This window comes from [Clostridium] citroniae WAL-17108, assembly GCF_000233455.1.
GTDB lineage: Bacteria > Bacillota > Clostridia > Lachnospirales > Lachnospiraceae > Enterocloster > Enterocloster citroniae.
Genome location: NZ_JH376424.1, coordinates 47007 through 104677, shown reverse-complemented (window position 1 = coordinate 104677; position 57671 = coordinate 47007). Strand labels below are relative to the sequence as shown.

Annotated in this window: 60 protein-coding genes (1 of these 60 only partly in view); 6 read left to right on the top strand and 54 right to left on the bottom strand. The window is 50.2% G+C overall.

Annotated features, from left to right (window positions below):
• Both hisZ and HMPREF9469_RS17670 read right to left on the bottom strand, forming a co-directional pair.
• Positions 1-212 carry the 5' portion of an ATP phosphoribosyltransferase regulatory subunit gene (gene hisZ, locus HMPREF9469_RS17675; protein WP_007864403.1) on the bottom strand. Its footprint begins 1054 nt before the window's first position, so 212 of the gene's 1266 nt are visible here — the first part of the coding sequence; it begins with the start codon at positions 210-212; its stop codon lies beyond the left edge, outside the window.
• Positions 213-323: 111 nt separating this feature from the next.
• The gene (locus HMPREF9469_RS17670; protein ID WP_007864400.1) at positions 324-887 is read right to left on the bottom strand and encodes a helix-turn-helix domain-containing protein; all 564 of its coding nucleotides are present in this window, start codon (positions 885-887) and stop codon (positions 324-326) included.
• Positions 888-1135: 248 nt separating this feature from the next.
• On the opposite strand from HMPREF9469_RS17670, the gene HMPREF9469_RS17665 reads away from it, so the two are divergent.
• Complete coding sequence (locus HMPREF9469_RS17665; RefSeq protein ID WP_007864397.1) at positions 1136-1633, top strand: GNAT family N-acetyltransferase; 498 nt, start codon at positions 1136-1138, stop codon at positions 1631-1633.
• A gap of 35 nt (positions 1634-1668) precedes the next feature.
• On the opposite strand, the gene HMPREF9469_RS17660 is transcribed toward HMPREF9469_RS17665, so the two are convergent.
• The 11 genes from HMPREF9469_RS17660 to HMPREF9469_RS17610 form a co-directional block, all read right to left on the bottom strand.
• Positions 1669-2202 carry a Holliday junction resolvase RecU gene (locus HMPREF9469_RS17660; RefSeq protein ID WP_007864394.1) on the bottom strand — a complete coding sequence of 178 codons (534 nt, stop codon included), beginning with the start codon at positions 2200-2202 and terminating at the stop codon, positions 1669-1671.
• A 90-nt stretch (positions 2203-2292) separates the two neighbouring features.
• A complete protein-coding gene (locus HMPREF9469_RS17655) occupies positions 2293-3096 on the bottom strand; it encodes a glycoside hydrolase family 25 protein (protein WP_048930547.1) in 804 nt (267 codons plus the stop codon).
• A gap of 138 nt (positions 3097-3234) precedes the next feature.
• A complete protein-coding gene (locus tag HMPREF9469_RS17650; protein WP_007864388.1) occupies positions 3235-4569 on the bottom strand; it encodes a DUF6688 domain-containing protein in 1335 nt (444 codons plus the stop codon).
• 174 nt (positions 4570-4743) lie between these two features.
• Positions 4744-5544 carry a MerR family transcriptional regulator gene (locus tag HMPREF9469_RS17645; protein WP_007864385.1) on the bottom strand — a complete coding sequence of 267 codons (801 nt, stop codon included), beginning with the start codon at positions 5542-5544 and terminating at the stop codon, positions 4744-4746.
• A 216-nt stretch (positions 5545-5760) separates the two neighbouring features.
• Positions 5761-6852 carry a tryptophan--tRNA ligase gene (gene trpS / locus HMPREF9469_RS17640; protein ID WP_007864377.1) on the bottom strand — a complete coding sequence of 364 codons (1092 nt, stop codon included), beginning with the start codon at positions 6850-6852 and terminating at the stop codon, positions 5761-5763.
• Positions 6853-6968: 116 nt separating this feature from the next.
• The gene (locus HMPREF9469_RS17635) at positions 6969-8006 is read right to left on the bottom strand and encodes an RluA family pseudouridine synthase (RefSeq protein ID WP_007864375.1); all 1038 of its coding nucleotides are present in this window, start codon (positions 8004-8006) and stop codon (positions 6969-6971) included.
• A gap of 14 nt (positions 8007-8020) precedes the next feature.
• Complete coding sequence (locus tag HMPREF9469_RS17630) at positions 8021-8806, bottom strand: SDR family NAD(P)-dependent oxidoreductase (RefSeq protein ID WP_007864372.1); 786 nt, start codon at positions 8804-8806, stop codon at positions 8021-8023.
• 4 nt (positions 8807-8810) lie between these two features.
• Positions 8811-10730 carry a YgiQ family radical SAM protein gene (locus HMPREF9469_RS17625; protein ID WP_007864369.1) on the bottom strand — a complete coding sequence of 640 codons (1920 nt, stop codon included), beginning with the start codon at positions 10728-10730 and terminating at the stop codon, positions 8811-8813.
• Entirely contained in the window at positions 10727-11389 is a 663-nt protein-coding gene (locus tag HMPREF9469_RS17620; protein WP_007864365.1) for an HAD family hydrolase, read from the bottom strand. Before HMPREF9469_RS17620 ends, HMPREF9469_RS17625 begins: the two co-directional genes overlap by 4 nt.
• Positions 11390-11409: 20 nt before the next feature.
• Positions 11410-12171 carry a pseudouridine synthase gene (locus tag HMPREF9469_RS17615; RefSeq protein ID WP_007864358.1) on the bottom strand — a complete coding sequence of 254 codons (762 nt, stop codon included), beginning with the start codon at positions 12169-12171 and terminating at the stop codon, positions 11410-11412.
• 47 nt (positions 12172-12218) lie between these two features.
• Positions 12219-13604, bottom strand: coding sequence for an RsmF rRNA methyltransferase first C-terminal domain-containing protein (locus HMPREF9469_RS17610; RefSeq protein WP_007864356.1), 1386 nt, complete (start codon positions 13602-13604; stop codon positions 12219-12221).
• A gap of 132 nt (positions 13605-13736) precedes the next feature.
• On the opposite strand from HMPREF9469_RS17610, the gene HMPREF9469_RS34185 reads away from it, so the two are divergent.
• The gene (locus HMPREF9469_RS34185; RefSeq protein ID WP_465244950.1) at positions 13737-13802 is read left to right on the top strand and encodes a DUF6783 domain-containing protein; all 66 of its coding nucleotides are present in this window, start codon (positions 13737-13739) and stop codon (positions 13800-13802) included.
• Between the two features lie 110 nt (positions 13803-13912).
• Here the strand turns inward: HMPREF9469_RS34185 and HMPREF9469_RS17605 are convergent, their stop codons facing one another.
• A complete protein-coding gene (locus HMPREF9469_RS17605; RefSeq protein WP_007864352.1) occupies positions 13913-14734 on the bottom strand; it encodes a M23 family metallopeptidase in 822 nt (273 codons plus the stop codon).
• Positions 14735-14785: 51 nt separating this feature from the next.
• On the opposite strand from HMPREF9469_RS17605, the gene HMPREF9469_RS17600 reads away from it, so the two are divergent.
• Complete coding sequence (locus HMPREF9469_RS17600) at positions 14786-15721, top strand: nucleoside recognition protein (protein WP_007864350.1); 936 nt, start codon at positions 14786-14788, stop codon at positions 15719-15721.
• 5 nt (positions 15722-15726) lie between these two features.
• Here the strand turns inward: HMPREF9469_RS17600 and HMPREF9469_RS17595 are convergent, their stop codons facing one another.
• From HMPREF9469_RS17595 to HMPREF9469_RS17565, 7 genes are all read right to left on the bottom strand, one after another.
• Entirely contained in the window at positions 15727-16356 is a 630-nt protein-coding gene (locus HMPREF9469_RS17595; protein ID WP_007864348.1) for a hypothetical protein, read from the bottom strand.
• Positions 16357-16398: 42 nt separating this feature from the next.
• Entirely contained in the window at positions 16399-16890 is a 492-nt protein-coding gene (gene coaD, locus HMPREF9469_RS17590) for a pantetheine-phosphate adenylyltransferase (protein WP_007864346.1), read from the bottom strand.
• On the bottom strand, positions 16891-17448 hold the full coding sequence (rsmD, locus tag HMPREF9469_RS17585; RefSeq protein WP_007864344.1) for a 16S rRNA (guanine(966)-N(2))-methyltransferase RsmD: 558 nt from the start codon (positions 17446-17448) through the stop codon (positions 16891-16893).
• Positions 17449-17562: 114 nt separating this feature from the next.
• Positions 17563-18240, bottom strand: coding sequence for a TIGR00266 family protein (locus HMPREF9469_RS17580; protein ID WP_007864342.1), 678 nt, complete (start codon positions 18238-18240; stop codon positions 17563-17565).
• 56 nt (positions 18241-18296) lie between these two features.
• Positions 18297-19292 carry a reverse transcriptase family protein gene (locus HMPREF9469_RS17575; protein ID WP_007864340.1) on the bottom strand — a complete coding sequence of 332 codons (996 nt, stop codon included), beginning with the start codon at positions 19290-19292 and terminating at the stop codon, positions 18297-18299.
• Positions 19293-19658: 366 nt separating this feature from the next.
• A complete protein-coding gene (locus HMPREF9469_RS17570; RefSeq protein WP_007864337.1) occupies positions 19659-20462 on the bottom strand; it encodes an SDR family NAD(P)-dependent oxidoreductase in 804 nt (267 codons plus the stop codon).
• 118 nt (positions 20463-20580) lie between these two features.
• Complete coding sequence (locus HMPREF9469_RS17565; RefSeq protein ID WP_007864334.1) at positions 20581-21174, bottom strand: TetR/AcrR family transcriptional regulator; 594 nt, start codon at positions 21172-21174, stop codon at positions 20581-20583.
• 360 nt (positions 21175-21534) lie between these two features.
• Between HMPREF9469_RS17565 and HMPREF9469_RS17560 the strand changes: the two genes are divergently transcribed.
• Positions 21535-21738, top strand: coding sequence for an alpha/beta-type small acid-soluble spore protein (locus HMPREF9469_RS17560; protein ID WP_007864332.1), 204 nt, complete (start codon positions 21535-21537; stop codon positions 21736-21738).
• 204 nt (positions 21739-21942) lie between these two features.
• Here HMPREF9469_RS17560 and HMPREF9469_RS17555 read toward each other — a convergent pair whose 3' ends face one another.
• From HMPREF9469_RS17555 to HMPREF9469_RS17520, 8 genes are all read right to left on the bottom strand, one after another.
• Positions 21943-22458 carry a nitroreductase family protein gene (locus tag HMPREF9469_RS17555; protein WP_007864330.1) on the bottom strand — a complete coding sequence of 172 codons (516 nt, stop codon included), beginning with the start codon at positions 22456-22458 and terminating at the stop codon, positions 21943-21945.
• A 35-nt stretch (positions 22459-22493) separates the two neighbouring features.
• The gene (gene recG, locus HMPREF9469_RS17550) at positions 22494-24551 is read right to left on the bottom strand and encodes an ATP-dependent DNA helicase RecG (protein ID WP_007864329.1); all 2058 of its coding nucleotides are present in this window, start codon (positions 24549-24551) and stop codon (positions 22494-22496) included.
• Between the two features lie 27 nt (positions 24552-24578).
• Entirely contained in the window at positions 24579-25457 is an 879-nt protein-coding gene (locus tag HMPREF9469_RS17545; RefSeq protein WP_007864328.1) for an ROK family protein, read from the bottom strand.
• A gap of 121 nt (positions 25458-25578) precedes the next feature.
• Positions 25579-26568 (bottom strand): ROK family protein, encoded by a 990-nt coding sequence (locus HMPREF9469_RS17540; RefSeq protein ID WP_007864327.1) that lies wholly within the window; start codon positions 26566-26568, stop codon positions 25579-25581.
• A gap of 180 nt (positions 26569-26748) precedes the next feature.
• Positions 26749-27456 carry a Bax inhibitor-1/YccA family protein gene (locus tag HMPREF9469_RS17535; RefSeq protein WP_007864326.1) on the bottom strand — a complete coding sequence of 236 codons (708 nt, stop codon included), beginning with the start codon at positions 27454-27456 and terminating at the stop codon, positions 26749-26751.
• Between the two features lie 20 nt (positions 27457-27476).
• Positions 27477-28085, bottom strand: a complete 609-nt coding sequence (locus tag HMPREF9469_RS17530; protein WP_007864325.1) for a DUF4190 domain-containing protein — start codon at positions 28083-28085, stop codon at positions 27477-27479.
• 43 nt (positions 28086-28128) lie between these two features.
• Complete coding sequence (locus tag HMPREF9469_RS17525; RefSeq protein ID WP_007864324.1) at positions 28129-29823, bottom strand: DAK2 domain-containing protein; 1695 nt, start codon at positions 29821-29823, stop codon at positions 28129-28131.
• A gap of 13 nt (positions 29824-29836) precedes the next feature.
• Positions 29837-30193 (bottom strand): Asp23/Gls24 family envelope stress response protein, encoded by a 357-nt coding sequence (locus HMPREF9469_RS17520; protein ID WP_007864323.1) that lies wholly within the window; start codon positions 30191-30193, stop codon positions 29837-29839.
• Positions 30194-30463: 270 nt separating this feature from the next.
• Between HMPREF9469_RS17520 and rpmB the strand changes: the two genes are divergently transcribed.
• Complete coding sequence (gene rpmB, locus HMPREF9469_RS33830; RefSeq protein ID WP_007864321.1) at positions 30464-30649, top strand: 50S ribosomal protein L28; 186 nt, start codon at positions 30464-30466, stop codon at positions 30647-30649.
• A 178-nt stretch (positions 30650-30827) separates the two neighbouring features.
• On the opposite strand, the gene HMPREF9469_RS32495 is transcribed toward rpmB, so the two are convergent.
• The 18 genes from HMPREF9469_RS32495 to HMPREF9469_RS17430 all read right to left on the bottom strand — a co-directional run bounded on the left by HMPREF9469_RS32495 (position 30828) and on the right by HMPREF9469_RS17430 (position 46816).
• Positions 30828-30965 carry a hypothetical protein gene (locus tag HMPREF9469_RS32495; RefSeq protein ID WP_166436606.1) on the bottom strand — a complete coding sequence of 46 codons (138 nt, stop codon included), beginning with the start codon at positions 30963-30965 and terminating at the stop codon, positions 30828-30830.
• A 70-nt stretch (positions 30966-31035) separates the two neighbouring features.
• Positions 31036-32082, bottom strand: coding sequence for an NAD/NADP octopine/nopaline dehydrogenase family protein (locus tag HMPREF9469_RS30720; RefSeq protein ID WP_007864318.1), 1047 nt, complete (start codon positions 32080-32082; stop codon positions 31036-31038).
• 35 nt (positions 32083-32117) lie between these two features.
• On the bottom strand, positions 32118-33104 hold the full coding sequence (locus HMPREF9469_RS17505) for a uroporphyrinogen decarboxylase family protein (protein WP_007864315.1): 987 nt from the start codon (positions 33102-33104) through the stop codon (positions 32118-32120).
• A 21-nt stretch (positions 33105-33125) separates the two neighbouring features.
• Entirely contained in the window at positions 33126-34634 is a 1509-nt protein-coding gene (locus HMPREF9469_RS17500) for a tripartite tricarboxylate transporter permease (RefSeq protein WP_007864313.1), read from the bottom strand.
• Between the two features lie 15 nt (positions 34635-34649).
• Positions 34650-35102: a tripartite tricarboxylate transporter TctB family protein gene (locus HMPREF9469_RS30715; RefSeq protein ID WP_007864311.1), complete on the bottom strand. Its 453-nt coding sequence runs from the start codon at positions 35100-35102 to the stop codon at positions 34650-34652.
• Between the two features lie 66 nt (positions 35103-35168).
• A complete protein-coding gene (locus HMPREF9469_RS17490) occupies positions 35169-36200 on the bottom strand; it encodes a tripartite tricarboxylate transporter substrate binding protein (RefSeq protein WP_007864305.1) in 1032 nt (343 codons plus the stop codon).
• A gap of 38 nt (positions 36201-36238) precedes the next feature.
• Positions 36239-37204, bottom strand: a complete 966-nt coding sequence (locus tag HMPREF9469_RS17485; RefSeq protein WP_007864304.1) for an aldo/keto reductase — start codon at positions 37202-37204, stop codon at positions 36239-36241.
• A 221-nt stretch (positions 37205-37425) separates the two neighbouring features.
• Positions 37426-38199 (bottom strand): IclR family transcriptional regulator, encoded by a 774-nt coding sequence (locus HMPREF9469_RS17480; RefSeq protein WP_007864300.1) that lies wholly within the window; start codon positions 38197-38199, stop codon positions 37426-37428.
• Between the two features lie 202 nt (positions 38200-38401).
• Positions 38402-38827, bottom strand: coding sequence for a GerW family sporulation protein (locus HMPREF9469_RS17475; RefSeq protein ID WP_007864297.1), 426 nt, complete (start codon positions 38825-38827; stop codon positions 38402-38404).
• An 18-nt stretch (positions 38828-38845) separates the two neighbouring features.
• A complete protein-coding gene (locus tag HMPREF9469_RS17470) occupies positions 38846-39862 on the bottom strand; it encodes a DUF2953 domain-containing protein (RefSeq protein WP_007864295.1) in 1017 nt (338 codons plus the stop codon).
• Positions 39859-40203 carry a hypothetical protein gene (locus tag HMPREF9469_RS17465; RefSeq protein WP_045091330.1) on the bottom strand — a complete coding sequence of 115 codons (345 nt, stop codon included), beginning with the start codon at positions 40201-40203 and terminating at the stop codon, positions 39859-39861. The genes HMPREF9469_RS17470 and HMPREF9469_RS17465 overlap by 4 nt, the downstream gene beginning before the upstream one ends.
• A 72-nt stretch (positions 40204-40275) precedes the next feature.
• Entirely contained in the window at positions 40276-41598 is a 1323-nt protein-coding gene (locus HMPREF9469_RS17460; RefSeq protein WP_007864290.1) for a hypothetical protein, read from the bottom strand.
• A gap of 25 nt (positions 41599-41623) precedes the next feature.
• The gene (locus HMPREF9469_RS17455) at positions 41624-42877 is read right to left on the bottom strand and encodes a competence/damage-inducible protein A (protein ID WP_007864287.1); all 1254 of its coding nucleotides are present in this window, start codon (positions 42875-42877) and stop codon (positions 41624-41626) included.
• A 1-nt stretch (position 42878) separates the two neighbouring features.
• Entirely contained in the window at positions 42879-43421 is a 543-nt protein-coding gene (pgsA, locus tag HMPREF9469_RS17450; protein ID WP_040416745.1) for a CDP-diacylglycerol--glycerol-3-phosphate 3-phosphatidyltransferase, read from the bottom strand.
• Positions 43405-44793, bottom strand: coding sequence for a 30S ribosomal protein S12 methylthiotransferase RimO (gene rimO, locus HMPREF9469_RS17445; protein ID WP_007864281.1), 1389 nt, complete (start codon positions 44791-44793; stop codon positions 43405-43407). Before rimO ends, pgsA begins: the two co-directional genes overlap by 17 nt.
• Positions 44794-44965: 172 nt before the next feature.
• Entirely contained in the window at positions 44966-45235 is a 270-nt protein-coding gene (rpoZ, locus tag HMPREF9469_RS17440) for a DNA-directed RNA polymerase subunit omega (protein ID WP_007864279.1), read from the bottom strand.
• 31 nt (positions 45236-45266) lie between these two features.
• Positions 45267-45896 carry a guanylate kinase gene (gene gmk / locus HMPREF9469_RS17435; protein ID WP_007864277.1) on the bottom strand — a complete coding sequence of 210 codons (630 nt, stop codon included), beginning with the start codon at positions 45894-45896 and terminating at the stop codon, positions 45267-45269.
• A 41-nt stretch (positions 45897-45937) separates the two neighbouring features.
• Complete coding sequence (locus HMPREF9469_RS17430) at positions 45938-46816, bottom strand: YicC/YloC family endoribonuclease (RefSeq protein ID WP_007864275.1); 879 nt, start codon at positions 46814-46816, stop codon at positions 45938-45940.
• A 210-nt stretch (positions 46817-47026) separates the two neighbouring features.
• On the opposite strand from HMPREF9469_RS17430, the gene HMPREF9469_RS17425 reads away from it, so the two are divergent.
• Positions 47027-48775, top strand: coding sequence for an Rqc2 family fibronectin-binding protein (locus HMPREF9469_RS17425; protein WP_007864273.1), 1749 nt, complete (start codon positions 47027-47029; stop codon positions 48773-48775).
• A gap of 139 nt (positions 48776-48914) precedes the next feature.
• Here the strand turns inward: HMPREF9469_RS17425 and rpsU are convergent, their stop codons facing one another.
• The 7 genes from rpsU to HMPREF9469_RS17390 all read right to left on the bottom strand — a co-directional run bounded on the left by rpsU (position 48915) and on the right by HMPREF9469_RS17390 (position 57347).
• Positions 48915-49091 carry a 30S ribosomal protein S21 gene (gene rpsU / locus HMPREF9469_RS17420; RefSeq protein ID WP_003504099.1) on the bottom strand — a complete coding sequence of 59 codons (177 nt, stop codon included), beginning with the start codon at positions 49089-49091 and terminating at the stop codon, positions 48915-48917.
• Between the two features lie 154 nt (positions 49092-49245).
• A complete protein-coding gene (alaS, locus tag HMPREF9469_RS17415) occupies positions 49246-51894 on the bottom strand; it encodes an alanine--tRNA ligase (RefSeq protein ID WP_007864270.1) in 2649 nt (882 codons plus the stop codon).
• Positions 51895-52068: 174 nt separating this feature from the next.
• Entirely contained in the window at positions 52069-52974 is a 906-nt protein-coding gene (locus tag HMPREF9469_RS17410; protein WP_007864268.1) for a lysozyme inhibitor LprI family protein, read from the bottom strand.
• Positions 52975-53162: 188 nt separating this feature from the next.
• Positions 53163-53645, bottom strand: a complete 483-nt coding sequence (gene rnhA / locus HMPREF9469_RS17405) for a ribonuclease HI (RefSeq protein ID WP_007864266.1) — start codon at positions 53643-53645, stop codon at positions 53163-53165.
• Positions 53646-53673: 28 nt separating this feature from the next.
• A complete protein-coding gene (locus tag HMPREF9469_RS17400; protein WP_007864264.1) occupies positions 53674-55281 on the bottom strand; it encodes an MBL fold metallo-hydrolase RNA specificity domain-containing protein in 1608 nt (535 codons plus the stop codon).
• Positions 55282-55441: 160 nt separating this feature from the next.
• Complete coding sequence (gene spoIVA, locus HMPREF9469_RS17395) at positions 55442-56917, bottom strand: stage IV sporulation protein A (protein ID WP_007864249.1); 1476 nt, start codon at positions 56915-56917, stop codon at positions 55442-55444.
• Between the two features lie 208 nt (positions 56918-57125).
• A complete protein-coding gene (locus HMPREF9469_RS17390; protein WP_007864247.1) occupies positions 57126-57347 on the bottom strand; it encodes a hypothetical protein in 222 nt (73 codons plus the stop codon).
• Between the last annotated feature and the right edge of the window lie 324 nt (positions 57348-57671).

Sequence of the window (57671 nt, the reverse complement as noted above, 5' to 3'; positions counted from 1 at the left end):
AAAAACTTAAACATCTCACGGTCGGAAACACTTCCCCTGTCCTTGCTGAATATGTCAAAATATTCAAAACTCGGGGTCTGGATATGCTCATATCCATAGAGATAAAATGTATTCAATATCTTATCCTGTACTGCCAGCTTCTTTCTGCATTCCGCATTGTAGCTGTCCCTCACACCCTCCGGTGTGTGGATCAAACGGTTATTTCCTGCCATAATGATTCATCCTTTTTTATTGATATTGTGTTTTTACTTCTATGTGGTAAAGTGCTAATTCGGTAACGTGATTGTTCCATTATAGGGGATAATGGAGTGATTGTCAATATTTCATTTTTGTCTTCCGTAAAATATGATCATGCTCAGCTGTGCCTGGGAATCTCCCATGTTCCAGTAGCCATGGGGCACATCCGCCTTAAACCGTATGGAATCCCCCTCAGACAGCTCCCAGCGCCGACCATTGGCCTCAATCCCCACATTTCCCCGGAACACTGTGATAAATTCTTCCGTTCCCGCCAGATGGGGCTGGGCACAGAGCTTCCCCTCCGGCTCTATGACGATCCTGTACGTCTCAAACATTTTCCTGTCATCAAAGGGGAATATGGGATAATTCACATACCCTCCCCCGTCTTCCCGGATGGGGAGGATGTCCTGTTCCCGCACCACGGTCATCTCCTCCATACTGGTTTCAATGAGGGAGGAAAATGAAACCTTATAGCCATTGGCAATTTTCCAAAGCACGGAAATGGTAGGATTTACATCCCCCTTCTCAATTTGGGCCAGCATGCTTCTGGACACTCCGGTAACCCCGGCAGCCCCGTCCAGGGTCAGCTTTTTCTCCTCCCTCAGGCGCTTGATGTTCCGGCCTACTTCCAGATTAATATTAATATCCATAAACTCCTCCAAACAGTCTTTTTGCTTGACATTATGTTGGACTAATAGTACAATATAGTAGATTCCAATATATTGGACGGTATGTCTTATTATAGTATACTTTTATTTCCAATTCAGGTCAATCATTATGTAAAATGTATGTTCAAAATCTCCTGGTACTCAGATTTGCGAGATGATTTTCTGTCAGCCGCAGAGATGGGTGCAGGTGAGACTCCAAGCGTACACCAAATGGACAGGAGGAAAAACAGATGGAATTCAGATGTTCCCAAAGTACGGAGATCGATAGGTGCTGGGAGATCATACAGGAAGCGCGTCAATACCTGAAGGATCAGGGGATCGACCAGTGGCAGAACGAATATCCCGACAGGAATTCGGTGGCCGGGGATGTGATGAAAGGAAACGGATATGTCATAACGGAGAACGGCCGTATCATAGGTTACGCATGTATTTCCTTTGACAAGGAAGAATGTTATGAGACCCTGAGAGGAACCTGGAAAAGCATTCAGCCCTACGGTGTCATCCACAGGCTGGCCATTGGCAATTCACACAAGGGAAAGGGCCTGGGATCCCTTATGCTGCACCGGGCGGAAGAGCTGTGCAGGTCCAGGGGAATCCACAGCATCAAGATCGACACGGACCAGGACAATGGCGCCATGAGACATCTGCTGGAAAAGAACGGATATGAATACTGCGGCGTGGTCACCTTTGACAACAGTGATAAGATCGCCTTTGAAAAGCTGATCTGATCCATTAAACATGGCAAAGACCCGGTCCGGGAACATCAGTTTCTCCGGTCCAGGTCTTTTTGGATCTCCTCCAAATAGTGCACCAGCATATCCCTGTAGGTACGTATCCGCCACTGTTTGTCCACTTCATCATATGTAAAGCTTTTTCGCCCTCCCGCCTCCATCCGTTCCCAGAAAGCAAGCACCTGGTCAAAGGGAAGATAATACATCTCATTCATTCCCGTGTAGTACAGGATGATGAAGGAAATCCCTCCCTGTTCCTCAAACTCCTTCATGAACTGGATCTGGTGGGGGTGTATGTTCTGAAGGGGAAATGTCTTTGCCGCGCATTCCTTGGCGTCAAAACACACCGGGATCCCCTGCACGGTGCCGATATAGTCCACCGTACTCTTTTGGTCAAAGTACGCCAGGGTAATGTGCCTGCTCGCCTTGTCTATCTCAATGGGGGTAATGGGAGTGGGTATCTTCTGGATCAGCGCCAGATGCTTTTCCCTGTAGCTGTCATTGGTATGATTGATCAGATCCTCCAGGGTAGACCCCCTCAATCCCCTTGTATTCCATGTTCCCATGCTGCATGTTCCTTTCCGTCTGTTTCTGGAACAAGTATATCAGAACATCTGTTTTTTCACAAGTCCGGCACCATATAGTTTTCTTTCACCTTAACTCCCAGCCTTTGTTACAGGCTTACCCGTCTGCACAAACTGTTCCCACTGCTCTTTACTTCCCGCAAACACGTTCAGATCAATAAATTTCTCCTGACCGGAATATCCCTTAAGCCTTCCCCTATTTGCGTACTGCCAGAACGTCCACTCTCTGTCGGTCTTAGGTCTGCGGACCACATTGCGGATCCAGAGGGGATACGCTTCAAATCCGCCTTCCAGGTACATTTCATAGGTTTCCTCCGTAGCGTAGATGACCGGAGTCACTCCATAATGCTCCCCCAACATCTCCAGCATGAGTTCCAACTGTTCTGCCGCCTGGCTGACAGGGGGAGGATTGGATCTCTTATCCCCGTAAAACTCAAAATCCACCACAGGCGGAAGCATTCCTTCCCGCTTTCCCACGGTCTGGATAAAATTCTGTGCCTGACTCTCTGCCGGGCTGTCAAAACTGAAAAAATGGTAAGCGCCTGTATACAGACCTGTCCCGGCCGACTCCTCCCAGTTTTCCTCAAAGCGCGGATCCCTATGGCGGCTCCCCTCCGTGGCCTTTATATACGCAAAGGAAATGTCCTGGGCGCTGAGCACGGACCAGTCAATATCCCCCTGGTAGTGGGACACATCAACTCCGCGTACCGAATAAGTTCCGGCCCCGGGGCGGTTGAGGAGAAACCATCCGTTCATCACCCCATAATAAAAAATACCGCCGCACACCGACAGGACCACTGCCACGCAGAGAATAGACCGCAGGTATCCGGCCCCTTTCCCTGCCCATGTGCTATGGCTGCCATTCTTTTGTTCCATCCTGTCTCTCCCCATACGATCTCTCCCCCTACTGCCCTTTTACATCCACGATCCTTACATACCGTCTTAATGGGTATTCTCCGTCATGGGCCTCTTCCATTGACACAGCCGACACACTGCCTGCCCCTGTAATACGAGTCACCCCGCATCCGGCCAATCCTGCCCAATAGGAGTGATATACTGCATGGCGATCCTGTTTTCCGGATGGACGTCACACAAATAGATGACGGCCAGGAACAGCCACTCCAGCGGCTTCATAAGTATATAAACACAGTCAGCTCCAAAGGATGTCCTGATATGGCGGGCCAGGGGAAATCCGTATCTGTCATAGACATGCCGGACCGCGCCGTGGAACCCGGGCGCACGTTCCATTATGATCTGCTCAAAGGCATTTGCAATACAGAGCTGTCTGTTGACAATAACACGATGGCCATGACGGACGCCCATGCGGACGGGATGGACCACCTTTGGATGGCCTCCTGCCGCCACCGTGCACAGATAGTGTTCGTCATACATCACATTGGGAGGGGAGACCTTCTGGGACAGATTCCACTGGCTGGTCTGTGTCCACGCCTGAATGACGCTGTCCGGCTTTTGTCCGAATAAAGTGAGGAGCATGATCAGGATCCCCAGCAGGGGCAGCATAAAAAGCAGGGCCAGCCATGGCCAGTTTCCGGAATTCTGCAGCACGGCCTCAAAGCGTCCCGCGACTTCCGGACTTCCTGCCGTTCCATTATTCGGCTTTCCTGCCATCTCTTCCCCTTTTCCCTTCTCTCCTTTCCCCTCCGTACGGCCCGGATTCAGTTCCTGCCACTGCAGCAGCAAACGCCGGATCACTTTTACGGCAATGAGGACACAGTTTACAGGAAACAGGTACAGGTAGATCCCTCCCCTGCCCGCCACGCAGGTCTGTATGGTCCACATCACACACATCAGGCATCCGATGTACATGGCTGACATGGAAAGTACGGTCACAAGGGGAGGCAGTTCCTTTAACGGGATCATGCGAAGGATCATATATCCAAGGATCCCCACTCCGGACAGCACTGCTATGGTTGGAAATGTCCAGGTGGCAATGGGTGTATGGAACTGGCCATTGTACAGCACCTCAGGCCAGTCCGCAAATACGATCTCCGTAACTTCCGAGATATACAGCCAGCTTAGCAGAAAACCGGCCAATATGGTGGCAATTTCCGTCAATGCACTGATGGACCGCTGAAAGGGACTCAGAGTCTTTTTGACCATAAAATATAGATTGCACACGGTTAACAGCAGGGGATAGACTAAGGAAACCAGCAGGATCAGAACCATAAACAACGCCATATATCCTTCCGTCAGCCGGTTGGGCCCAAACGGCCCTCTTATAAACAGTAATGGGCATCCCAGTACCATCATGATGAGAAGCACCACCACAGGAGCCAGGACAATGCTTAACAGGGTATGCATTTTCACAAAAACCAATAAACGTTTCATACCAAAATCCTCCTCATATGGCTTCAGTATATTGTGACCCAGGTTTCAAGTCAATGGAAGATCTGGCAAATTAAGGATATATTCAGAAAATTGAAAATATTGCACACAAACGATCTGCTATAAACCAGGAGCCGGCTTCCGTTTGGAAGCCGGCTCCTCTGGATATACTTATGATCACTTCTTAACAGGAAAGAATATCTCCGTCTCCCACTCCTCAGGCGGCAGGTTATGGAAATGATTTTTGACATAGATCTCGTAGGGCATTCCATCCGGCCGGTATCCGTTGGCGTTGATCCATGATACAATGGCGCCGTAAGCATCGGGAAGCCCTGAATATGCTCCTTTGTGAACGGTGGCGGCACAGAAACGCTTTGGCATGATGCAGTCCGCCTTATCCCTTTCCGTGATACCCACGGCAAGCTCTATATCGCTGTAGGCCGGATCAAACTCCTGGTCATGGTAGATTGCCATTGTTATGCCGTTGGCGGTGAGATGTTCCCTGGCGATCTTTTCATACAGTTTCCCGTAATAGTTTCCGAATTCCTCCACCGACATCTTCTGCCTGCTGGTTACCAGCACCTGTTCCTCTGTTTCTTTGACCTGGATTTCATAGTTATTCTGATAGCTCATAATGTCACCTGTCCTTTCAAACTCTTCCAGATGGATTCCCATTTCCCTGACCGTAACGGAAAGATAGTTCATCTGCTGCTCCAGCCGGAATTTCTGTTTCCTCAGCTGCCCCAAAAGACTCCCGGCATCCTTTGTGTCCAGCAAGCCCTGAATGTCGGTAAGGGAAAATCCGTACCGCTTCAGCCGTCCGATCAAAAGCATGGTACTGATCTGACTGTCCTCATAATACCGGTATCCATTGGCCTCATCTGTTTTCCTTGGCCTTAAAAGACCGATCTTTTCATAATGGCGCAGCGTTTTTACACTTACCCCGCATATCTTTGACATCTGTCCTATGGTCAGCATTTCCCTGTTCCTCCATCTGTTTTTATTCATCTGATCCGGATCTGAACCAAGTATAATCCCATCCCTAAGGGCAGGGTCAAGAGGTTTTTTTAATCCATAAACGTCAGCTTCAGAATGCACCCTTGTCAAAGCAGAACACCGCAATATTATACCACATAACAGAAAAAGGACTTCCGCTTTCCGCGAAAATCCTAATGATTTCTGTTGTTTTTACGCTTATTCCTCGGACTGGAATCTGAGAGCCTGCTCTGCGATCAGGTCCTTATCCTCAAAATAGTTGATCTTCATGGCCCTCTTCATCTCCGCCAGTGTCCCGGCTGCCTTTGCCTGGGCTTTCCTGCTCCCCTCTTCCAGGATACGGTATACGGCAGGAATATCCTTTGCAAACTCCTTACGGCGTTCACGGATGGGGCGCAGCTCGTCCTGAAGCACGTTGTTTAAAAACTTCTTGACCTTTACATCCCCAAGACCGCCTCTCATATAATGGGCCTTCAGCTCATCCAGGTTCTTGTAATCCGGAAGATACTCTGCGAAATGCTCATCGCGGCAGAACGCATCCAGGTAAACAAACACAGGATTTCCTTCCACCTGGCCCGAATCCTCCACGCGCAGATGGTTGGGGTCGGTGAACATGGACATGATCTTCTTCTTCACATCCGCCTCGGAATCAGCCAGGTAAATGCAGTTGCCCAGGGATTTGCTCATCTTGGCCTTGCCGTCAGTGCCCGGAAGGCGCAGACATGCCTTGTTGTCAGGAAGCAGGATATCCGGCTCCACCAGATTACCTCCGTAAACAGTATTAAACTTGTGCACGATCTCCCTGGTCTGCTCAATCATTGGAGCCTGGTCCTCGCCCACCGGAACCGTAGTTGCCTTGAAGGCAGTGATGTCGGCTGCCTGGCTGATGGGATAGGTGAAAAATCCCACCGGGATGCTGGCCTCAAAATTACGCATCTGGATCTCAGACTTAACCGTGGGATTGCGCTGAAGGCGGGATACGGTCACCAGATCCATGTAATAGAAGGTCATCTCACACAATTCCGGTATCTGGGACTGGATAAACAGCACGGACTTGGACGGGTCCAGCCCGCATGCCAGATAATCCAGGGCCACTTCTATGATGTTCTGACGCACCTTTTCAGGGTTGTCCGCATTATCTGTCAAAGCCTGCGCATCGGCTATCATAATATAAATCTCATCAAACTCTCCCGAGTTCTGAAGCTCCACCCTGCGCTTCAGTGAACCCACATAATGTCCTACGTGAAGCCGTCCTGTGGGGCGGTCGCCTGTAAGTATAATTTTTCCCATTCCAAAAATCCTCTCATTCCATTCTTTTTGGTACGCACACATTTTGTCGCTTGTATTATCATAACCCGAACAGGAGCTCCTGTCAAGAATCACCAAATGATCCTTTTTCTGCCTTTTTAAAGCTTCCCTGTTGGTGTGACGGCAATCCCTTCCCCCTTTAAAACCCTGGCAAACTGACCGGGAAGAGGTGCGATGAATTCCCTTCCCCCAAGATAGTCAAGTGGCGCCGGAAGTTCCTTTGGAAGTTCCAGCCTCCAGGAGTGAAGCAGCTGGGACCGGACTTTGTATTTCTTTTTCATGTCATCATTTACCTGTCTGCTTCCATACTTGTAGTCACCTGCAATAGGATGTCCCATTGATGACAGATGGGCGCGTATCTGATGGCTGCGCCCGGTGATCAATGTCACCCTCAACAGGGTAAACCTGTCGTTTCCGGCCAGGGGAAGATACTCCGTCATGATCGGCACACTGTCCTCCACCTCCAGAGGGTAGATGGATACGGTATTGGTCTCCTCATTCTTTTTCAGGAACCCGGCGATCAGCTGCTTGCCCTCCACCTTTCCGGACACAAGGCACTGGTAATATTTGTGTATGCTCCTGTCCTTAAACACCTCATTCATGATCTGAAGCCCTGCCAGGGATTTTCCCGCCACCACCAGGCCGCTGGTATTGCGGTCCAGGCGGTTGCAGATGGAAGGCTTAAAGGTCCGCAGCTGGCTTATGGGCAGACCCCCTGAATCGATCAGGTAATTCAGGATATATTCATTCAGGGACATATCCCCTTCCTTTGCCTTTTGGGAAAGCATACCCGAAGGCTTGTTCACCACCAGGATATGGCTGTCTTCATAGACAATATCCAGGTTCCCGGAACTGTTTTTTTTAGTATCCGGTAAGGCTCGGCCCGGGGTTCCAAACAAAGGACCGGACAGGGCCGAGCCCTGAAACTTGCTTATGGTCTCATCCGAGAGGAACAGCTGTATCTCATCCCCCTCTGCCAGATGTTCGGAGCCGTCACATTTCTTTCCGTTTAAAGTAATGTTCTTTTTGCGCATCATTTTATAGAGAAAACCTTTTCCGGCCTGATCCAGGTATTTAGCAAGAAGCTTATCCATGCGCTGTCCGGCTTCATTGGGTGTCACTGTCAGTGTCTGCATATGTGATGTCTCCTTTATCTTTTGCAGTCCTTTACTTTGGAATTGATCACATCCATCAGCATCAGGATAAACCGGTGGGGAAAGACCTTGCAAAGCAGATCAAATGCCTTCATGGTCAATCCATATACGGAAATGTCCCTCCCCGCCACGCTGTCCCGGATCGCCTTGGCCACCACCCGTCTGGGATTAGCCATGACCAGGCGCTTGTACAGAGGTATCTCGCCTGTCGTCTCAGCGATATCAAAGAATTCGGTCTTTACCGGGCCGGGGCATACTGCCGTCACATAGATATTCCTGGATTTCAGTTCCTGGTGCAGGGCCCTGCTGTAGCTGAGCACAAAGGATTTGGTCGCCGCATAAATGGCAAAACCGGGCTGTGGAAGAAAAGCTGCCGAGGACGCAAACTGGATGATCCTGCTGTTGCAGGTCATATAGGGCAGGACCATCCGCGTCACCGCGCACAGGGCCTCACAATTCAGGCGCACCATATCACGTTCGTCTGTGAGGCTCAATTCATCCACCGCGCCGATCTTTCCAAACCCGGCGGCATTTACCAGGAATTTCACCTGGGGCATTTTCTCCTCAAGGGTGCGTTCCAGTATGCCCAGGTCCCTATCCTTTGTAAGGTCCAGGGCAAATTTGCGCAAAGGCGCTCCCACCTGACGGTCCAATTCCTCCAGGCGCTCCATTCTCCTGGCAATGATCCAGATCTCATCAAACCCGTTGAAATGCTCCCATAGCTGAATAATCATTTCCCTGCCCATTCCGGAGGATGCTCCGGTTATTACAGCAATTTTCATTTTATCAGGATCCTTTCTTTTTATGAACGTTACGAATGGCTTTCTTTGGCCGTTTCACGCCCTGACGGCTCCCCTGACCGGCAGAGGCTTTAACAGGTTGTCCGTTTCTGTCCCTTAGGGGCTGTGCGTTCCTTGGCCTTATTAGGCATTTTTTGTCAAACCCGATCAGGTCTGTCCTTCCCGCGCTGCGCAGTGCTTCCGCCACCAGGTCGTAATTCTTGGGATTGCGGTACTGGATCAGTGCGCGCTGCATGGCCTTTTCATGGGGATTCACCGGCACATATACCGGCTCCATGGTCCTGCAGTCGTAGCCCGTATAATACATGCAGGTGGAAATGGTGGAGGGCGTGGGATAAAAATCCTGCACCTGTTCCGGCATGTAACCCAAATCCCTGAGATACTCTGCCAGCTGCACCGCCTCCTTCATGGAAGAACCGGGATGGGATGACATGAGATAGGGAACCAGGTACTGCTCCTTGCCCAGCCTTCCGTTCATCTCCTTGTATTCCCGTGCAAACTGCCGGTACACATCATTCTTTGGCTTTCCCATCATCTTAAGCACCCTGTCTGCCACATGTTCAGGCGCCACTTTTAACTGGCCGCTGACATGGAACTCACAGAGTTCCCGGAGGAACTTCCTGCTGGGATCAGCCAGCACATAGTCAAACCGGATGCCGGAGCGGATAAACACCTTTTTCACCTTTGGCAGGGCCCGCAGCTTCCTGAGAAGGGAAATATAATCCGTGTGGTCCGCTTTCAGGTTTTTACAGGGCTCCGGGAACAGGCACTGCCGGTTGGGGCATGCGCCTGCCGTCATCTGCTTGTCACAGGCCGGAAAACGGAAATCCGCAGTGGGGCCGCCCACATCATGGATATACCCTTTAAAATCAGGCTCCTCTATGAGAAGCTTTGCCTCATCCAGAAGGGATTCATGGCTTCTGGCCTGGATGATCCTTCCCTGGTGAAAGGTCAGGGCGCAGAAGCTGCAGGCGCCAAAGCAGCCCCTGTTGCTGATCAGGCTGAATTTGATCTCCCGTATAGCGGGCACGCCTCCCAGCTCCTCATAGGATGGATGATAATTCCTCATATAGGGAAGATTGTAGACATCATCCATCTCTTCCCGGCTCAATGGCTTGGCCGGCGGATTCTGGACCACATACACCTTTCCCTCATATGGTTCCACCAGACGTTTTCCGGAAAATGGGTCCGTATTGCTGTACTGCACATAAAAGCTTTTGGCATATTCCTTTTTATCCAATAACAGCTGGGTGTAATCCGGCAGCAGTTTATAGTCGTACACTGACTCCAGGCTCTTTGTCTTATAGACCGTGCCGTCAATAAAGGTGATATCTTTTACATCGATCCCGCTGTCCAGGGCATCTGCGATCTCCACAATGGAGCGCTCCCCCATTCCGTAGGAAATGATGTCCGCCTGGGAATCCAGAAGCACGGAGCGTTTCAGTTTGCCCGACCAGTAATCATAATGGGCCAGGCGGCGCAGGCTGGCTTCAATCCCTCCAATGATGATCGGCGCATCCTTGTACACGGACCGGATCAGGTTACAGTAAACCACCACCGCATAGTCCGGCCTCTTTCCCATAATGCCGCCCGGGGTATAGGAATCCTCTTTCCTGCGCTTCTTGGACACGGAATAATGGTTCACCATGGAATCCATGTTCCCTGCCGATACCAGGAATCCCAGTCTGGGACGTCCCAGTATCTCAATGCTCTTTTTATCCTTCCAGTCCGGCTGGGCAATGATCCCCACCTTATATCCATGGGCTTCCAGCATCCTGGATATGATAGCTGTGCCAAAGGACGGGTGATCCACGTAGGCGTCACCTGATACATACACAAAATCACATTGCTTCCATCCCCGGATGCTCATGTCATGCCGGTTCATAGGTAAATAATCATTTTTCATCCTGCCGCTCCATCCAATAATTCGTAATAATCCTTAATATAGTAATCCGCCAGCTGCCGTTTTTCTTCCCTCATATCCTGGGAAAATGCATCTTCCACTGCAAACACGGTCATTCCCGCGTTCTTGCCCGCCTGGATTCCCGCAGGCACATCCTCAAATACCACACAGTCTGAGGGCTTCACATGGAGCCGGTCCGCCACACTCAGATAGATATCCGGGGCCGGTTTGCCTGCCGCCACCTCGCAGGCCGTGGTCACCACCTTAAAATACCTGCGTATATCCAATGAATCCAAGACCGCGTCCACCATGGCCCTGCCATTGCTGGTGGCAATGCCGGCCACGATCCCATTCATGCTTATATAATCTAAGAATGCCCTTGCCCCCGGTTTTAAAGGCACCTCATTCTTGTATTTTTCAATGGACATCTGTACCCACGCTTCCTTGATCTGTTCCAGGGAGTCCTCCAGACTGAAGCGCTTTTTAAAATAAGCCGCTGTCTCGGAAAAGCTCATGCCCTCAATCTCCTTCTGCAGATCCTCCGGGCACTCCAGATCGAATCTTGCAAGATACTCCACATCAATGGCTTTCCACATCCACATGGAATCCACCAGTGTGCCGTCCAGATCAAATATCACTGCTTTTTTCTGGTTTAACTTCATTTTTTCCATTTCCTCTTTAACTAATCAGACTTTTTCTGGTTCCTGCAATCCTTAAGGCTCCGTATCTCTTCCTCGCTCAGCGGCCGGTACTCCCCCGGCTCCAGATCCGGATCCAGGCTCAAGGGCCCCATGGATAGGCGTTTCAAATAAACCACCTGACATCCCAGAGCTTCAAACATCCGCTTTACCTGATGGAATTTTCCCTCCCGGATTGTGAGAAGGACCTCCTGGCCCTTGTCTTCCCCCGCGTATTCAAACTTCGCGGGCAAGGTCCTGGTCCCATCTTCCAACAAAATCCCCTCCTCCAGGCGTTTAGCCGCGTCCTTTGGAAGGGTTCCCGATAAGCGGGCCATATAGACCTTGTCCACATGCTTTTTGGGGGAGAGCAGATTATGGGCCATCTCTCCGTCATTGGTGATCAGGAGAAGCCCCTCCGTATCCACATCCAATCGTCCCACTGGAAAAAGATCCTGCCTCAAAGCATCCCCGATCAGCCCAACCACTGTCTCGTAATGGTTGTCCGTCCTGGCGGACACCACCCCCTGGGGTTTATTTAACATATAATATTCCATTTTTGCATATCCCACCAATGCTCCGTCCACTGTCACCTGATCCGCGTCCGGGCATATCTTTAAGTCCGTGGCCTTTGCCACCTGTCCGTTTACCTGGATACGCCCCCTTTTTGCCATGTCCTTGATCTGGCTGCGGGTACCATGGCCCATCTCTCCCAGAAACTTGTCCAGGCGCATCACACCGGATTTCTGTCTGTTTTTATCTGCCATCTATTTCACCATTCCTCCTGCTTCCGCCTTGCAGCGCTCCAAAATCCTTACTGCCAGCGCCAGCCGGGATAATATTTATTCTTCAGGCTCATACCCGTGCCTTTGGCCCAGCCCATGGGATGATCCCCCATGGAGACAAGGCACCATCCCTTTAGCGGCCCTTCCTCCCGGGTCAGGGTAAGGGTCTCCCCTTTCAGATAGCGCAGTACCCTGTCATCTTCCGGTTCCAGGCGGATTGTGGTTTTAAACTGGCCCGCCCTGAGAGCCATGGCCAGGGCCTGTGAAGGCTCAAATCTCCCTTTTTTCACTTCCCCCAGCAGCAGGCCGGTGCGCAAAAACCTAAGAGGCAGGTTCCACTCCAGCCCTTTGGGAAGGTAGTAAACACTGTCCTGATGTATCCTGATCCGGCTGTGGTCAAAGGTTACGGAAATGGATTCCAGAAAATCCATCAGTTCCTCCTGATGCTTTAACATGCCGGGGATTTCCCTTGTCCGGCGGGGTGAAGCCGTTTCCCCGTCCTTCTTTCGCAGCAATGCCAGAAAATGTCCCTCTCCCTTTACGCGGTGGGGAAACAGCCTCATACACCCATCCAGCCCTATTCCATTGACAGCTCCCGGAACCCGGGACAGATCCAGGGCGCACAGTTCCATCTGCGGATATTGGTCCAGGATATACTCAATGTTCTCCTCATCCTCGGTTCTGGAAAAAGTGCAGGTGGAGTAGAGAAGCATTCCTCCAGGCTTTAACATATCCACCGCCTGACAGGCGATCTGACGCTGCAGCGGTGCATAGTAGGATGGGCCATGGACGGTCCAGTCCTTTACCATGTCTTCCTCCCTGCGGAACATTCCCTCCCCGGAGCAGGGGGCATCCACCAGAATCTTATCAAAAAATCCCCTCCATACCAGGGCCAGTTTTTCCGGGCTCTCGCTGGTCACACAAATATTAGGGATTCCGGCCAGTTCCAGGTTCTTAAGAAGGGCCCTGGCCCTGGAATAACTGATATCATTGGACACCAGAAGTCCCTGGCCCATAAGCCTGGCCCCCAGCTCCGTGCTTTTACCGCCCGGCGCCGCACACAGATCCAGCACCCTGTCTCCCGGCTCCACAGGAAGCATGGCTGCCGGGGTCATGGCACTTGGCTCCTGGAGATAATAAAGCCCGCAGTAATAGGCCGGATGCTTGGAAGGCCTGACGCTTTCCTTTGTCTCATCCTCCTGGCCATAGTAAAACCCTTTGCCTGTCCAGGGCACGGGTTCCATTGGCCAGGGCACCATGGCCTTCAGTTCCTCCGGGCTGATCTTCAGGGTATTGGCCCTAAGTCCGGGTTTCCAGTTCTCCTCAAAGCTTTTCACGTAATCATTGTATTCATCTCCCAAGAGTTCCTTCATTTCTGCCAGGAACCTCTCCGGGAGCTTGCTTATATCTGTCATCTTCCCTTCCTCATCCATTGCTTCTTCCGTCTTTGTGTGACATTGTACCACAGTTCCCCTGTTTGCGCCACCGTATCCCTGCGGAACCTGCCCAATGAGCCTAGAGTGTGTTTGAAAATTGCTTTCTGACATCTGCGCGTCACAGTTTGTGGGGGATTCGGGCCAAATGAAGGCGGCGTAGTGGGCTACGCTAACTGAATTTGGCCCAAATAACCCGCGAAATGGGGCGTGCTTTGTCCTAAGGGGTACCGGGCAGAGCCTGGGGGATTCCTTAGGGCAGATGGCGGGAATGAATTTTCAAACACGCTCTAGTATGTAAAAATCAGTCTGCGCTTTTCCAGGTATTTTAAGATCCAAAATGGATTCACACTCATTTCTTCATTGTGGTCCGTCTTTATATAGATCCCCAGATGCAGATGGACGTCAAAATTCCCGGTGGTCCCTTCCGTCTTTCCGTATCCCGTGTCTCCCATATAACCTAACAGTTCACCTGCTTTGACCTGGTCCCCCTCCTGAAAATCCCTTGCGTAATCATAGAGATGGGCGTAGTACAGATACGCCCCTCCCGGACATCTTATTCCAATGCGCCATCCGCCCATTTCCAGCCATCCGATCCGCTCCACCACCCCATCGCTCATACTCACCACCGGATAATATCCTCTTGGCATCTTGGAACCCATGATATCACAACCCTCGTGATGTCTCTGGTTCCGGCTCTCCCCATCTGTCCCGTAGCTGCGCCCCTGCATCCAGCCATCCTCAAAAACCACGTCCGGCGTCTGTTTATTTAAAGCTTTGGGAATCGGAAAATACTTCAGATCTCCCAATACGGTTTCATATGCATGTTTCATTTTCCTGTAATCCGCTGGCCTTGCGGCCAGAAGGAGACGGTTACTGCAGGATGTGTCCTCCACCCTGGTCAGGTCATAGTCGTGTTCGATCATGAGCGTGGTAAGGGTATCGTAATCAATGGTTTTCTGACCAGCCATTACATTTCCCAGCTTCATGGACCTGAAATCATCGCTTTCCCAGGTATAGGGCCCCAACTGGTAGTAATCCGGATTCATAATCAGATAATTGGTAATGGAACACTGGAACACGGCCAGGATCAAAATAAGAATCAAAGGCATAGCCCGCCACCCTTTACAATATATTGTATAAATCATTGTATTCAGGTGCTTATGAAAAAATCCATAAAGGGCATACTGTCCGTTCTGTGCCTGCTCATGCTGCTGTTTAATCCCGGACTTGCACTGGAAGGTGCCAGGCAGGGTATCATGCTTTGGGGAAACGTGATCCTTCCCACTCTGCTTCCTTTTATGATATGCTCCGGCGTCATTGTTGCCATGGATGCCATCCATATACTGACAGGCCCGTTCAGGCCCATCCTGTCCGGCATACTGAAGCTGTCCGGGCAGGGGAGCTATGTGCTCATGAGCGGCCTCTTATGCGGCTATCCCATGGGGGCCAAGACCACCAGCGACTTCCTGGACAGCGGCCGTATCACACCGGAGGAAGGAAAATATCTTCTGGCGATCAGCAATCATCCCAGCCCCATGTTTGTGCTGGGATATGTGATCGCACAGATCCGGGTGATTCCGGGTATCTCTCAGGGCTGTCCCCTTTGGGCAGTGGCAGCGGCCCTGTATCTGCCGGTCATCCCCATATCCATATTAGCCAGAAACTGCTATCATTACAAGAGGAAAGATTACCCTGTATCGGATAAGAAGGATTCCGGGGAGTATCCCTTTTCCTTTGACGAACACATGATGGGCTGCTTTGAGACCATGACAAAGATAGGCGGTTATATCATGCTTTTCTCCATCCTTGCCCTTTACCTGACCGTATTTCCCTTTCAGACACCGCCGCTGGTCCGGCCCGCCCTTTTGGGAGCCGTGGAGATCACCACCGGCATACAGGCCATTGCCCAGTCCGTCCCCGGCATGACCGGCGCTCTGCTCATCATCGGCTCCGCCGCCTTTGGAGGCTGCTCCGGTATTTTCCAGACAAAGAGCGTATTAAAAAATGCCGGACTTTCCATCCGGCACTATATGCTGTGGAAACTGATGCACAGCGGATTATCCTGTATTCTGTTCTATGTACTGGTCATGCGCTGATCCGGCTACATCTGGTTCTGTTCCTGCTCCGGCTGCTGGATCTCCTGTTCTTCCTGACGGACGATCCCGCCTGAAAGTTCATTGCGGTTGGAGGATACGATATCATAACTGGACTGCATGGACGCCATGAACGCATCAAAACGCCCCTTTGCACCCTCCATACTATGGTTGATGATGGTCTGAAGACTGCGCAGCATGTCGTCCGTGTATTGGATGGAGCTCTGACGGATGCCGTTGGCGTCATTCACCGCCGCATCCACAATGGCCTGAGCCTGGTAATTAGCCTGCTGCACCACTTCATCCGCATGGGCATATGCCCGCTGCATGATCTCGTGCTCATTGATCATCTCCGATGTCTGTTCGCTGGCCTGGGCCACCATGGAATCCGCCTGCTTCTTGGCATCCTCCAGCATGGCGTCCGCCTGGGCCTGGGCTTCGCCCAAAATGGTATCCTGCTGGCTGATGATCTTCTGGTACTTTTTGATCTCATCCGGGATCCTAAGACGCAGTTCTACCAGCAGTTCCTCCAGCTCTTCCTTATTCACAATGATCTTGCTGTTGGATAATGCCTGGAATTTACAACTGTCAATATATTCTTCAATCTCGCTGATCAACTGCTCAATTCTACTCATCATATTACTCTTCTCCTTATCCTGATAAAGGCAATATCCGCCCGGCTATGCCCGGCGTCTTTCCTCCAGCTTCTCCCTTACCCTGTCAGCAATGACCGGATGGAGGAATTCACTGATCTCTCCGTCATATTCTGCAATCTCTTTTACAATACTGGAACTCAAATAGGAATACTTTAAGTTCGTGGTCAAAAATATAGTATCAATCTCAGGCGCTATCACCCGGTTGGTCTGTGCCATCTGAAGTTCATATTCAAAATCCGTAATGGCGCGCAGTCCCCTTACCACAATGCCTGCGCCGCTCTGGCGTACAAAATCAATCAATAATCCTTCAAAAGACTGTATCTCCACATTCGGCAGGGACGCAGTCACTTCCTTTAACATATTAACACGTTCCGTGTCAGAAAACAACGGGGATTTTGCCTTATTGTTCAATACCCCGATGATCAACTTGTCAAACATTTTTGCCGTGCGTTCAATGATATCATAATGTCCCAATGTGACCGGGTCAAAGCTGCCCGGATATACCGCTGTCTTCATCTACTCTCCCCTGCCTGCAAACACATGCTTGTTGGTTTTGTACTCTTTGCTTTTTATCATATGGTAGCCATAATCCTTAAGCCAGTCAAACTCCGTTTCCCTGGATGCTTCTATTATAAAAACCGTATCCTCCGTAACCATGGCGGAATGGGCCAGGTATTCCAGCACCAGACGTTCATGTCCATGGCCGTAGGGCGGATCCATAAACACCATGTCAAATTTGTAATTTCGCCCTTCCAGCTTCTTAAGGCCTGCCAGCACGTCACAATTCATGACCAATGCCCTGTCTTCCAGCTTGGTTCTCTCAAGGTTCTCCCTGATACACTCTATGGCCTTTGGATTATTCTCAATCATCACCGCCATGGCTGCTCCACGGCTTAAAGCCTCTATCCCTATGGCGCCGCTGCCGGAAAAGAGGTCCAGGAACTTACAGTCCCCTATCTGGGGCTGCAGCATGTTGAACAATGTTTCTTTCGTTCTATCAGTGGTAGGTCTTGTATCCATTCCCTCCACTGTTTTTAAAAGCAGCCTTCTGGCGCTGCCTGCGATCACTCTCATTCATAACTCCCATTAACTGCTGCTTTCCAGTCACAGCAAATTTCATACCAAACAAGTATAATATGAAAATCAGAGATACACAAGGGGTTTTAGGCATTTTTTAACATTTTTTCCTTAATTAGAGCTGGGAAGTCCCTTGGCGATCCTGCCGGTAAATTCAGCAATATTCATGGTCTGCATGTAAATCTTTCCCGGGCCTGTAAGCTTGGTAAGGAACAGTCCCTCTCCCCCGAACAGGATATTCTTGACTCCCTTGATGGTCTCTATCTCGTAGGATACCGTTGGTTCAAAAGCAAACACATTACCTGTGTCCACCTTGATCACCTCGCCCGGCGCCAGTGTCCGCTCGATCACATCCCCGTCCACTTCCAAAAACGCCATGCCGCTGCCCTTAAGCTGCTGAAGGATAAAACCCTCCCCGCCAAAAAATCCGGCTGAAAGCTTTTTGGTAAGCACCGTGCTCACCTCCACTGTGGGCTGTGCGCAGAGAAATGCCCCCTTCTGGCAGATCAGGCTGGTTTTTCCCATGTCAACAGGCAGTATTTTTCCCGGCACCGTGGATGCAAATGCAATGAAGCAGTCCGGCCTGCTGGCTGTGTAGGTTGCCATAAACAGGGATTCCCCTGTAAACATCCTTCCAATTCCTTTCATCAGTCCGCCTTTTATGTTGGAATCCAATGCCAGTCCATCGCTCATCCATGCCATGCCTCCGGATTGTGTATACATTGCTTCCCCTGTCTGCAGCCTTACCTCCACTGCAGGCAATGTCTCTCCCAAAATCCTGTAGTCCATCTCTCATCCTCCTTTGTGATCGTATTTCAGTATAGCACAAGTGATTGAGGATTTCTTTACATATATCTTAATAATCGTTTCACTCTGTCATCGGCTTCCCTGAACCATCTGTCCTGGGGATTGACGGACAGTACAAAACGGATCTTGCCTGACAGGGACATCAGATATCTGGTCTCCCCGTCCTTTCCCATGTCCAGGTATGTTCTTTCATTCCTGCGCTTTAAATGTTCCTGTACCCCATATTTCAGGCAATAATGGACGTCCCGCCTGAGTTCCCTGCGGTAGGAGGAGGGAACCTGGAGCTTTTCATTGACCACGATCCCGGTCACTGTCTGCCGCTCCTGCCTGGTAAGGACCTTTGTCTTGGACCGGTTCAATTCAAACCCCATGGCGCCCAAAAAACCGTTTGCCTTGTTCATAACCTCGGATACATCAAAATCCCCTGAAAATGTCATGTCATCACAGTAACGGCTGTATATGACTTCCCGCTGCCCGCACCAGGCAGCCATGTATCTGTCAAAGGGTCTCATCACAAGGTTTGAGACAGCCGCCGAAGCCGGCGAACCCTGGGGAAGCCGGTCGTTATAACAGCAAAGGGAAGTCAAAAGAACCCCCACGGGCTCGGGGAAATACTGTCTTCCAAATGCCCTTTGCCCCACCATGGGAAATGTAATACTTCCAAAAAAGTCTTTGATATCCAGCTTTAACACCACCTCATGACCCAAATGGACCATTGCATTCCCTCGAATGGAGGCGCCCTTGTGGTAAGCGGTTGCACAGCAGGGGATCTCATAGCCTTCCAGGATATGGTGAAGGATATTCCTTTGAATGGTTTTCAACAAAGGGTCCGGCGCCATGACCCGCCGCACCCCGCCTCCCTTTTTGGGAATCTTAAGACAGGTGTAATGCTGTTCTGTGTGATTGCTGACAGCGTACAGACAGGAGATGATCCGTTCATCGGTCCACTCCTCCCCCTCCAGCAGAGAAAAAGACAGGATCATTTCCCGGCAGTGCCTGGGGGTACAGTGTTTCCATAAATCTGTATCATACATATTGAAACCTCGTATCATCCGCGGCAATTATATTGATCGCCGGTATCATCTGTGGCAGTTCATTTTATGCAGCATAAAACAGCAGGGATCATACGAAAAAGGATACCGTAAGATGCGCAGATGTACAAGCCCCAGGCGTGTGCACATGAAATGTGCGGTTGTACCTCGGAGCAGATTGCGGTCTTGTGGCCCTGCTATGACATGTCCATGACAGCGACTCGCTGCCCGGCCGGTCCCGCTGTGGTACCGGAAACACTATGATCCACTGCTGCTTTATGATTGTTTATTCTACCACACATGTTTCCCGGTTGCAAGATAACACGCCCAAACTCCGTGCCAGGCCCCACACACCGCCTACTATTGTTCCTATTGCAGACTCTTTCCTCCCTTTTGCAGGCTCCTGGCCGCAAATCCGCCTGCCATCCGGTAGTATGTTTTTTTAGGAAGTAAGTCCGCCAATGCCTTTATGAATTTCCCCGTCCTGTCAGGTATACAGACGACTTTTCCTTTTGCAAAGCTTTCCATGGCTTCCCTCACCACGTCTTCCGGCCTGCGAAAAGCAAACATCCCCTTTCTGCTCTTATCCACCTTCATACCCGCGCTCTCATGGAAATCCGAGTCAATAAAACCCGGACACACTGCCTGGACATGGATACCATATCCAGCCAGTTCCATGTGAAGCCCTTCAGTCAATGTGACGATAAAGCGTTTTGTGGCCGCATAGACCACATTTTTAGGCACCACTGCAAATGCCCCGTCCGATGAAACATTAATGATCCTCCCCCTCCCTTCTCTTTTCATCCCCCCCAGGACATGATGGGTGATCCTGGCAACCGCAGTGGTCTGCAAATAGATCAGCCGTTTAATATCCGCCGCATCCGTGTCGGCAAATTCCGTGCACAGGCCAAATCCCGCATTATTCACCAGTACATCAATCGCCTTTCCCTCCAATTGATTTAACAGCTCACTGACCCCTGTCTCCTCTGCCAGATCCGCCAGTATGACGATCACCTTGCATCCATATGTATTTCTTATTTCATCTGCTCTCCTTTCAATGACCTCCTTCCTTCTTCCCGTGATTATTAAGTGATACCCTTCCCCTGCAAACCATTTTGCATAGGCCAGCCCCAGGCCGCTGGTCGCTCCTGTGATCAGTGCATATTGTTCCATAATAGTACCTCCTTGTATGGATCGTTAATGAATGAACTTTGTTCATTCATTATTTGAAAGAAATCCCGCCTTGGCGGGGTCTGTGACAATAAAAACTATGACTCCACAAGACTCTCTCTTATGGGTTCAGGACTTTTTCATATATCCGCCTAATACAAGCCACTTTTTCCCGGGATGAAAACCCATCGTTTTCAATAACCGGTGCTGCACCGAACAGCAGATAGGACGCGGTCAGGGATAGATTCTCCACTTTCACCATTCCTTTGTCCCTCATTCTCCCAAGCCTGTTTTCCAGATATGGGCATATGGCCTCGCACAGCCGGACGGACAGCAGCATCTGAAGGTGGCGGTTTTCCTTTTTATGAAAAAAATGATGATACCGTTCCCTGCCGTCCATGCCGAGGAATAACTGCTCCAAGCTGTCCAGGAACTGCTCCAGGGATTCTTCCGTTTTGCCTTGGTCCTCTTCCAGCGCACGGATCATGGGCAGAGTGATCTCTTTTACATACTGCTCGACCACCGTGTCATATAAAACTTGTTTGGACTCAAAATACCGGTAGCACAATCCCGGCACCACATTCATAGCCGCCGCAATATCTCTCATGGTAGCTGCCTCATACCCTTTTTCCATAAAAACCTTCATGGCCGTATCCAATATCTCCTGCCTTCTCACCTCCGGTTCCTTCGATACCCTGGCTGTTTTTCTCTCCATTGTAAACTCCCTCTCTTCTATATAGATAGCTGTGGATTTCCGCCTGTCATTTCTCCCTAAGGATAACACTTTGTCCACCGCTTGTCAATGAACATTGTTCACTCGTTTTGTACTCTGCATTCCTTTCCACGCACATTTACCGCGCTGCTTTCCGAACCTGTCTTATATTTACATGAGCCTTCAACCATAATAAGAAGGACTTCATATTTAATTTTAATTGACTCCCATTTTTTAACAAATTACGAAAAACCTTCTAGTGTATTATTTCTGAATCATCACATAATAGGATTGTAGCACAAAACAAGCCATGAACAACTCAAACAAAGTCATGGCAAATAAATTACAAGGAGGCGTTTTATTATGTCTAACAATTCTAACAGAACAAACGTACCAGAAGCAAAGGAAGCAATGGACAAATTCAAGATGGAGGTTGCTAACGAAATCGGCGTACCGTTAACCAACGGATACAACGGCAACCTGACTTCTGCACAGAATGGTTCCGTAGGCGGCTATATGGTTAAGAAGATGATCGAGTCTTACGAGCGTCAGCTGGCAGGTAAATAAATCCTCCGATACTGAAGGGTTTGTGAAATAAGTTCTCTTCATTGCTGACAACAGCAGAAGATCCCCAGGCTATGTTTTCACATGGTCTGGGGATTTTCATTGATACGAGCACGTAAGCGGCCTCAGTCCGGCCGCTTACGTGCGAATCATGCCAGGCTTGGCGAGGTCTTTTCGGACCTTGTACTTTGTATTTTCTAAAATCTTTTATTCTACGATTACAACCCTGCCAATCCGCTCTTTCTCCGCCTTCTCATCATCCGCATATCCAAGAGCTGCCATTCCATAAACCACATGGCCCTGGGGAATGCCAAGGGATGAAAGCACCTGGCGTACAGCGGGGTCATCACAGATTCCCTGCAGCTGGTTGATCCATACAGAACCGATTCCCATGGAATGGGCTGCCAGGAAAATATTTTCCATCGCACACGCATTATCTTCCCTTCCAAACGGGCTCTCCCTGTCATTGGACGGAATCACAAGAACTTCCGGCTGGTACATATCATAACCTTCCCGGTTAAGGACTGTCCTGATCACTGAAGCCAGTTCCTGGATCTTTTCCCTGTTTTTGACCACCGTGAACTGCCAGGTCTGCTTTCCCATGCCGCTGGGCGCATGCAGGGCTGCCTGGATCACCTGCTGCAGGTCTTCATCCGGAATGGGTTTGTTTAAGAATTTCCTTGTGCTTCTCCTGGTAAGTATGGTATTCATTGTCTCATTCATTTTGTAACTCTCCTTTCACAGCGTTTGCATATATATTAAAGGTTCAGTTTTTCATAATTGGCGCCCAGGTAATCCTCTATTTTCCGTTTCAATTCCCTGTGCTCATCCAGTTCCAGGAGCGGATCTGCATCCAGCAGGTCATTCACTTCCTCCGAAACCCTTTTCAGTATATTGGCATCTGTAAAAATATCCGCCAGCTTAAATTCCATATCACCGCTCTGCCTCATGCCGAATATATCGCCCGGTCCACGAAGCTTTAAATCTTCCGATGCGATATAAAACCCATCATTGGATCGGTTCAATATATCCAGACGCTCCCCGGTGCTTTCATCATGGGAGCAGTTCACCATGATACAGTAGGACTGTGCCTTGCCGCGCCCCACCCGGCCTCTCAGCTGATGAAGCTGGGCAAGACCAAAGCGTTCCGCATTTTCAATCATCATAACCGTTGCATTGGGAACATTTACCCCCACCTCAATGACGGTGGTGGAGACCAGCACATGGATCTCTCCTGCCGCAAACCGTTCCATGACCGCATTTTTTTCCTTTGCCTTCATCTTGCCGTGAAGATGCTCCACCACAATGGAAGGAGGCAGTTCTTTTCTCAGAGTCTTCGCATAGTCCAGCACATTCTCCGCCTCGATCATCTCGCTGGCCTCCACCATGGGACAGATCACATAAGCCTGATGGCCCTCCTCCACCTGTTTCTGGATAAAGGAATATGCCTTGGGGCGGTATCCTGCGTCCACCACACAGTTTTTAATGGATTGGCGGCCGGCCGGAAGTTCATCAATCACAGATATGTCCAGATCACCGTAGATGATAATAGCCAGGGTTCTGGGGATCGGTGTGGCGCTCATAACCAGCACATGGGGTTCATTTCCTTTGCCGCTTAGCATTTCCCGCTGTCCCACTCCAAACCTGTGCTGCTCATCCGTGATCACAAGGGCCAGATTGTCATAGATCACCTTTTCCTGTATCAGCGCATGGGTTCCGATGATAATATCCGCCTCATGGTTTGCTATCTTTTCATAGGCCAGACGTTTTTCCTTTGCTGTCATGGATCCTGTTACCAACACGGGAACCTTAGAAATGCCCTGTTCCTCAAACAGCGCGGTCATGGATTCCAGATGCTGCCTGGCCAGCACTTCCGTGGGTACCATAAGGGCGCCCTGGTATCCATTATATGCAGCCTGCAAAAGGGCCAGAATGGCGATAATGGTCTTACCGGAACCAACATCCCCCTGAATCAGGCGGTTCATGACAAGGCCGCTCTCCATATCCCTATACACTTCCTCCAGGGCGCGCTCCTGAGCGCCGGTCAGAGCGTAGGGAAGTTTGGCCTTCAGGCCACTTACCTCCCTTGCCCGCTCCATGGTATAGGCGGAACGCTTGTCCTCCCTGTGTTCCTTCAGTCTTCTGACTCCCACCAGGAACATAAAGAATTCATCAAACACCAGGCGCTTCCTGGCAAATAAAAGTTCTGTCTGGTCCGCAGGAAAATGGATATGCTCCAGGGCATAATTAATTTCCGCAAGCTCATATTTTCTTCTGAGCCCGGCAGGCATATACTCCCGCTCCATCTTCCTTACTTCAAGGGCCTGCTGCTCGGCCCTGACAATGGTTTTATTGCTCAGTCCCCTGGTCTGCCCGTATACCGGCTGCATGGAGTGGACCACTGCCTCATATGCCTCAGGCGAAAACACCTCGGGCTGTTCCATGACCAGGCGTCCCCGCTTCTTTACCACCCTGCCCCGGAATACATATGTTTCCCCGGACTTCAGGTTAGCCCGCATATAGGGCATATTAAACCAGGTCACCTGCAGGGAGCCGGTCAGGTCCCTGAGCTGCACCGACACGATCTGCATATGGTTCAGGCGCAGCAGGTCCGCGCTTTTGACCAATACCGATTCCACCGCCATTACGGTCTGTTCCTTCAGCTGGCCAATGGGGACCGGCGCTTCATAGGCGTCATAAGCCCTTGGGTAGTAGGTAAGCAGATCATCAATGGTGAAAATGCCCAGCTTTTCAAATAATTTTCCTGTCTTTTCGCCAATCCCCTTTAATGAGTGGATCGGCTGTGAGTTTAACATTTAATCCATAAACCTCCTGAAGTAACCTTAGCGTGAAGCCTCCAGGGCATTCAGCCCCAGCTTGATGCATCCCATAATACCCTGGTCATCATTCAGGCTGGCCGGAACAATATAATTCTCCATGTCCTGCAGTTCCTTTGTGTTAATATAACCGTTCAGCTGCTCCAGCACCTTTTCCCGGATCATGGGGAACAGCTGCATCTGATGCATGACACCTCCGCCCAATATGATCTTCTGGGGTGAAAGTAAAAGGATGTAGTCCACCAGAGACTGGGCAATATAGTAACTCTCCAGCTCCCAGGCCTCCTTATTGTCCACCAGGTCCACTGCCTTTTTGCCCCATCTTTTTTCAATGGAGGGACCGCTTGCAAAGCCCTCCAGACAGTTCTTGTGATACGGGCAGATGCCTCCCTCCGGATCCTCAGGATGGCGTACCAGAAAAACATGTCCGCCCTCGGGGTGCAGCATACCGTGGAGAAGGCCTCCGTTTACCCAGGCGCCCACACCAACACCGGTTCCTATGGTAATATAGATCACGCTGTCCAGCCCTTTGGCGCATCCATAGGTCACTTCTCCCAGGCAGGATCCATTCACATCCGTATCCAGCCCCACCGGTACCTTCAGCGCATCCCTCAGGCCGCCGATCAGGTCCTTATGGCGCCATGCCAGCTTGGGCGTGTCCAGAATATAACCAAAGGTTTCCGATTTTGTATTCACATCCACTGGTCCAAATGCGCCCACGCCCAATGCTGCGATCTCTTTATCCTTAAAATATTCAATTAGTTTTGGAATCGTCTCCTCAGGTGTGGTGGTGGGAATGGAAATCTGCTCCAGTATGGTCCCGTCTTCCGTTCCAATGGCACACACCATCTTTGTTCCGCCTGCTTCCAATGCTCCAATTAACATATGTGCTCCCCTTTCATAAACAATACTCGATTCTTGCATTATACAATCTTTTCCTGATTTTGACTAGAGTGTGTTTGAAAATTGCTTTCCGGCAGCTGTGTGTCACCCTTGGCTGGAACTATCATTCCAATGCTGCCACCACTGCCCCATAATCCCCGATCCGATCCCCCAGCGCAGCGGGCACAATGGTACAGGCGGCAAGGGACTCAGGTAAGGCTTCCTTTCTAAGTTCCTTTTCCATCTCCTCTCTCATCAGCTTCCCTGACCTGGCAAATATGCTCCCCACCACAATCCGCTCCGGGTTAAGGATATCAATGAGGACTGCAAGGCCGCGGCCAAAGTATCTTCCTGAACATCCATAGACCTGAAGGGCATCCTCCATGCCGCACTCCGCCGCCTCTGCCACATCCTTTGCCGTAATGAAATCCAGCCCCTTTTTCCCTGAATAAGACACGTTTTTCCCCTCTTTAAGGGCTTCAGCAGCCATTCGTCTCGCCAGCTGCGCGATTCCTCCGCCGCTGCAAAACCCTTCAAAGCTTCCCGCTTTCCCATACCCCACCGGTCCATCCTGATCCAGCCGGATATGCCCTGCTTCCCCAGCCATGCCGCAGGCCCCCTGGTACAGCCTGCCGTTTAGGATCAGCCCAGCCCCCAGCCCTGTTCCAAAGGTCAGGAATATCATATGGCGGCAGCCCTGTCCCGCCCCGTATCTCCACTCGGCCAGTGCGCACGCATCCGCATCATTCTTAAGCCTTGCCGGCATTCCCAGTTTTTGTTCCATGTATTCCGTGATGGGAACCTCATCCCAGCCCGGAAGATTTGGCGGAGAAAGTATCACTCCACTGCCGCTGTCCAACGGACCGCCGCAGGAAATACCGATCACACAATCGTCCGGCAGGATGCCGTGGCGTTTCACCATCTCCCCTCCACGCAGGGCAAGGATACCCAGTACCTCTTGCCAGCTTCCCTTTGTGGGAACCGCGCACCGCTCCAAAAACTCAATTCCATCCGTTTTCTTTCTGCCAGTCCTTGCCAGAAGGACTGCTGATTTAGTTCCGCCTATATCCATTCCCAGTATATAGTTGTCTCTCTCCATGTTATCGCTTTCCATGTTATCTCCCATCAGTATGGTCTTTTATCCATACGGCCGCAAACCAATTTCCGTCAAGTAAAAGACAGCTGCCGTATCCTCTAAAGGACACAGCAGCTGCCTACATCGCGGTGATGTCATGTATGATCTTTTCTTACCGCCTGTCTGAATCTCCTGATCCGAGTCCGTTTCAAAGAACCATCAGCTCTTTCTGCGTCCCAACACGCGCAGCAGATAGATAAACAGGTTGATGAAATCCAGATACAGCTGAAGCGCTGCGAAAATGGATGCTTTGGCAGCCATCTCCGGCACCTGGCCGTAATATGCATGGTATGCCTGGATCTTCTTGGTGTCATATGCCGTAAAGATCAGGAACAGGAAAATCCCGATCATGGATACCGTTGTCTCAAAGGCGCTGAGGTCAATAAACATGGCCAGCAGCCAGAAGAACACCAGGAAGATCAGACCGCCCATCATAAACGGACGGATCTTTGCAAAGTTGATATTGCCAAACCAGCCGATCAATGCCATGATCCCGAAAAATACAGATGTGATACCAAACACGGTCCACAGAATGGTCAGGTCAAATACGATTAGGTACGCACAGAATACGATTCCGTTAAGAGCCGCATACAGGAAGAACAGGGCTCTGGCCATGCCAACGGACATCTTCTCGATCCTGGCTGAAAGGAATATCACTACGCCCAGCTCTGCAGCCAGCAGGATATAATGCCAGTAAGGGATCGCATACACATAAGCGATGGCCCTTGTCATATATCCCCCCACGGCTACCACAAACGTGATCAGAAGGCCCGCAAACATCCAGCCAAAGGTTTTAGCAGTGTAATGTCCCAGGGATTCTCCTTCTACCTGTACTTCATAAGACCGGTTCATCATTTCTTCATTCATACGTCATCTCTCCTTTATTTTTAAATTGCATAAGCGAATAATACCATTACCAAACCAATGATATAGACCACAAGGGCTATTACCATGGCAATAGTGCCAAGTATCACAGCTGCCCTGGCAATGTTATTCTTGGAAGAATTCCTGGCTTTCTGGCCAAAGGAAATGCCCAGGCCGCCAAACAGAATCCCCAGAATAGGCACCAAGAGTCCCATCACGATTCCCAGTATGGACAGGACCATGGATGGCACTGCATATTTTCCGTGGTCCACCACCGTTACGGTGACCACATGGTCCCCCGGCTGCTCCTGTCCCTGAGGAAGGGGCTGGTGGAGAAGGCTTATGAGTTCTTCCAGGCTTTCCCTGAACATCTTTTTGGGCAGGGCTCCCATAAAGCCCTTAAGCGGGTTCTCCCTGTGCTTTCCGATCCATGCCTCCAGGTGCAGGCTGCCGCCGGAATACTCATATCGTATAAAGCGGGCCGAGAGCAGGAATCCATCCCCCTCCTGCCACACTTCTTCACCTTTATGGGTCTTCTTTTTAAAACCATTCTTATTCAAATAATCTTCCATCAGAAATTGGACAAATTCCTGAGGCTGATCCAATCTCTCATCCCGAACCCATCGCGCCATGTCTTATGTTCTCCCTCAATCTCTTTTGTCTGCAGACCCCTGCCTACTCGGCAGAAATCATATAATAATAGATAGGCTGACCTCCGTACTGGAGTTCGATCTCCTTATCAGGATACAGCTGTGCCGCCCGGTGTATCAGGCTTTCTGCCGCGTTTTGAGGCACATCACATCCGTAATACACGGTAACCAGTTCGGAATCCTGATCCAGCATGGCGTCCAGCGCATCCATTGCAACGCTCTCAACCGACTTTCCTGCCGCCAGCATACCCTGGTCCCCAATGGCCATGATGTCCCCTTCTTCTATGTCCATGCCGTCTATCTTAGTGGTACGCACCGCATAGGTGATCTGGGCTGTTTTTACATTGAGCATTTCCTCAGTCATATTGTTCAGGTTTTCCTCTGCCGACAGGTCCGGCATAAAGTTCACCAGTGCGGTGATCCCCTGTGGCACGGTCCTGGAAGGGATGACAATGATGTTCTTATCTTCTGTCAGATCCCTGGCCTGCTGGGCCGCCATAATAATGTTCTTATTATTTGGAAGGATAAAAATATTCTCAGCATTCACCTTGTCAATGGCATTGAGCATATCCTCGGTGCTGGGATTCATGGTCTGGCCGCCCTCAATCAGGTAGTCGGCCCCGATTCCCTTAAAGATCTCGCTGAGCCCGTCACCGCTGGACACTGCGATAAAACCGTACTCTTTGCGTTCTTCCGGCTCCGCCTGTGTGTCTGCCAGATTCTGCGCAGCCTGCTCCCTGGCCATCCTCTCAGAATCCTTGATGACCCGTTCCTGGTGCTCCTCCCTCATATTATCAACCTTCATGCGGGACAGGGAACCAAAGGTCAATGCCTTCTCAAAAGCAAGGCCCGGATGGTTGGTGTGCACATGAACCTTTACGATCTCGTCATCCGACACCACCACCAGGGAATCCCCGATGGATTCCAGGTATGCTTTCAGTTCAGTCTCATCCTGATCCGAGTATTCCTTTTCCAGGTTAATGATAAATTCCGTGCAGTACCCAAACTTGATATCAGCAGTATCAATGTCTGATCTGGACGCTGCTGCCCGGGGGGGTTCTTCTCTCTGTTCCGGTTCCGTATTCAGCGACAGGTCCACCGTCTTTCCCAAAAGGCCGTCCACTGCACCCTTTACCACCTGCATCAGGCCCTGGCCGCCGGAATCCACCACGCCCGCCTGCTTTAGTACAGGGAGCATCTCCGGAGTCTGGCTCAGTACGTAGTCACCGTGTTCGATGATCACCCTTGCAAATTCTTCTATATCATCTGTCTGGGAAGCCATCTCCAGGGCCTTATCCGACATGCCTTTGGCAACCGTCAGGATCGTACCCTCTTTTGGCTTCATAACAGCCTTATACGCTGTCTCCGTGCCTCTCACCATAGCATTGGCCAGGGTGGTGGTATCTATCTCCGTGACTGATTTGATCTCCTTTGTAAATCCTCTAAGGAGCTGAGACAGGATAACGCCTGAGTTACCTCTTGCCCCCCTCAGTGATCCGGATGAAATAGCCTTTGCAAGCTGGTCCATGGTGGGATTATCAAGCTCCGCCACTTCCCTGGCTGCCGCCATGATCGTAAGTGTCATATTAGTTCCCGTATCCCCGTCAGGGACAGGGAATACATTCAGTTCATTGATCCAGTCTTTCTTAGCCTCCAGGCCCTTTGCTCCTGCCAGGAACGCGTTCTTTAGCATTCCGGCATCAATCGTACTTATACCCACAAGTTACTTCCTCCTAATCAATCACTCTCACACCTTCCACAAAGATGTTGATCTTCTCAACCTCCATGCCGGTGAATTCTTCTACTCTATATTTCACGCTTTCGATTAAGTTGTCAGATACTGCGGATATGCTGACCCCATAGGATACGATTACATGAAAATCAAAGGATATCCTGTTATCATTAATAACCACATTTATACCATGAGTCAGGCTCTCTCTTTTCAACAGTTTGACCAGCCCGTCTTTCATGCTGACTGCCGCCATACCGACAATGCCAAAACACTCTACCGCGATGGTTCCTGCATATAAAGCAATCACGTCCGGGTTGATCTGTATTTCACCCATCTTATTGCTGATTCTTCCCTTCATACACATGCCTCCAATCTTTACATTGAGCATATAAGCGTCTGTTCTTTGGACGTTTATATGCGAAAGTACCCCGCCATACTCAGCCGGTTTTTTAGGCATTTGTATTGCGAAGATTCCTTTACTAGAGACAGTATACACTATTTTCTGAAAAAAAGAAATAAATTTTTGTTTTTTCACTTGCAAATTTTATCAGATTCTGGTATCATACATTTGTTGTGGATTTTTCTAAAACATAAGAATCCAAGTAACGTGCTAAGGAGGTGCAATAGTATGGCTAAGTGTGTAATCTGTGAAAAGGCAGCTCATTTCGGTAACAAAGTGAGCCATTCCCATAGAAGATCCAACAAGATGTGGAAAGCGAACGTTAAGTCTGTTAAAGTCAAGGTAAACGGTGGGACCCAGAGAATGTACGTATGTACTTCCTGCTTACGTTCCGGCCTTGTAGAAAGAGCTTAATGAAACAGAATTCAAGTCACGGATGAAGACATTGCGAAGCTTATGACAGCTTTGGCAATGTCTTCTTTTTTGTTTTATTTTATTTCAATCAAAACATCCTAAAGAGCCACCGGGCCGCTGTCCTCCAGCAGCCTGATGGCTCCATGTTCTTCTTTTTATTCCTCTTCGATTCGCTCTATCAACAGCAAAAAAGATTATATCCCAATACAAGACAGCCGATAACGAACAGGAAGGTAAAGATTGTCTCCGGAATAAAGAGCAGAACTGCCATCCCCAGTCCGAAGCAGAACAGCATAAGTCCGCATATTCTTTTCATATCTAATCATATCCCCCATTCTGCAACAAGCTATACTTCATCATATGCAGAATTTCAGGATTCATTACCATCAATCCTTTGACAGTTCCTGCAAAATTCCTGCCGAGAAGCAGGGCGCATCTTTGGCAGCATCCACATCCAGCAAAACCCCAAAAGCATCCAGCAGCACATCAATACATGGGGTTGCCACCCCAAACATCCGCCCCAGACGGGCAATGGGCGCAATCCCAAAAGGAATATCCTCTTCCAGGTATCTGTGTTTTATGGTCCTTGGTCCTTTGCCTGATACGTATGCCTGGTTATTCTTGATTGCCTCAAACAGTGTATCGTACTTGTTCGGCCAAAAGCTGTTAATGATCTCCAGGCAGCTTTTGGGGTTCACTCCTGCTGCCCGGGCCACATCACAGCGTTCCCTGTCCGCCTTTTCCACTACCCCCAGAACCTTTTTGGTGGCAGCGTCACCGTAAAAGGAATAGTCCTCCCCATTTTCCATCCTTGTGATATTAAACAGGGTGACGGGAACGTGCATAACCGGATTGGAAGAATTGATGGACGTGCTGATCACATTTTCTTCCGGCACAAGCTGGGGAAACAGCTGCTTAAGCCTGCCGCACATTGCAGAGGTCTCAGATGCAGGGACCGCGGCAGCACCGATCTCTTTCTTGATGCTTTTAACATGGCATGCCCCCTCAGCATAGTCTGCCAGAAAAAGCATGCTGCCCGTTTCCCCAATGGTGATCTGATGGGATTTCCATACATTTCCCAGTTCCTGATAGAATTCGTAGGCTCCCCAGTTCCCGTTAAATATCAATATGTCCTGTCCCGGCCGCAGGCATCCCTTCATCTGCCGGGCCACGTCACGGTGCCCTGACGCCAGGGTCATAACAAGGACCAGCTGTGCATGCTCCAGCCCCTGCGCCAGGTCATCTGTTGTTTCCGGGCAGTAGTGTCCCATGCAGCAGCCTGTGATTTCCATCCCATGCTCCTGGATTTCATTTACACGGTCCCTGCTGCGCCCCCACATGGTTACATGTACTCCTTTGTCCATAAGATAGGCAGCAGCAGCCCTGGCGGTTCTTCCCAGTCCGATAATGGTAACGGTTTCGATCCTCTGCATTATTATTTTATCCTCCTTTTCCTGACTTGTTGTATTTACAGACCGTGAGCTGCCACAGAGGCTGCCAGCAGGTTCTTTTCCGAGGTATCCAGTTCAATGCAGCAGCCCGGCGTCAGCATAAGGCTCCTTCGCCCGGCTGTCTCCACCGCCTGCCTAAGGTGTTCCCCCACCTCATCATACTCTGCATGTTCCAGCCACTTTTCATTGATTCCGCCCAAAAAGCATTTATCCGACATCGTCCTGGCAGTCTTCATATCAGGCTCCACCCAGCGGTCATGCCAGTTGATACAATTCACCGGGTATTCTGCCAGCTGCTTAAAATATGTATTGGGACCGTGGATATGGAGAATGTTAAAAGGAGTAATGTCCGCATAAGCCTCGATCACACGGCGGTCATATGCCTCTCCAAACTCACTGTGCTCCTCCAGGGTCAGGTAATCCCTGGTGGCGCACTGAGTTGCAAAAAAGAAACCGGAAACCCCTGCATCAATATTTGCCTTTACAAAATTAATGGTTGTCTCCGTGATGGCAGCCAACGCCTTGTGGAGATAGTCAGGATAATTGCGCATATCTTCAAACACACGGCTTCCCGCCAGCTTTTTCGCAACAGTCAAAGGGCTGAATATGGTTTGTACATATGGTATATCTTCTTTCAGCCGTTTCTTCATCTGAAGGGACAGCTGCAGCTGCTTCCCATATGTACCGTACGTAGCGCTCAACGGTTCGATCTGAAGCCATTCGTCAGGCGATTCTATCCCGAATTTGCGCTCAAAGGCTGGCTGAGTCCTGGTACAAAAAAAGTCCACGCTTAACCCATAATCCTGCGCCACATAATTTCCAAAAGGCATCATCTTAATAAAATCCAGATCATACAGCTTTGCCAGATGAATCTGTTCCTCCGCCAGAGCAATCGGGTCCTGATCCAGATGAGGCAGATGATACCAAAGGCTGAAGGGCACCTTATCCACCTCCTCACCCCTGATCGCTGCCATAACTCTTTCCCTTTTTGTCATTAACTGCATGATAATAAATCTCCTTTACTTTTATACTCTCATTTTATGTTTCCTGTACTCCTGCCACTTGCTGTACAGGGGCCATAACACCAAAAGCAGGTTAACGGTCAGCAGAAGCAGGGGTAATGGTTTAAACAGCGTGGATATCATGTCGCTTTCCAGCAAAAGCAGGGCACGCCTGAAACGGCTTTCCGCGCTGGGTCCCAGCACAAAGGCCAGAACAAAGGGCGAGGCAGGAATATCCATTTTTTCCCAACAATATGCAATCACTGCGAAAACCAGCATAAGGATCACATCAAACGTCATGTTACGGGTGGTATAGGCACCAACCAACGTAAACACAAGTATGACCGGAATCAATATGGAATTTTTGACAGTTGTCAGTTTTGCAAAATACCGGCTGCCATACAGTCCGAAAAACAAAAGCAGGAACTGGGACAGTACAATACTGATCATAAATGGATATACAATCCCTGCGTTGGTGGTAAAAAGCCGTTCACCCGGAGCCAACCCCTGTGTCAGCAATGCACCGAGAAACAAGGCCGCCGTGGAACATCCAGGTATGGCAAGGGTGATAAGCGGGATCAGTGATCCCCCTACCACAGCGCTGATGGAAGATGAAATGGCCGCTATCCCCACTTCGCTTCCATCCCCAAATTCTTCCGGATGCCTGGATATCTTTTTCTCAATTTCGTAGCACAATCCCGAAGCTGTGGTTCCTCCCGCTCCCGGCACGATTCCGATCAAGGTTCCTATGACAGAAGAACGGAGCATGGGTCCCATAAGCTTTCTTATATCTTTAAATGTGATCCTGTCCTCTTTTGCCTCCTCCTTTGACCGCTCTTTAGAGGGCTGGATCTCCGTGATCTTATCTCTTCCCGAAACCACCAGCATGATCATCTGTGAAATAGCGAACATGCCTAGTATCACGGGCAAAAGAGGCACTCCGTCAAACAGTTCCAGACGGCCAAAGGTAAAACGCTGCTCTGAGGTAAAATTGTCTGTTCCTATGAATGATACTGCAAATCCCAGGGCGGCACTCATAAATCCTTTCAGCATGGACTTCTGTGTAAGGCTTACGATCACACAGATGCCGATCAGGGTAACCAGAAACATTTCCAGAGGACCCATGGCAACCGCTGCCTTTGCCACCACTGATGCCAGGAACAAAAGAGCCAGGGAGCCCACGATCCCGCCTACAAATGCTCCGATCGTAGAGACAGCCAGGGCCCTTTCCCCCTTTCCCCTCTTTGTCATGGGATATCCGTCCCATGTCAGAAATAAAGAATCTGGTGTCCCCGGTGTATTTAACAGAATTGCTGTGATATTACCTCCAAATACACCTGAAATATAGATAGCGCCCAGGCATGCAAGGGCTGTAACAGGTTCAAGTGAAAATGTGAGTGGAAGGAATAAGGCAATTCCAGTCTCAGGCCCCAGTCCCGGCAGTGCGCCCAGGATCACCCCTACAACAGAGCCGATAAGCATCCACAATATAACATCCGGTACTAAAAGCGCCTGAATATATTCGATTATCATATCCGCACCCCCTTATCAGAATAAATTAAATATGTTAAAAACCGTGCCTTCCGGCAAAGGAACCTGAAAGATGAGCCGGAACACCACCACAACAACCGCTGTGGCAATGACAGGGACCAGGATCAACACTGCTTTGTTCCGCTGTCCCAAAAACAGCATGGTGAAGAATATAAAGAAAGGCGTACATACAAAAAAGCCGAATAACTCCGCACATATGGCGAATACCAAAAGGATCAGTACCACCGCCATACCCCTGGATGTATTTTTAAAATCGTAGTTTTCTGCCTGGTTCTTTTTCATTTTTATGAGCTGCTCAACCACCAGCACAGTGGACAGCACGATCAGTATAACAGCCACGACCGTGGGCAGAATACGTGAATCCGGCGCATCGATCCCCTTCATCTGCCAAAACATAATCCCGCTGATAACATACATAACAGCAGCCATAACAAAATTATAAATCTGCATTTGCACATTTCCTCCTCATCACAGGCATCTGGCATCTGTTATCCAGATGCCAGGTGCAATGGATCCTTAATTCCAGGGGTCTACCTCCCACTCTTTTCGGTTTGCCTTGTCGATCTCTCCCCACATGGCATAGACCTCCTCCGGAGTCTTATAGTCAATGGTAACCCCCAGCTCCTCTGCCTTTTTCGTTACCTCCTCCGAATGCATGGCTTCATCAAATGCCTTGCACAACAGTTCGTAAATATCATCTGGAGTTCCCTTTAAAGCGGCCAGTGAACGCATGGAATAGCTCTCAATATCATAGCCCAGCTCCTTAAGGGTTGGGACATCTGCCAGTGTCTCGATTCTCTCACTGGTGCCCACGCATAAGGGGATGAACACGCCTTCCTCAATAGGAGCCATCACATCGCCTACCTGTGTGACCAATGCGTCCACGTGATTGCCGCGAAGCATGGAGACAAACTCAGCATCGTTATCAATGGGTACTATCTTAAATTCCGCACCTGTTGCTCTCTGGATCTGCTTGATCAGACGCCCCTCCGAAGTATTGACACCACCACATGCCACGGAGACGGTACCCGGAGCTGCTTTCGCCGCCTCTACCAGGGCGCCGAAATCCGGATACTTCCCTGCATTCTCGCTGTTAATCAGCCATGAGCATGGGTCTGTCATGAAATTAGTGATGGGCATGAAATCCTCATAGGAAAATTTACACGAATCCCCTCTTACAAGCTTTAGGGCAATGTGGGGAGAGTGGAACATGGCCAATGTATATCCGTCATGAGGCGCATTAAAAGCAGCGGTCAGCCCCATCTCCCCCGATCCGCCTTCCTGGTTGCTGATCACAAAGGATTTCTTAAAATTGTAGTTTTTCTCTACGTACTTACACGCCACCCTCAGAAGGGCTTCCTGGGAACTGCCGGCCCCATAGGGCAGGATGATCGTGATATTCTTTTCAGGATAATCAGCCGCTGCGCCTGCGTCCGCCTGTGCCTGGCCGCCTGATGATGTGTTTGAGTTGCCCGAACCAGAGCATCCCGTAATAGAAGTTAGTGCTAATGTTAACCCCAGTATACCAGCAATAATATGTTTTTTCATCAAAATACCCTCCATTTTTTCTACGTATAATTAAAATATTATCGGTTGTACTGAACTCTTCCTCCGCTTATTTCATTCCAAACCGCATCGACCTGATCCATTGTTTCCTGGGGAAGCCCCTTTCCTCTTAATGCTGCTATATTATGCTCCAGCTGGGCAACACTGGAAAATCCTGTGATGACAGACGTGACCCACTCCCTGTTCAGGCACCACTGAAAGGCTAATTCCAACAGGCTGATCCCCAAACGGTCCGCTGCTTCCTTAAGCAGCGACACGGCATGGAAATTATCCTGTCGCCAGTATCGTTTCTGATAGGCCGGATTCTCAAACCTGGTTCCCGATGCCGGTACCTCAAACTGGTACTTTCCTGTCAGCAGCCCGCCTGCCAGGGGATTAAAGACCGTCATTCCCATTTCCTTATCCATTAAAAAAGGAACCAGTTCCCGCTCCGCATCCCTGGTCAATGCATTGTAGCATGTCTCTGATACAACCGGCATCGCCCAATGATTTCTACGGCAGATATACATGGCTTCACACAGCTGCCATGCAGCATAGTTTGACATTCCGATGTAACGCGCTTTTCCCTGACGTACAACATCGTTCATTGCCTCCAGGGATTCCTCCAGGGACGTATGATAATCCGGAGCATGAAGATAGTAGATATCCACATAGTCGGTTCCCAGCCTTTTCAGAGTTCCATCTATGCCGTCCAAAATGCTGGATCTTGAAAGACTGAAAAACGTTTTTCCCTTATAGGGATACCCCACCTTGCTTGCGACCACCGCCTCCTTCCGGGCTTTTCCCAGTGCTTTTCCCAGCATTACCTCGCTCATACCATCCACATACTGATCCGCTGTGTCAAAAAAATTGATACCCTCCTCCAAGGCCATGGCCACAGCCCTGTCCACCTCCTGCTGAGTTGAGATCTTGGATCCAAATGTCATGGTTCCCATACAGATATTCGACACCCTCAGCCCTGTTTTACCTAAAAAATTATAATTCACTGTTTAATTCCCCCTCTCTTATCGGAATTATTATTCCGTTTTATGGATTACTTTTTCCACATTGTGGAATTTATGATACTAATATACAATCTTTACAGACATTTGTCAACCATGATTTACCATCTGCAGGCAAAAAAATAAGGCCTACGCCCTGACATCTGCAGGGCTTAAGCCTTTTTACATTGATCCGCTTTCACTTTCGTTCACTCCACACCGCCCCGTTATTGGATCGGCATCAATAATTGGGCATATTGTTTCAAACACTCCACCCATTCCCGGGTCTGCTCCTGAGTAAATTGTCCGGACAACAGTTGAATACCCATGGCGCCGATCACAACGCCGGACCGGTCAGAAAGGGGAACCGCAATACAGGCTTCCCCCATTCGGTATTCCTCATCCACCAGCGCCCACCCCTGCCTCCTGATCTGATCGATATCCTCTGTCAGTGTTTCAAGGGCTGTCTTTGTCTTTGGCGTATACATGGTGGGCGTTATATTACTCATATAATGATCCAGTTTTTTCTCATCAAATCGGGACAAGATACATTTGCCGGCCGCGCAGCAATGCATAGGAATACACTCCCCCAGCCTGGGACCGCCGGGAACAGATGATTCTGTGGACTTCATCGCACAAACCACATTATGCCTGTTGGGCAAAAAGACAGACACAGACATCTTGAGTTCTTCTGAAAGGCGCTTGATAAAGGGGTGTGCTTTCTGAATAAACGTACGGTTCTCCACCGAATAGCACCCATATTCAAACAGACGCAACGTCAGCTTATAGGGTGAACTGTTGGAACTCCTCCACTCTGTATACCCCAATGCGAACAGTGTATGTAAAAGCCGGTGTACCGTACTGCTGGGCAGGCCGGTCTGCTCAGAAAGCGCAAGCAGGGACAGCCCTTCCGGGTTCTTTGCAAGCACTTCCAATATTTTAAAAGTCCTCTCAATGGACTGCACCGGCTTATAGGATTTTTCATCGGAATTGGACGACATATAATACCAACCTTCCTGTATTATTCAACTATGACTGAGTTATCGGGTTATAAGTATATCACAATCTATCCTAATTGTAAACGAATGGCAAGAGGGTGTCTGCAAACTTTGACCACTTTGGCCAACTTTTCTCCCTCTCATGGCTGCAGACAAAAAACAGCGTGACACTTAACCTGCCACGCTGCGCCTGTTTACGTCCATCCTATAGATCCACACGCTCGGTCTTTCCGGTGTCATAGGCAGCAGCCGTATCCTTAGCCGCCTGCACGGTCTCCTCCGACACAGCCGGTTTGCCGCCCATAAACTTATTGATAAAATCAGGAGCCATATCGATCACCTTGGTGATGGCATCCTGGTTCTTTACATTTACCAGCTTAGTGACCCCGTTCTGGATCACCAGCACGGCGCTTGGACTCATCTTGGCGCTCATACCGCCGCCGCCCTTTTGCTTCTGCTTGCTTCCTTCCGCAAATGCTCCGGCCGCCATTCCGCAGGTTACGTCAATGAGTGGGACAATAATGGTCTCTCCAACCTGCACAGGTTCCCCCACCACGGTCTTTGTGGTGACAAACTGGTCCATGCCCTTGAATAATGTCTCTATTGTAGATGTGAACTGATTCTCTGCCATAGTATGTCCTCTTCTCTTTTATTTTATAAAACCGCGGATCATCCTGCGGGTATGTTTATCCAGATAAACCTGAAACGCCAGCCACAAAACCACGGCCAGCCGTATCCGTCCCCTGAAGCTTCCCTCTGCATCCAGTACTTTTTCATCAAACACAGGGCGCACGGTCAGCTGCTTATGGTAAAAAGGGTAGATCAGGCTCACTGCCTGAAGCACCTGGCCTGTGGTATACGGGTCATCAAAGCCAAAGGTAAGGGTTCCCTTTCCTTTTACCGGCCATATATGGGCTATAAGACGTCTGGTCTGCCTAAAAAGAAGTTTGATGGATGCCTGGTTCTTTTCATCCTCCAACCACTGTTTTTTATCCTGTACAAAGGCCTGTATCCCTTTTAGCTTACCACAAAATCCGGCAAAAGAAAACTTAAGTTTCTCCCACAAGCCCTTTATCCCGGCTGCTATGCGCTCCTGCAATGACCGGAGTTTACCAAAGATCCCGCCTGACTGATCCCGGGTCGGTGTGTCTTTTGTCACATCATCCCCCGGCGTGTCATTCCCTGACGTGTCATCCCCTTTATGACCGTCCCCATTGGAGATAGCCCCAGAAGATCCATCCCCAAGTTCTTTTCCGTCCGGACTGTCCGATGGTTTGGAAGCCCTCTCCCGGGCCGCTTTCTTGTATCTGGCCTCATCCTCCTGGAGTTCGTCATACAGGCTCTGTTCCTCGTCCCCCATCAAATCCTCTGCGCCATGCTCCACTGCTTCTGCCACGCCGCGTTTCCGCTCTTTCAGCAGATCAAAGCCAAAGACCTTAAAGATCATCTTAAGACCGCCCTCTCTTGTGTAAAGGGCCCGAAATGACAGGATATGCAGAAACCAGCTGGCTCTCAGCACGCCCTCCGGCTTTCCATGCCAGGCGCCCTCCAGCTTATAGCGCACCGGGACAAACAAAACCACCAGCAGGACAAAGAGCAGGAGCCCCAGGATCACCAGCAGGATGATTCCGATTATTTTCAATATCATAAGCAGAATATGAATCATTGTGCCTCCTCGCAATGAGCACTTTCCCCGGACGCAGCCTTCCCGTCCCCATCGTCCAGGCAGCGCATAAAGGCATTCCAGTCAAAGGTCCCTGTGAGACGGAACATATCGTCCACCATGGTACGCACCACCTCAGCCGCTTCACCGTATCCGCTGGCCACCCCCAGGACCAGAAACTTATCCTCCTCCCGCTCCTCCTTTTTCAAAAGCAGCACAGGACGTATGTCAAGTATATGATTCCCACTCTCAGGAAGAGTAATCACATAAGTGTCCGGCATTACCTTTCCCTCCCGGATCCCTCTAAGGACATTAGGCCTGTTTTTCATGGCCCTGTCCCCCATATACAAATGCTTCCACCAGCGCATAAATCCACTCCCTGCCTTACTGCGTTTCATCCATCAGACCACAGTTTTTTACTCTTCCATCATATCGCCGATCAGCTTCATGGCAACGGCTTTCTCCATTTCATCCGTACAGCTTACAAGACTGTTTTTTACATATTCCCGCACCTCATCCAGAGATTCAAAGAAAACAGGAAGGCAGGAAAGGACCTTGGCCATAATGGCCCGGACCAGCACTTTAGGCTGACCTTCAAAGGAACGTGCCAGTTCCTCAAAAAGGAGATCCAATTCCCCTTTGAGCACAGCGCTGTCCACGGTTTCATCCGCCTCCGGCCCGGAGGGATTCAGGGACATAAAGGAACTGCCTGACAAAAGCAGCTCCACCTGGTACAGTTTTTTTGCATCCCCTTCCTGCTTTTTCATCTCCTGCAGTTCCCGGGCGCAAAGTCCGTCCTGCATCCACTGCTCAAAATATGTTTCCTGCTTTCCCTCAAGATGTGGCAGGCTGTCCGTCACGGTTTCCGGGATCGGCTGGTTCTTTCCCTCCTCAAACAGAGCAAGAACAGTGGAAAGTATGGCGTTCAGGCGCTGCTCCTCGGATACCTCCATCATGGCGCAGTCCCTGGATATAAGAAGCACATACAGGTCATTTACCAATTCCATAAGCAGCATAAGCCGGGCAGTGTCCTCCATCAGGATTCTGCCCGCATCCGTCATCTGCTGGGTGAGATGGCGGAACTGTTCCGGCTCCATCCCCTTGTAGTCGGCCCCCTTAAATTCCTCCAAAATGGAGTGGAGCTGTTCATACCCGGTCACCATGTCCTTTGGGGTATTTAACAATGCCTCGGAGCGCAGGATATAGATCATATCCTTTAAGCCCTCCCTGCTTCCCCCTTTATAGACGGACATGCCTTCCTCCACCAGGGAAAAAAACTTATGCTTTGTCATGCGCACAGGAAGCTGGCCCAAAACAAGGCGGATCCGTTCATTGATGGTCATGGCCTCATCCGTTTCCGTGATATAGTCCATGATGCGCTGCGTCATATCATCCTCATGGGCTGCCCCTGCCTCCGCTCCCAGAAGCTGGGGCGCATAACGGCCTTCCAGACGGTTCAGCACATATTCATATGCCTGGAATACATCCGTATATGCCGTGGCCGCCTCCATCTCGCAGGTCACCCGGTTTCTCAGTTCCTCCAGACGGTCCACATCATGGTTTCCATCCAGGAACCCCTTTAAAAGAGCATGAAAACAAGTCCCCAGAGGAGCCAGCCGGCCGCCTAACAGCGAATCCTCAAGCGATGTCTCGTAGTACATATAATAATTCAGGGCCAGCCGCGTATAGGAGTAATTGCAGGCCGCTGACAGCTGTCTTTTGATTCTTCTTGATTCCAAAATTCAAACGCCTCCGTGATTTATATTATCTGGATGCCTCATGATCCAGTATGCACAGGCGCACCAGGTCCAGGGCTTTCATCATGGATTGTTCCCGTATCTTATCCCTGTTGCCCTTAAAATGATATTCCCTCACAGCCACATTTCCCTGTATGCAGCATGCCATATATACCAGGCCCACCGGTTTCCTGTCCGTGCCTCCCTCAGGGCCTGCAAGGCCGGTGATGGCAACACACACATCAGTGCCGCTGGCGGCAGCGCCCCCTGAGGCCATCTCCTTTGCGGTCTCTTCGCTGACCGCTCCGTAAGTTCTCAGCGTGTCCTCCTTCACTCCCAGCAGTCCCATCTTGGCTTCATTGGAGTAGGTGACCATTCCCTGCATAAATACTTGGGAAACTCCGGATACGTTTACCAGCTTTGCAGCCACCATTCCCCCTGTGCATGATTCAGCCGTGGAAATGGTAAGGCGGTGTTTCTTAAGGAGTTCCACCACCGCTGTCTCCAGGTTCACGTGTTCCTCCGTGGTGTAGATCTTTTCTTTAAACCTGTCCTTGACTTCCTCCAGCACAGGCTCAATCAGCCGGCCGGCCTCTTCCTCCGTGGCGCCCCTGGCAGTGATGCGCAGGTGTACCTCCGCCGTCTTGGCATAAGTTGCAATGGTAGGATTCGTCTGACTGTCGATCAGGTCCAGAATCCTTTCCTCCACCTGGCTCTCCCCGCACCCGCATATTTTTACCATCCTGGATACCAGAACAGACTGCTGGCGCCCGGACAGCCATGGAAATACCTGCTGTTCAAACATGGGGTACAGTTCTCCCGGCGGTCCGGGAAGGAGGATGGCGGCCTTGCCGTCCTTTTCCAGTATCAGTCCCGGCGCCATGCCGTTGCCGTTGTCCAGCACCAGGGCGCCGGAGGGCACGGTGGCCATCTTCCAGTTGTTATCCGGTATTTCCCTGTATATGTTATGTTCAAAAAATGCTTCAAGATGTTTTCTGGTATGAAGATCCTCCACCAGTTCCATGCCCATGACATCTGCGCACACTTCCTTGGTCAGATCATCCTCCGTGGGGCCCAGTCCGCCTGTAAGTATGATGATGTCGGAACGCCCCAGGGCTGTCTTGACAACCTCCTTCATACGTCCGTAATTATCTCCCACCGTCACCTGGTAATACATGTCCAGACCAAGCATGGCACATTTTTCTGCCAGAAACTGGGTATTACTGTTCACAATATTGCCCATCAGCAGTTCCGTACCCACGGAAATCAGCTCTACCGTCATCCTACATGCCCCCCTCTGTAAGGATCTTATAATTCTTTGCCACATAATCCGCCAGTGAAATGATGGTCAGGGCCACGGCTATGACCACAGTGATATTGGTCACCATGCCCAGGGCAGGGATATTAAAAATAAGCAGGATAACAGCGATCATCTGAAAGGTAGTCTTAAACTTCCCCCAGTAGCTGGCAGCTATGACCACCCCGTTATCCGCGGCCACCAGACGGAACCCGCTGATAATGAACTCACGGCTGATGATAATGATCACGACCCAGGCCGGAAGCTGTCCCAGCTCAATAAGGCAGATCAGGGCGGAACAGACCAACAGTTTATCTGCCAAAGGGTCCATGAATTTGCCGAAATTAGTCACCAGATTGTATTTCCTGGCAATCTTGCCGTCAAACAGGTCCGTAAGACTGGCTACAATAAACAGGACATTTGCTACAATACGCATGGTATAGTTATTGCCATGGTCAAACAGCAATGCGGCTACAAAAAAAGGAATCATACACACTCTTATAATCGTCAGTTTATTGGGCAGATTCATCATACACCTCTCCTATCAGATCATATTCAGCGGCTCCTGTCACCTTTACCCTTACAAAGTCGCCGGACATCAGTTCCACACCGTTTCCCGCCTGACCGGACCGGGAAACCGTATCTGTACTCACAAATATCATTCCGTCCACATTAGGTGCATCCATGTAAGTCCTTCCCACATAGACCGGCTCATCCACCACTTTGCCCTCGATCAGGACCGTCAGCACCTGCCCCACCATGTTCTCACAGTGCTCAAAGGCAATGTCCTGCTGCAGTTCCATCAGTTCGCCCCTGCGCTCCTCCTTCAGCTCCTGAGGCACCTGGTCCGGATAGGAATAGGCTGGCGTATCCTCCTCTGCGGAGTAGGTAAATACACCCAAACGCTCAAACTCCATCTCATTGACAAAGTCCATCAGTTCCTCATGGTCGCTCTCCGTCTCTCCCGGGAACCCGGAGATCAGGGTGGTCCTGAGAGCGATATCCGGCACGGCACGGCGAAGGCTGCCTATCCGCTCGGTCAGCTCTGCCCGGTTGGTCTTGCGGCCCATGCGCTTTAAGATCCGGTCGCTGGCATGCTGGATGGGGATATCCAGGTAATGGCACACCTTTTCCTCGGTCCGTATGGCCTCGATCAGCTCGTCCGTAATTTCCTCCGGATAACAGTACTGGATCCGGATCCACTGGATGCCCGGGATCTTTCCAAGCTCATGGAGAAGCCTTGGAAGGGATTTCTCACCATAGATATCCTTTCCGTATAGAGTTGTCTCCTGGGCCACCAGGATCAGCTCCTTTACCCCGTCCCTGGCCAGCTGGGATGCCTCCTCCACCAGTTCTTCTATGGGTACGCTGCGGTAAGGTCCTCTGAGATAAGGGATGATGCAGTAGGTACAGCGCTTATCACATCCTTCAGAAATCTTTAAAAATGCATAATATCCTCCGGTGGTCACCACGCGCTTGGCCTTGGCGTCAGGCAGTTCCTCCAGTCCATGGAAACAGGCAATATGAGTATTATCTTCCCCTTCCAGGACCTGCTCCAGCACTTTGGCTATCTCCTCATAGGAAGTGGTTCCCAAAATGGCGTCCACCTCCGGTATCTCGTCAAGGATCTCCTGCTTATATCTCTGAGCCAGGCAGCCCGCCACGATCAGCGCCCTGCACCGCCCCTCCTCCCTGTACCGGGCCATTTCCAGGATCGTGTTGACGCTCTCCTCCTTGGCATCCCCGATAAAGCAGCATGTATTGACAAGGATCACATCCGCCTCAGTCTCATCATCTGTAAAGGTAAGGCCCAGGCCGTTTAACAGCCCCAGCATTTTCTCCGTATCCACAAGGTTCTTGTCGCATCCCAGGGATACACAAAATAATTTTATGTTTTCCATATATAAAATTTACTCCTAATAAACATTTAAGCCATCCCTGTCTTAGGGCATGTCTGAAATCCTCTTTCCGCCAAAGGTGTGTCACACTTGGGGAACGGATGTTCAAACAGGCTCCAGCGCAGCACCGGGCATGACCCTGTCTGCTGCACTGTACAGGAGACGGCTTATGATTTTATGCGTTCTGGTTCTGGTCTTCCTCTGACACTTCTTCCTCTTCAGGAAGGATCTTTACCTTCTGATGATACAGTTCATCAATAGCAATGGATAAGGGCTTCTTCCCTGCCGCACCGGCCACCATGGGGTCCTCCCCTCCGATGATCTGTCTGGCCCTTCTGGAGGCTGCTATCACGATGGAATAGCGGCTCTGTACAACCGGCTGCTCTCCCGGCTCGATATCGCTGTTTACTACGTCAATTAAATCTGTGTATGATGGATGTAACATATTACATTCCCCTTTCAGTTTTTATATTTGATCACCTGTCATCCAGGTGGTAGAGATCCTCCCGCATCCTGCTGAGGAAATCCAGATGGTAAGATGTCTTGCTGTGCTGAAGCTGGATCAGCTGATGCATCTGCTCCACACAGGGCTGGATCTCATCATTGATCAGCAGATAGTCGTATGCCTCCATGCCTGCCGCTTCCTCAGCCGCGCGGCGCAGCCTTGCATTGATCACCTCTATGGTCTCTGTTCCTCTCCCTACCAGGCGGCGGCGCAGTTCCTCCGCGCTGGGCGGTGTCACAAACAAAAGCAGGGCGTCAGGGAAGCGTTTCTTCACCTTCAGCGCGCCCTGGATCTCGATCTCCAGGATCACGTCCTTGCCCTCGGACATCTTCTTGTCAACGTACTCCTTGGGAGTCCCGTAGTAATGGTTCACATACTGGGCATACTCCACCAGTTTGTTCTCCTCTATCATCTGTTGGAAATGCTCCCTGGATACAAAGAAATAATCCTCCCCATCCCTCTCGCCTTCCCTTGGCTGTCTTGTGGTAGCTGATACAGACAGCGCATAGTTGTCATACTGCTTCAGCAGTTCCTTCATAAGTGTTCCCTTGCCTGCACCGGAAAACCCGGATACAACCACTAATATTCCCTGATGGCTCATGGTATACTCCCCTGACTTTTCAATGTTCTGATGGTATCAGCCTATTCAATATTCTGTATCTGCTCCCTGACTTTCTCAATCTCGGTCTTCAGAGCAATTGCCTTGTCCGAAATGGAGAGATCCGTGGATTTAGACAGGATGGTATTGGCTTCCCGGTTCATCTCCTGGGCGATGAAATCCAGCTTGCGGCCAATGCTTTCCCCGCTTAAGAGTTCCTGCTTTGTATTTTCAATATGACTTCTGAGACGAACGGTCTCCTCGTCCACGCAGATCTTATCCGCAAAGATTGTAACTTCAGCCGCAATCCTTCCCTCGTCAATGGCCGTTGTGCTTAACAGGTCCTGCACCTTTGACTCCAGCTTGGCCCGGTACTCCCCAAGTATCTGGGGCGAACGCTCCTCAATGTAGTCCACCAGACCGGTCATGTAATCCAGTTTTCCTAACAGGTCTTTCTTTAAATGCTCACCCTCCGCTTCCCTGGACCGGACGAACGTTTCAGCCGCCTCCTCAAGGGCAACGGACAGGATCTCCCAAAGATGCTCCTCATCATCCGGAACCTGCTCCATGGAGAAGACCTCCGGAAACTTGGCAAGTGTGGAGACCTTGACGTCATTTTGTATGTCAAATTCTTCTGCCATCCTGTTGAAATAGTCCATATATTCAGCTGCCAGCGCCCGGTTATACTTAAGGCACAGGTTGCCCTCTGTATAATCCTCGTAATTGATGAACAGGTCAACCTTTCCTCTCTGGATATATTTCTTAAGAAGGGTCCTGATCGAAGCTTCAAAATAATTGAACTTCTTTGGCATCTTAATACTCAGATCCAGATATCTGTGATTCACGGCCTTCATTTCGACAGAAATCTTATATTCATCGGTTATATTCTCGCACCTGCCGAAACCAGTCATGCTTTTTAACATAACGAGTGCCTCTCTTTCGCTTTTATCCATAGTTAGATAGTATTATAATTCATCTGGGGATTCAAGTCAACCAGTGTATTGTAAGAAAAATTCTTGCCCTTTTCTTATGCCCCATTTTATGATATCCTTATAATCAATGGCCATGGCCATGGACAGGCTCTTTTTTACCGGGCCTTCCTGCCAAAACAGGCCTGACAGGAGTGTGTATTTATGGCATTTGACGGTATTACCATAGCCAGCCTGGTACATGAGTTTAAGAACACCCTGGAGGGAGGACGCATCTCCAAGATCGCCCAGCCCGAAAAGGACGAACTGCTCATTGCCATTAAAAATAACAAGGAGAATTACAGGCTTCAGATTTCCGCCAGCGCAAGCCTTCCCCTGATCTATCTCACGGCAGGGAACAAACCCAGCCCCATGACGGCCCCGGGCTTTTGCATGCTGCTGCGAAAGCACATCGGCAGCGCAAGGATCGTAACGGTCAGCCAGCCCGGCCTGGAACGCATCATCCAGTTTGAACTGGAGCACCTGGATGAAATGGGGGACCTTTGCAGGAAAAAACTGATCGTAGAGATCATGGGAAAGCACAGCAACATTATTTTCTGCAAAGAAGACCAAACCATTATCGACAGCATCAAGCATGTGTCCGCCCAGGTAAGTTCGGTTCGTGAAGTCCTTCCCGGAAGGGCCTACTTTATCCCCCAGACCATGGCAAAGGAAGACCCTCTCACCATCTCTGCCCAGGATTTTGCCCGCGCTATCGGCGCCGCGCCCATGACCGTACAAAAAGCCCTTTACAACCGTCTTACAGGCATCAGCCCCATCATGGCGGAGGAGATATGCCATCTGGCATCCATTGATTCAGACCAATCCGCCAATGAGCTTACCGAGACTGAGATGATCCACCTGCACCGCACCTTCAGCCTGGTGATGGAGGATGTACGTGACGGTCATTTTTCCCCGACCATCATATATGATGCCGATGGACCTGTGGAGTATGGGGCATTTCCCCTGACCTGCTATGAGGGGGCACAGTACCGCATGGAGACCATCCCCTCCATCAGCAATCTTTTGGAGAACTACTATTCCTCCCGCGACATGGTCACCAGGATCCGCCAGAAATCCTCAGATCTGCGCCGGATTGTCCAGACCGCGCTGGAGCGCAATTACAAGAAATACGACCTGCAGCTCAAGCAGCTGAAGGACACGGAAAAAAAGGAAAAATACCGAATTTACGGAGAACTGCTCAACACCTATGGTTATGAGCTTGTGGGAGGCGAAACGTCATTTCGCTGCCTCAACTATTACACCAATGAAGAGATCACCATCCCCCTGGATCCCCAGCTTTCAGCCAAGGACAATGCAAAGAAGCATTTTGACAAATACAACAAGCTGAAGCGGACCTATGAAGCCCTCGCCGGCCTGACCCTGGAGACAAAAGCTGAGATCGACCATCTGGAGTCCATCAGCTCCTCCCTGGATATTGCGCGGGGGGAGGACGATCTGGTCCAGATCAAGGAAGAACTGATGGAGTACGGTTATGTAAAGAAGCACAGGCCCAGCGATAAAAAGCCCAAGGTCACCAGCAGACCCTTCCATTATCTCTCATCAGACGGCTACCACATCTACGTGGGGAAGAACAACTACCAGAATGAGGAACTGACCTTTAAACTGGCCACCGGAAACGACTGGTGGTTCCACGCCAAAGGCATTCCCGGTTCCCATGTGATCGTCAGGTCCGAGGGAAAGTCGGAACTTCCCGACCGTGTCTTTGAGGAAGCCGGCTCCCTGGCCGCCTACTATTCAAAAGGCCGGGACAATGATACGGTGGAGATCGACTATATCCAGAAGAAGAATATTAAAAAAGTAGCCGGTTCGGCTCCCGGTTTTGTTATATATCATACCAACTATTCCATGGTGGCGGAGCCGGGCTGCAGCCTGAAGGAAATAGAATCATAAAAATGAGGGCGGATGATTCCACAAAACGGAACTCCGCCCTTATGTGCGTTTAAACGCGAAAAAAACAGCTGGCCGCCGTGACGGATCACGGTAACCAGCTGATTTCTCTTACACCTAACAAGCTAATCCGGGTTACGGATTAGTTGTATTTACGCTTACGAGCAGCTTCAGACTTTTTCTTACGTCTTACGCTTGGCTTCTCGTAATGCTCTCTCTTACGAATTTCCTGCTGAATGCCAGCCTTTGCACAGTTTCTTTTGAATCTGCGTAAAGCACTGTCTAAGCTCTCGTTATCTTTAACAATTACGTTTGACATCGCTCACACCTAACCTCCCTCCAGTTGTGTAATTGTGCATAATACAACTGTTTGGGTATTTTTCGCACTGCTATGATTATAGCATAAAAATACCATACGTCAAGAATAAATTTATAATTCTTACAGTTATTTTGCATTTTTTTGGTGATCGGGGCTATTTTGTCTGTTCCTGAACCACTTCAACGGCCTTCTTAAGGGCATCCTCAATGCCTGCAGGATTCTTTCCTCCTGCCTGAGCCATATTGGGACGGCCGCCGCCACCTCCGCCCACAAGACCGGCAATGGCCTTGATCAGGTTGCCTGCATGGGCGCCCTGCTTCTGGGCACCATCGGTTGCGGTTGCCATCAGGTTCACCTTGCCGTCCTGTTCAGATGCAATTACAACCACACCCTCGCCTAATTTATCCTTTAACTGGTCGCCCAGGCCACGCAGGCCGTTCATATCCACTCCCGCCACTCTGGAAGCCAGAACCTTAACCCCGTTTACTTCCCTTACCTGGCTCATTACATCTCCCAGGGAGTCCTTAGCCAGTTTGCTTTTTAACTTCTCGTTCTCAGCGTGAAGAGACTTGATCTCATCCAGCAGGGCCTCTATCTTGGTAGTGAGAGAAGCGGGGGTTGTCTTAGCGGTCCTGGCCGCCTCATGAAGCTCGGCCTCAACCTCCTCATAATGCTTCATCAGCCCCTCTGAGGTAAGGGCCTCAATACGCCTTACTCCAGCGGCAATGCCTGTCTCTGAGAGGATCTTAAACGAGGCAATGTTGCTGGTATTGGCAACATGGGTGCCGCCGCAAAGTTCGGTGGAGAAATCACCCATCTCAACTACACGCACACTGTCACCGTACTTCTCGCCGAACAGGGCCATGGCGCCTGTCTTTTTGGCTTCCTCCAGGGTCATGATCTCGGTCATGACAGGGAGGGCAGCCTGGATCTCCTCATTGACCAGGTCTTCCACTTTCTTGATCTCTTCAGCAGTCATGGCTGAGAAATGTGTAAAGTCGAAACGGAGCCTGCCTGCATCCACATAGGAACCAGCCTGCTCCACGTGGCCTCCCAGAACGATCCGCAAAGCCTTCTGGAGAAGGTGGGTCGCACTGTGGTTCTTACAGATAAGGGCGCGGTTCTTTTCGCAGACCGACAGGGTGACTGCATCATCCACCTGGAACATTCCCTTTGTCATAACGCCCACATGGCCCACTTTGCCGCCCTGCAGATGAATGGTATCCTCCACCTTAAACGCTCCGTCCGGGCTGGTGATCACACCCACATCGCCCTGCTGTCCGCCCATAGTGCCGTAGAAAGGAGTCTGATCCACAATAATGGTCCCCTTCTGTCCATCGGTGAGGGCCTGGACCAGCTCGTCCTCCGTGGTCAGGACCGAAATCCTGGAATCAGCAGTCAGCTTGTCATAGCCGATAAACTCTGTTGTGATCGCCGGATCGATGGACTGATAGACAGTCACATCAGCTCCCATATAGTTGGTAGTCTTGCGGGCTTTTCTGGCCTTATCCTTCTGCTCTTTCATAGAGGCAGTAAATCCGTCCTCATCCACCCCGTATCCCTTTTCCTCCAGGATCTCCTTTGTCAGGTCCAGCGGGAAGCCATAGGTGTCGTATAATTTGAATGCGTTGGCGCCGGACAAGGTTGTTCCCCCGCCGCTTTGCATCTCCTCTTCCATCTCACCCAGGATCATAAGTCCCTGGTCAATGGTCTTATTGAACTTGTCCTCTTCCTCGGAGAGCACCTTAAAGATCATGGCCTGCTTCTCCTCCAGTTCAGGATATCCATCTTTGCAAAGTTCTATTACGGTTCCGGACAGGTCCGCCAGGAACTTTCCTTCAATCCCCAGTTTTCTCCCATGGCGTGCGGCACGGCGCAGAAGGCGGCGCAGCACATAACCTCTGCCCTCGTTGGAAGGCATGATACCATCGGAAATCATAAAGGTGCAGGATTTAACATGATCTGCCACAATACGCAGGGATACGTCCGTCTCATGGTCCTTCTGGTACTGTGTATGAGCCAGTTCGCAGACGCGGTCCAGCAGAGCCTTATTGGTATCCACTGTAAACAGGGAGTCCACGCCCTGGACCACAACAGCCAGGCGCTCCAGTCCCATGCCTGTATCAATGTTCTTATGCTCCAATTCCGTATAATTCCCATGTCCGTCATTGTCAAACTGGGTGAATACATTATTCCACACTTCAATGTAGCGGTCGCAGTCGCAGCCCACCGTACATCCGGGCTTACCGCATCCATAAGCCTCACCCCTGTCATAGTAGACCTCTGAACAGGGACCGCAGGGGCCTGAACCATGCTCCCAAAAGTTGTCCTCCTTACCGAATTTAAATATGCGCTCAGCAGGAATACCAATCTCCTTGTTCCAGATCTCAAAGGCTTCATCATCATCCAGATACACGCTGGGATACAGCCTGTCAGGATCCAGTCCCACCACATCGGTCAGGAACTCCCAGGTCCACCGGATCGCCTCGTGCTTAAAGTAATCCCCAAAGGAAAAGTTGCCCAGCATCTCAAAAAAGGTGCCGTGCCGTGCCGTCTTGCCAATATTCTCAATATCACCGGTACGGATACACTTCTGGCAGGTGGTCACCCGATTTCTGGGCGGAATCTCCTGTCCGGTAAAATATGGCTTTAAGGGGGCCATACCTGAATTGATCAGAAGCAGACTGTTATCATTATGCGGGACCAGGGAAAAGCTCTTCATTGCAAGATGTCCCTTACTCTCAAAGAATTCAAGGAACATCCGGCGGAGCTCATTCACGCCGCGGTACTGTGGTTCTTTCACTTTATCTTCCTCCATATCATAACATCATAAATTACATAACCGTCATTTTACCATATTGGCATATATTTATCAAGACTCACTTAACAAAATAAGCGGGAAAACCAACGAATTTTCATTGATTTTCCCGCTGTTTACCAGCTTCATCCTATCTGGTTGGATCTGCGTTCCCTATGCCTACTGGCCCGACACTGAGGTGGACGCTTCTTCCTTGGGAGCGGTCTTCACTCCGTTTGCATCCTCATACCGCCCGGCCAGCTCATATGCCCTGTCCCTTGTAAGACTTACCAGGGTGGCCGCGTATCCGATGCCCTCCACTGATACGCTGTTCTTTCCTGAACTCTCCGCCGCTTTGGCATCCCTGCTTTTCATCCAATCCTGCTGCTCTGCCGCCAGTTTGGCAGCCTCCTCATCGCCCAGAGACTCAAGAAGTGAATTATAGATGGTGTTCATCTCGCTTTCCCACATCTTCAGTTCTGTCTCGGCTGATGTTTTGATAGAGTAGACATTGGAATCTGTTTCCTGCTCCCGCATCTTCTGGATCTGGGTATCCAGGTCCATAAGGCGCTGCTTGTAATCAACCATCCGATACGACCTGATCTCCCCGTTTTTGGCTCCTGTAAGAGGCGATATGGGTACTGCCTCCACCGGGACATCATCATCTGAATATATCTGGGCAGCTTCTGCTTCTGCCGCCTCTGTTGAAGCGCCTGTCTCATCAGATGCAGCCATGGTTTCATCTGCGTGGGACTCCTCCATTCCATCGGCCGCAGCCGCCGGTGCTGCGCCGGGTCCCGGGGGGGCCGATGCAGCCGAGCTTAAGCTCCTTTCAGACGGAACGGCTTTCTCTGCAGCCGTTCCTCCCGCAGCCGCCCCTGCAGCCGCTCCTCCTTCCGCCGCCCTATCCTGTACTTCAGGAGCAGACGCAGGGTTGGGTGCTCCTGCAGGGATATCACCTGCCGATGCTGCTGCCTCCATTGTTACTGATGCCTGGTTTTTCACATAATATTTGGTGTAATGGGTAACACCAGTGCCTATGACCAGAATGCAGCCAATCACAATCCATATTCGTTTATCTTTCATAGTCACACTTCCCTGCCATTGTCTTGTAATAACATTATCACAAAAAATCGGGAAATGGAATATGCAGACAAAAGGAGTAATAGATTGTAAGAGATATGTAAGAAACTCCGGATCACGGTCCGGAGTTATCTGTCTGTATCGGCCTTTCCCTCAGCGCCGGGGCATAGCCCCAGGTATGTTGAGAAAAATCAATTTTCAAGACCCTCGTCTATCATTAGTCCGCTGCCGTCAGCTGCCGAAGTTGCCAGCTGGTCACAGCGCTCATTCTGCGGATGGCCTGCATGTCCTTTGACCCAGATGAATTCCACACGGTGCGGTTCCTTTGCCTTTAAAAGACGCTTCCACAGGTCAATATTTTTCACCGGACCACTTTTCCCCCGGTTCCACCCCTTTGCGATCCAGCTGTCGATCCACCTCTGGTTAAACGCATCGGTCAGATACTTGGAATCGGAATACAGCTGTACCTCACAGGGCCTGTTAAGCGCTTCCAGCCCCACAATGGCGGCCATCAGCTCCATCCTGTTGTTGGTGGTGCGCACATAACCGCCGGACATGGTCTTCTCATGAAGCTGTCCTTTGCTGTCTGTGAAATGCAGGACTGTCCCATAACCTCCCGGGCCGTCAGGATTGCCTCGGGCCGAACCATCCGTATAAATCTGTACTTTACTCATGTATCAATGTCTCCTGTCTGTACTGTCTTTACCTGTCCCATTTATTACAAAGGGCCAGTATCTGTTCTGTAAAATGAACCAGGTCTTTATTTGTGCCGCCCTGATTACGGCTGATCACATCCATAAGAAGCCTGCCCGCATCCACAAGGCGCGTATACACGCCGGTTGCCTTACGTTTTGCTGCTGTTTCTTTTTCGATCAGCACAGGTTCTGCCTCCTTGATCCAGCATCCCCTGATCAGGTCATACTGGGAACCGGAGTAGGGTGCCCTGGCAGCCAGCTTCAGCTGGGTGTTAAGAACATCTGCAAACGAAGTGCAGGACTCCTCGTCCCCGTGGACTACAAATACATAGCCAGGTCGTTTCTCAAAAGATGAGATCCAGGTGATCAGTCCGTCCCTGTCCGCATGGCCGCTGATGCCGTCCATGGTTTCAATATGAGCCCTGACATCAATCTCCTCGCCAAAGATCTTCACCGTCTGGGCGCCGTCCTGAAGCACCCGGCCAAGGGTACCTTCCGCCTGGTAACCTGCAAACACAATGGAACACTCCTGTCTCCACAGGTTGTGCTTGAGATGGTGGCGGACGCGTCCCGCATCACACATGCCGGCAGCAGATATAATCACCTTAGGCGTCATGTCAAAGTTGATGTTTTTGGATTCTTCACTGGTGATGGAGAGCTTCAGTCCCGGAAAATCAATGGGGTTGATTCCGCGTTCCACCAATGCCTTGGTTTCCGCATCATAACACTCCATCATATTCTCCTTAAACACATGGGTGGCCTCCACTGCCAGGGGACTGTCCACATAAACTTCAAACCCGTCATGCCCCTGGATCAGCTTCTCATCTTTGATGTGGCGGATGAGATACAGCAATTCCTGGGTACGCCCCACTGCAAATGCGGGGATCACGACATTGCCGCTGCGGTCCAGTGTTTCCTGGATGATACGGGCCAGGCTTTCCACATGGTTGACATCCTTTTTGTGGTAGCGGTTGCCATAAGTGGATTCCATGACCACATAATCCGCTTCACTAATATATTGGGGATCCCTGATCAAAGGCTTGTTCTTGTTGCCGATATCACCGGAAAACACGATCTTTTTTGTCTTTTTGTCCTCCGTTGCCCAGATCTCAATGGAGGCAGAGCCCAGCAGATGGCCCACGTCTGTAAACCGCAGGGTCAGGTCGTTATTGAGTTTAAACTCCTGGCCGTAAGCCACTCCCTCAAAATGTTTCAGGACGCTTTCCGCATCCTCCATTGTATAGAGCGCTTCCACCTCCACGCGGCCGGCTCTGCGGGCCTTGCGGTTCTTCCACTCAGCCTCCATCTCCTGTATGTGGGCGCTGTCCTTTAACATGATATTACAGAGATCCACGGTTGCATAAGTGGCGATCACCTGTCCTCTGAACCCCCTGGCATAGATCCAGGGCAGCATGCCTGCATGGTCGATATGGGCATGGGTCAGGAATACATAGTCGATCTCACGGTAGCTCACAGGCAATTCCGCGTTCTGATAGACATTGTTTCCCTGTTCCATGCCACAGTCAATTAATACCTTTGACGCCCCAACCTCCAGGAAATGGCAGCTCCCTGTCACCTCATGATCCGCCCCGATAAATGTTAGTTTCATCTGCATTCTCCCCTCTGCGTACTATATAGTCTTACTCCGCGAATATTCTGTCAATTCTTGGTACAGTATACCATATTCTCAATAAGAATGCAAATAGTATCGTTATATTTACACAATTTTCTGTGAAATGTCATGCTTTCAACATTTCCCTGGGCCAATGTTGATTTCATATGATGATGCATATCATTCCGCCATTGCTGTCATTGATGATCTTCTGGAGAGTGTCCTGAAGCTTTAACTGGCAGTCCTCTGTCATCTGGGAAACCTTTGCCTGGATCCCGTCTTCCACGATCTGCTCAATGGATTTTCCAAAAATATTGGTGTTCCAGATCCCGTCATCGCTCTCCCTTGCATTTTCCTTAATATATGTAATCAGATCCTGGGCCTGCTGTTCGCTGCCTACAATGGGGGCGATCTCCGTCTCAATGTGAGCTTTGATCAGGTTGATGGACGGCGCCTCAGCCTTCATTTTCACCCCGTATTTATTGCCGTGTTTGATTACCTGCGGCTCATCCAGGACAATCTCTGAGCGCTCCGGGGTTACAACACCATAGCCCTTTAACCGCACCTGGGTCAGGGCATTCTGTACCTTCTCATACTCCTTCTGCATGTTGGCCAGGCTGCTGAGTGTCTGCATCAGCTGATATTCACCCTCAATGGGCAGGCCTACATAATCGCTGAGGATCTGGTAATAGTAGCTGTCATCCATATCCACCTGCACGGCCACGCGGCCGTCCGCCATCTGCATATTTTTTACATTCATAGAGCGGATGGTATCGGTGCGCTGTTCAGCCAGTTCACCCGCAACATCCTTCATATGGCTTACCTTCTGGATCACTCCCTTGGCAGCCTGAATGACCTGGGCCTTCAGCCAATGGGTAGCCGGCAGGATTTCCAGCCACTTTGGAATATGGAAATCCATTTCCGTTACCGGAAATTCCTTCAGCACCTTTTCCAGAATATGGAATACATCATCTTTTTTCAGCTGTTCACAGTTTACCGGAAGCACCGATACGCCATAACCTTCCGACATCTCTCTGGCCAGTTTGGCTGTCTCATCGGAATATGGTTTCATGGAATTGAGAAGGACTACAAACGGTTTTCCCAGCTTTTTAAGTTCATCAATGGTCTGCTTTTCAGCCGCCATGTACCCGGGTCGTTTGATCTCGCCAATGGAGCCGTCTGTGGTCACCACGATCCCTATGGTGGAGTGGTCGTTGATGACTTTTCTGGTGCCTAATTCCGCTGCCTGTGTAAAGGGAATATCGTAGTCAAACCATGGTGTTTTCACCAGGCGTTCCTCTCCGTTCTCCACATGGCCCGCGGCACCTTCCACCATAAATCCCACACAGTCAATTAATCTCACCTTGGCTTCAATGCCGTCCGCAAGACTGATCTTAGCCGCCTCTTTGGGAATAAATTTGGGTTCCGTTGTCATGATGGTCTTTCCGGCAGCACTCTGGGGAAGTTCATCCCGGCTTAGATTACGCAGGTTATCATCCTCCATGGCAGGAAGCACCAGCAGTTCCATGAACCGCTTAATGAAGGTAGATTTACCTGTCCGGACCGGCCCTACTACGCCTATGTAAATTTCTCCGCCTGTTCTCGCTTGAATATCCTTGTATACATTAAAATTGTCCATAAATATACCCCCTTGCTATGCTTTTATAATATATGCGCTGTGAATCAGGGGTATGATAAAGAATTATTGCTTAATATTAATAAAATGGGATTACCCTCAGTGGGCAGGGGAACCTTTGAATAATTATATGAAACAACGGATAAAACCAAAAATAGAGCAAAGATTAGATAGATATCTGAACTCCAGCCCGCTGTAAACTGCGGGCTGATTATGCACTTTTCTTTTCCAGGGCTTCCACCCTTCTCTCTACTTCCTGTATCATCTGCAGGAGAAGTGTCTGGTTGACATTATCCAGCTTCTTGATCCTGTAATACTCTGTCAGTTCATCCAATCTGCTGCGCATATCGTCCAACTGGGACTGCAGATTCATGTGCACCCGGTCCAATTCACCAAGGATCAGGTTCTCTGAAGCGGCAAAACGCAGATCCAAACGTATATCCCAGTCTAAAGACAGCTCCTCTATACGATTATTAAACTGCTTCTCCTGCTCTGCAAAACGTGTATCAACGCGCTTCTCCTGCTCTGCAAAACGTGCATCAATACACTTCTCCTGCTCTGTAAAACGTGCATCAATACACTTCTCCTGCTCTGCAAAACGTGCATCAATACGCTTCTCCTGCTCTGCAAAACGTGCATCAATACACTTCTCCTGCTCTGCAAAACGTGCATCAATCGCTTCTCCTGCTCTGACAAAACGTGTATCAATACGCTTCTCCTGCTACTGCAAAACGTACATCAATGCNCTTCTCCTGCT

Coding starts and splice junctions, on each gene's coding strand:
- HMPREF9469_RS17670 (WP_007864400.1), bottom strand. CDS start 887: ATGGATATTAATATTAATCTGGAAGTAGGCCGGAACATCAAGCGCCTG.
- HMPREF9469_RS17665 (WP_007864397.1), top strand. CDS start 1,136: ATGGAATTCAGATGTTCCCAAAGTACGGAGATCGATAGGTGCTGGGAG.
- HMPREF9469_RS17660 (WP_007864394.1), bottom strand. CDS start 2,202: ATGGGAACATGGAATACAAGGGGATTGAGGGGGTCTACCCTGGAGGAT.
- HMPREF9469_RS17655 (WP_048930547.1), bottom strand. CDS start 3,096: ATGGAACAAAAGAATGGCAGCCATAGCACATGGGCAGGGAAAGGGGCC.
- HMPREF9469_RS17650 (WP_007864388.1), bottom strand. CDS start 4,569: ATGAAACGTTTATTGGTTTTTGTGAAAATGCATACCCTGTTAAGCATT.
- HMPREF9469_RS17645 (WP_007864385.1), bottom strand. CDS start 5,544: ATGCTGACCATAGGACAGATGTCAAAGATATGCGGGGTAAGTGTAAAA.
- trpS (WP_007864377.1), bottom strand. CDS start 6,852: ATGGGAAAAATTATACTTACAGGCGACCGCCCCACAGGACGGCTTCAC.
- HMPREF9469_RS17635 (WP_007864375.1), bottom strand. CDS start 8,006: ATGCAGACACTGACAGTGACACCCAATGAAGCCGGACAGCGCATGGAT.
- HMPREF9469_RS17630 (WP_007864372.1), bottom strand. CDS start 8,806: ATGAAAATTGCTGTAATAACCGGAGCATCCTCCGGAATGGGCAGGGAA.
- HMPREF9469_RS17625 (WP_007864369.1), bottom strand. CDS start 10,730: ATGAAAAATGATTATTTACCTATGAACCGGCATGACATGAGCATCCGG.
- HMPREF9469_RS17620 (WP_007864365.1), bottom strand. CDS start 11,389: ATGAAGTTAAACCAGAAAAAAGCAGTGATATTTGATCTGGACGGCACA.
- HMPREF9469_RS17615 (WP_007864358.1), bottom strand. CDS start 12,171: ATGGCAGATAAAAACAGACAGAAATCCGGTGTGATGCGCCTGGACAAG.
- HMPREF9469_RS17610 (WP_007864356.1), bottom strand. CDS start 13,604: ATGACAGATATAAGCAAGCTCCCGGAGAGGTTCCTGGCAGAAATGAAG.
- HMPREF9469_RS17605 (WP_007864352.1), bottom strand. CDS start 14,734: ATGCCTTTGATTCTTATTTTGATCCTGGCCGTGTTCCAGTGTTCCATT.
- HMPREF9469_RS17600 (WP_007864350.1), top strand. CDS start 14,786: ATGAAAAAATCCATAAAGGGCATACTGTCCGTTCTGTGCCTGCTCATG.
- HMPREF9469_RS17595 (WP_007864348.1), bottom strand. CDS start 16,356: ATGATGAGTAGAATTGAGCAGTTGATCAGCGAGATTGAAGAATATATT.
- coaD (WP_007864346.1), bottom strand. CDS start 16,890: ATGAAGACAGCGGTATATCCGGGCAGCTTTGACCCGGTCACATTGGGA.
- rsmD (WP_007864344.1), bottom strand. CDS start 17,448: ATGAGAGTGATCGCAGGCAGCGCCAGAAGGCTGCTTTTAAAAACAGTG.
- HMPREF9469_RS17580 (WP_007864342.1), bottom strand. CDS start 18,240: ATGGACTACAGGATTTTGGGAGAGACATTGCCTGCAGTGGAGGTAAGG.
- HMPREF9469_RS17575 (WP_007864340.1), bottom strand. CDS start 19,292: ATGTATGATACAGATTTATGGAAACACTGTACCCCCAGGCACTGCCGG.
- HMPREF9469_RS17570 (WP_007864337.1), bottom strand. CDS start 20,462: ATGGAACAATATGCACTGATCACAGGAGCGACCAGCGGCCTGGGGCTG.
- HMPREF9469_RS17565 (WP_007864334.1), bottom strand. CDS start 21,174: ATGGAGAGAAAAACAGCCAGGGTATCGAAGGAACCGGAGGTGAGAAGG.
- HMPREF9469_RS17560 (WP_007864332.1), top strand. CDS start 21,535: ATGTCTAACAATTCTAACAGAACAAACGTACCAGAAGCAAAGGAAGCA.
- HMPREF9469_RS17555 (WP_007864330.1), bottom strand. CDS start 22,458: ATGAATGAGACAATGAATACCATACTTACCAGGAGAAGCACAAGGAAA.
- recG (WP_007864329.1), bottom strand. CDS start 24,551: ATGTTAAACTCACAGCCGATCCACTCATTAAAGGGGATTGGCGAAAAG.
- HMPREF9469_RS17545 (WP_007864328.1), bottom strand. CDS start 25,457: ATGTTAATTGGAGCATTGGAAGCAGGCGGAACAAAGATGGTGTGTGCC.
- HMPREF9469_RS17540 (WP_007864327.1), bottom strand. CDS start 26,568: ATGGAAAGCGATAACATGGAGAGAGACAACTATATACTGGGAATGGAT.
- HMPREF9469_RS17535 (WP_007864326.1), bottom strand. CDS start 27,456: ATGAATGAAGAAATGATGAACCGGTCTTATGAAGTACAGGTAGAAGGA.
- HMPREF9469_RS17530 (WP_007864325.1), bottom strand. CDS start 28,085: ATGGCGCGATGGGTTCGGGATGAGAGATTGGATCAGCCTCAGGAATTT.
- HMPREF9469_RS17520 (WP_007864323.1), bottom strand. CDS start 30,193: ATGAAGGGAAGAATCAGCAATAAGATGGGTGAAATACAGATCAACCCG.
- rpmB (WP_007864321.1), top strand. CDS start 30,464: ATGGCTAAGTGTGTAATCTGTGAAAAGGCAGCTCATTTCGGTAACAAA.
- HMPREF9469_RS32495 (WP_166436606.1), bottom strand. CDS start 30,965: ATGAAAAGAATATGCGGACTTATGCTGTTCTGCTTCGGACTGGGGATG.
- HMPREF9469_RS30720 (WP_007864318.1), bottom strand. CDS start 32,082: ATGCAGAGGATCGAAACCGTTACCATTATCGGACTGGGAAGAACCGCC.
- HMPREF9469_RS17505 (WP_007864315.1), bottom strand. CDS start 33,104: ATGCAGTTAATGACAAAAAGGGAAAGAGTTATGGCAGCGATCAGGGGT.
- HMPREF9469_RS17500 (WP_007864313.1), bottom strand. CDS start 34,634: ATGATAATCGAATATATTCAGGCGCTTTTAGTACCGGATGTTATATTG.
- HMPREF9469_RS30715 (WP_007864311.1), bottom strand. CDS start 35,102: ATGCAGATTTATAATTTTGTTATGGCTGCTGTTATGTATGTTATCAGC.
- HMPREF9469_RS17490 (WP_007864305.1), bottom strand. CDS start 36,200: ATGAAAAAACATATTATTGCTGGTATACTGGGGTTAACATTAGCACTA.
- HMPREF9469_RS17480 (WP_007864300.1), bottom strand. CDS start 38,199: ATGTCGTCCAATTCCGATGAAAAATCCTATAAGCCGGTGCAGTCCATT.
- HMPREF9469_RS17475 (WP_007864297.1), bottom strand. CDS start 38,827: ATGGCAGAGAATCAGTTCACATCTACAATAGAGACATTATTCAAGGGC.
- HMPREF9469_RS17470 (WP_007864295.1), bottom strand. CDS start 39,862: ATGATTCATATTCTGCTTATGATATTGAAAATAATCGGAATCATCCTG.
- HMPREF9469_RS17465 (WP_045091330.1), bottom strand. CDS start 40,203: ATGGGGGACAGGGCCATGAAAAACAGGCCTAATGTCCTTAGAGGGATC.
- HMPREF9469_RS17455 (WP_007864287.1), bottom strand. CDS start 42,877: ATGACGGTAGAGCTGATTTCCGTGGGTACGGAACTGCTGATGGGCAAT.
- pgsA (WP_040416745.1), bottom strand. CDS start 43,421: ATGAATCTGCCCAATAAACTGACGATTATAAGAGTGTGTATGATTCCT.
- rimO (WP_007864281.1), bottom strand. CDS start 44,793: ATGGAAAACATAAAATTATTTTGTGTATCCCTGGGATGCGACAAGAAC.
- rpoZ (WP_007864279.1), bottom strand. CDS start 45,235: ATGTTACATCCATCATACACAGATTTAATTGACGTAGTAAACAGCGAT.
- gmk (WP_007864277.1), bottom strand. CDS start 45,896: ATGAGCCATCAGGGAATATTAGTGGTTGTATCCGGGTTTTCCGGTGCA.
- HMPREF9469_RS17430 (WP_007864275.1), bottom strand. CDS start 46,816: ATGTTAAAAAGCATGACTGGTTTCGGCAGGTGCGAGAATATAACCGAT.
- HMPREF9469_RS17425 (WP_007864273.1), top strand. CDS start 47,027: ATGGCATTTGACGGTATTACCATAGCCAGCCTGGTACATGAGTTTAAG.
- rpsU (WP_003504099.1), bottom strand. CDS start 49,091: ATGTCAAACGTAATTGTTAAAGATAACGAGAGCTTAGACAGTGCTTTA.
- HMPREF9469_RS17410 (WP_007864268.1), bottom strand. CDS start 52,974: ATGAAAGATAAACGAATATGGATTGTGATTGGCTGCATTCTGGTCATA.
- rnhA (WP_007864266.1), bottom strand. CDS start 53,645: ATGAGTAAAGTACAGATTTATACGGATGGTTCGGCCCGAGGCAATCCT.
- HMPREF9469_RS17400 (WP_007864264.1), bottom strand. CDS start 55,281: ATGCAGATGAAACTAACATTTATCGGGGCGGATCATGAGGTGACAGGG.
- spoIVA (WP_007864249.1), bottom strand. CDS start 56,917: ATGGACAATTTTAATGTATACAAGGATATTCAAGCGAGAACAGGCGGA.